The organism is Branchiibius hedensis, assembly GCF_900108585.1.
Classification (GTDB): domain Bacteria; phylum Actinomycetota; class Actinomycetes; order Actinomycetales; family Dermatophilaceae; genus Branchiibius; species Branchiibius hedensis.
This window is the reverse complement of sequence record NZ_UESZ01000001.1, coordinates 1,488,035-1,545,705: the sequence shown is the minus strand read 5'-3', so window position 1 is coordinate 1,545,705 and position 57,671 is coordinate 1,488,035. Positions and strand designations below refer to the sequence as shown.

Here is a 57,671-nt window from a genome sequence, read left to right as displayed (position 1 = left end):
CTGAGCAGTTGCCCGACACCGTCGTCATCGACGCCGGCGCCGACTTCCGGCTGACCGACGCCGCTGCCTGGGAGCAGTTCTATGGCTCGCCGCACGCCGGGTCCTGGCCCTACGGTCTGCCTGAGTTGCCGACCGGACCGGACACCCAGCAGCGCGCCGCCCTGCAGGGAGCGCGTCGGATCGCCGTACCCGGGTGCTACCCGACGGGGACCTCGTTGGCGTTGGCGCCCGCGTTCGCGGCGGGTCTTGTTGCACCTCGCGATGTGGTGATCGTTGCGGCCAGCGGCACCTCTGGTGCCGGCAAGTCCCTCAAACCGCACCTGCTCGGCGCGGAGGTGATGGGCTCGATGAGCCCGTACGGCGTGGGCGGGGTCCATCGGCACACTCCCGAGATCGAGCAGAACCTCTCACTCGCCGCCGGGCAGCCGGTTTCTGTCTCCTTCACTCCGACGCTCGCGCCGATGCCGCGGGGGATCCTCGCGACGTGTTCGGCGCCGCTGGCGGACGGCGTCGGTCTGGCTCAGGTGCGTGAGGTCTACGAAAAGGCCTACGGCAGCGAAGCGTTCGTACACCTGCTGCCCGAGGGTCAGTGGCCGACCTCGGGTGCGGTGCTCGGCTCGAACAACGTCCAGCTCCAGGTTGCCGTGGATGACCGGGTCGGCCGGTTGGTCGTCATCAGCGCCATCGACAACCTGACCAAAGGTACGGCGGGTGGTGCCGTCCAGAGCATGAACCTCGCCCTTGGTCTCGAGGAGACCCTGGGCCTTCCAACGACGGGAGTCGCACCGTGAGTGTTACTGCAGCACAAGGGTTCCGGGCCAGCGGGGTGACGGCCGGTCTCAAGCCCAGCGGCAAGCCGGATGTCGCGCTCGTCGTCAACGACGGCCCTGATCATCACGCTGCCGCGGTCTTCACCAGCAACCGGGTGTGTGCGGCACCGGTGACCTGGAGCAAGCAGGTGGTCTCCGACGGCCGGGTCGATGCCGTGGTGCTGAATTCCGGTGGTGCGAATGCAATCACCGGCGGCCAGGGGTTCCTGGACACGCACCGCACGGCTGAGTTGGTGGCCGAGGTCACGGGTCTGTCGGCAGGTGACGTCGTGGTCTGCTCAACCGGGTTGATCGGGGAGCTGCTGCCGATGCCGAAGCTTTCAGCCGGCATCCAGGTGGCGGCCCAGAAGCTGACGGCAGACGGCGGCGCGGCCGCCGCTGAAGCGATCATCACGACTGATACACACGCGAAAACGTCTGTGGTGCAGGGCGATGGCTGGGTCGTCGGCGGCATGGCCAAAGGGGCCGGGATGTTGGCGCCGGCCTTGGCGACGATGCTCGTGGTGATCACCACGGATGCGGTGGTCGACGACGAGGTGCTGGACGGCGTACTGCGATCAGCCACGCACGTGACGTTCGACCGGATCGATTCCGACGGCTGCCAGTCGACCAACGACACGGTGCTGCTGATGGCGTCCGGGGCGAGCGGCGTGCGACCGACGACCGATGCTCTGGCGACGGCCGTGACCCAGTGCTGCGCCGACCTGGCCCGGCAACTCATCGGCGACGCAGAGGGGGCGGCGCACGACATCGCCATTGAAGTGCGCACCGCAGCCAGCGAGGCCGACGCACTCGAAGTAGCGCGGGCGATCGCTCGCAACAACCTGTTCAAGTGCGCGATCTTCGGGCGGGACCCGAACTGGGGCCGGGTCCTCGCGGCGGTCGGCACGACCAAGGCGGCCTTCGTGCCCGAGCAGTTGGCCGTGAGCATGAACGGGGTGCAGGTGTGCCGGGATGGGGGAGTGGGCGACGACCGCTCGCTGGTCGACCTGTCCGGGCGAGAGGTGCATCTGGCCGTCGATCTCAACGCCGGGGCCGAGACCGTGACCGTGTGGACCAACGACCTGACGCACGACTACGTGCACGAGAACTCGGCGTACAGCACATGAGCGCCCAGCGCCCACCCACCGATCTGAGCGTCGCAGCCGGCAAGGCGGCGACGCTGGTCGAAGCCTTGCCGTGGTTGCAGCGGTTCCAGGACGCCCTGGTCGTGGTGAAGTACGGCGGTAACGCCATGACCGATGACGCCCTCAAAGCCGCGTTCGCCCAGGACGTCGCCTTCATGCGGTACGCCGGTCTGCGCGTGGTCGTGGTGCATGGCGGTGGACCCCAGATCCAGGCGATGCTCGACCGGGTCGGCCTGGTCTCCGAGTTCAAGGGTGGTTTGCGAGTCACCACGCCGGAGACGATGGAGATCGTCCGGATGGTGCTGACCGGGCAGGTGTCGCGGGAACTCATCAACCTGATCAATGCGCACGGGGCCTTGGCGGTCGGCTTGTCCGGTGAGGACGGGTCACTGTTCGGGGCCCGCCGACGCGGTGCGCTGGTCGACGGCGAGACCGTCGACATCGGTCTGGTCGGTGACGTGGTCACGGTCAACCCCGCTGCCGTGCGAGACCTGTTGAAGGCCGGGCGGATCCCGGTGGTGTCCTCGATCGCACCGGACCTGGATCACGAAGGCGATGTGCTCAACGTGAACGCCGACACTGCGGCCAGTGCTCTGGCAGTGGCGCTTGGTGCGCACAAGTTGGTCGTGCTGACCGACGTCGAGGGGGTCTATGACAACTGGCCCGATCGTGACTCCTTGCTGTCCTCGTTGCCGGTTGACCGGGCGGAACAGCTTCTGCAACGGGTGGATTCGGGGATGGTGCCCAAGTTGGAGGCCTGCGTCCGCGCGATCCGCGGTGGTGTACCCCAGGCGCACGTCATCGACGGCCGCGCGCCCCACTCACTGCTGCTGGAAGTCTTCACCGATGCCGGTATCGGCACCATGGTGCTCCCCGAGGAGGGAATCGATGACTGATCACTTGACCAATAGCGACCTACTCGATCGCTACCAGGCCAGCGTGCTCGGCGTCTTCGGCCGCCCGCCGCTGGTGCTCAGCCACGGATCGGGCTGCTACGTGTGGGATGTCCAAGGGAACAAGTATCTGGACCTGGTCGGTGGGATCGCCGTCAGCGCCCTCGGACACGGCCACCCCGGGTTGGTCAGCGCCATCTCGAAACAGGCCGGTGAGGCGCTGCATGTGTCCAACCTGTTCACGTCACCGGGTCAGATCGCGCTGGCCGAACGGCTCCTTGACCTCACTGCGGCACCGGACGGCTCGAAGGTCTTCTTCGCCAACTCCGGTGCCGAGGCGATTGAAGCCGCTATCAAGCTCAGCCGGCGCACTGGTCGCACCGGCATCGTCGCGGCCGAAGGGGCCTTCCACGGTCGGACCACGGGGGCGTTGGCGTTGACCTACAAGGCGGCGTACCGGGAGCCGTTCGAACCACTCATCGCCGGCGTGTCCCACGTGCCCTACGGGCACATCGAGGCACTGCGCGCAGCGGTCACCGAGCAGACCGGGGCCGTCATTCTGGAGCCGATCCAAGGGGAGGCCGGTGTCATCGCACCCGATGCCGGCTATCTGCGGGCCGCCCGTGAAATCACCACCGCCACAGGCGCATTGCTGATCGTCGACGAGATCCAGAGCGGCGTCGGTCGTACCGGCCGGTGGTTCGGCTACCAGCACGAAGACATTCGTCCGGACGCGATCACCCTGGCCAAGGGCCTCGGGGGCGGCGTGCCGATCGGGGCAATGGTCACCTTCGGTTCAGCGGTGTCAGACCTGCTCACCGTCGGACAGCACGGCACGACGTTCGGCGGCAACCCGCTCGCCGCCGCGGCTGGGCTCGCGGTCCTGGAAACCATCGAGGAGCAGGACCTGCTCGGCAACGCGCAGCGGATGGGTGACTACCTGGCGCAGCAGGTGACTGCCCTTGGACACCCGCTGATCACCGGTGTGCGTGGCGCGGGTTTGTTGCGGGCGATCACCCTGGCCGATCCGGTCTCGGCACAGGTGGCCCAGCGCGCCCGCGACCACGGCATCATCATCAATCCGGTGGCCCCGGACGCCCTGCGACTCGTGCCGCCCCTGATCATCGCAACCAGCGAGATCGACGAATTCGTCGGTCTACTGCCGACTCTGTTGGAGGTGGCGTGATGGTGCGGCACTTCCTACGCGACGACGACATCACGGCGGCCGAACAAGCCCAGATCCTCACGCGCGCAGCGGAACTGAAGAAGAACCGCTTCGCCAGTCAGGTCCTGGACGGACCCCGTTCGGTGGCGTTGATCTTCGACAAGCCGACCCTGCGGACCCAGCTGTCGTTCAGCACCGGTGTCGTTGAGCTCGGCGGCTACCCCATGATCGTCGACGGCAACCTGGCCCAGATCGGCACCCGCGAATCCATCCCCGACGTGGCTCGCGTGATCGGCCGCCAAGTATCGGCCATCGTGTGGCGCACCTACGCCCAGGAGCGCCTGGAGCAGCTGGGGCAGTTCGTCGACGTCCCGGTCGTCAACGCGCTGACCGACGACTTCCACCCCTGTCAGATCCTCGCCGATCTGTTCACCATCACCGAGCACAAGGGGTCGTTGCCCGGCCTCACGATGACGTACGTCGGGGACTGCGCCAACAACATGGCCAACTCCTACCTGCTTGGTGGCGCCCTGGCCGGTGTGCACGTGCGGCTGGCCGGGCCCGCGAGCCACCAGCCGGACGCCGGGATCGTCTCTCGTGCAGAAGGACTGGCGCTGTCGACGGGCGGCAGTGTGCAGGTCGGGACTGATGCCGTCGCTGCGGTCACCGGCGCCGACGTGGTCATCACCGACACCTGGGTGTCGATGGGGATGGAGTCCGAGGCCAGTGAGCGGAAGGGGACCGACTCGCCGTTCACGCCGTACGCCCTGACCGCCGACCTGATGACGTACGCCGCGCCGGACGCCATCGCGATGCACTGCCTGCCGGCCTACCGCGGGTTCGAGATCGACGCAGCAGTGATCGATGGCCCCCAGTCGGTTGTCTGGGATGAGGCCGAGAACCGGTTGCACGCACAGAAGGCGCTGCTGGAGTTCTTGGTGGAGCAGGGATGATCGTCGCGACGCGCACCGGCCGCCAGCAACGGATCGCCCAGATCATCGCCAGCCAGATGATCCGGTCGCAGACCCAACTCGCCCAGCAACTGGCGCTGGATGGGGTCGAGGTCACCCAAGCGACCCTGTCCCGCGACCTGGTCGAGCTGGGTGCGGTCAAGGTACGCCGCGGCCGGGACCTCGTCTACGCCGTCCCCGGTGAGGGTGGTGACGCGGCCCCGCGCGCTGGAGGCGACGACATCGAGGCGCCCACGGATCGACTTCGCCGGGTCGCAGCCGAGTTGCTTGTCACCGCGGTCACCGCGACCAACCAGGTTGTTGTGCGCACCCCACCCGGCGCCGCGAGCTTCCTCGCCTCGGCGATCGACCACGCCGGGTTGCCGTCGGTGCTCGGCACGATCGCCGGCGATGACACCATCTTGATCATCACCGAGTCCAAGAGCGCTGCGACCCGACTGGTGCGCACGCTGCTCGAACTCGCGCAGCACTAGCAGTCCGTATAAGGGAGATCCGTGAACACCGAAGGCAATCTCGCCCTGTGGGGTGGCCGCTTCGCCGGAGGGCCGGCTGATGCACTGGCCGCGCTGTCCAAGTCGACCCATTTCGACTGGCGACTGGCCGAATTCGACATCGCGGGGTCACGAGCACACGCCCGTGTGCTGCACGGCGCCGGTCTCCTCGACGACGAGGGCCTCACCGCCATGCTGGCCGGACTCGATCAGTTGCTGGCCGACGTACGTTCCGGTGACTTCACACCCGCACCTGGCGACGAGGACGTGCACACCGCGCTGGAACGCGGCTTGATCGAGCGGGCCGGCGCCGACGTCGGCGGTCGCCTGCGGGCCGGCCGCTCTCGCAACGATCAGATCGCCACGCTGTTCCGGATGTACCTGCGGGCGCACGCGCGTTCGGTCGCGGCGTTGCTACTGGACGTCGTCGACGCACTGCTCGCCCAGGCGAAGAACCACCTTGGCGTGGCGATGCCCGGGCGCACCCACTTGCAGCACGCTCAACCCGTGCTGCTGTCCCATCACCTGCAGGCGCATGCGTGGGCCCTGCTGCGCGACGTCGACCGGCTGCGGGACTGGGACCGACGTGCGGACGAATCGCCCTACGGCTCAGGCGCCTTGGCGGGTTCGTCGCTGGGTCTGGACCCGCTGTCCGTGGCCCACGATCTTGGTTTCAGTCGCAGTAGCGCCAACTCCATCGACGGCACCGCGGGCCGCGACTTCGCTGCTGAGTTCGCCTTCGTCGCGGCCATGGCGGCGGTCGACGTGTCGCGGCTGGCTGAGGAGGTCGTCCTCTGGGCGACCAAGGAGTTCTCCTTCGTCACCCTCGACGATGCCTACTCGACCGGGTCGAGCATCATGCCGCAGAAGAAGAATCCGGACGTGGCTGAGTTGGCCCGGGGCAAGGCGGGCCGGCTGGTCGGCGACCTCGCTGGTCTGCTCACCACGCTCAAGGCGCTGCCGCTGGCGTACAACCGCGACCTGCAGGAGGACAAGGAGCCGGTCTTCGACGCCGTGGACACCTTGGAAGTCCTGCTGCCGGCGGTGAGCGGGATGGTCGCGACGCTGGTGTTCAACACCGATCGCTTGGAATCCCTTGCGCCGCAGGGTTTTGCCCTGGCCACTGACATCGCCGAGTGGCTGGTGCGCGAGGGTGTCCCGTTCCGGGTCGCGCACGAAGTGGCCGGCTCCTGCGTGCGGGTGTGCGAGGAGCGCGGGATCGAGTTGTGGGACTTGACCGACGCAGACTTGGTGGCGATCAACCCGAACCTGACCCCCGACGTACGCCGAGTGCTCACCGTCGAGGGCTCTCTCGCCTCCCGCGATGCAACCGGAGGCACCGCGCCGGCACGAGTCGCCGAACAACTGACTGCCGCGACGAAGACCTCGCAGGAGTATCGGACCTGGGCCGACGAATTGCCGCAGATCCGCTGACGTGCCGATCGACGTACCACTGCTGCTGGACCAGACGCGGGCGCTGCTCGGGGCCCGCCTCAGCCATGCAGGAGTCACCGTCCGCATCACCGAAGTCGAGGCGTACGCAGGCGAGACCGACCCGGGTTCGCACGCCTTCCGCGGTCGGACCAACCGCAACGCGGTCATGTTCGGGCCACCGCGCCACCTGTACGTCTACTTCACCTACGGCATGCACCACTGCGCCAACATCGTTCTCTCCCAGGACGGTTCGGCTGCTGCGGCGCTGATCAGGTCCGGCGAGGTGGTCGACGGGGTCCACCTGGCCCGGCAGCGACGGGGCTCGGCGGTTGATCGGGACCTGGCGCGGGGCCCGGCACGGTTGACGCAGGCTCTGGGGCTGACCCTCGCCGACAACGGAGTGCCAGTCCTGTCAGCCCTGCCGAAGCCGGTCGATGAGGACGCGGTGGTCTTGCACGAAGTCGCTCCCGCAGGCGCTCTTGAGTCCGGCCCGAGGGTCGGTGTCCGTGGACCCGGCGGCGATGGCGCCCTGTTTCCCTGGCGGTTCTGGCTCGCCGGGGATCCGTTCGTCTCCGTCTACCGACCGGCGGCACCGCGACCCCGATCGGGGACCTGAGCGGTCCGGCAGGTGAGAATGGAGCGCACCCGGGCACTCGGCGTACGCCATGCTGACCGGGCGTCATCCCGATTTCATGAGAGATAAGGACAACACGATCGTGAGCGACTTTTTCGACGAGCTGCAGTGGCGGGGACTGGTGGCGCAAACCACCGACGAGTCCGCGCTGCGCCAGGCACTCGCCGACGGGCCGATCACGGTCTATTGCGGATTCGACCCCAGCGCCCCGTCCCTGCACTTCGGCAACTTCGTGCAGCTGTCGGTGCTGCGGCGGATGCAGGCGGCCGGCCACCACGTCATTTGTCTGGTGGGTGGTTCGACCGGGCTGATCGGCGACCCCAAACCGGACGCCGAGCGGGTCCTGCAGAGCAAGGACACCATCGCGGAGTCCGTTGACCGGATCAAGACCCTCGTCGGGCCGCTGCTGGACTTCGACGGCGACAATCCGGCCACTCTCGTCAACAACCTGGACTGGACGGCGCCGCTGAGCGCGCTGGACTTCCTGCGCGACATCGGCCAGCACTTCCGGGTCAACACGATGATCCGCAAGGAAGCGGTCGCGCGGCGGTTGGAGAGCGAGCAGGGCATCTCCTACACCGAGTTCAGCTACCAGATCCTGCAGGCGATGGACTATCTGCAACTCTTCCGCGACCGTGGCTGCACGCTGGAGATCGGCGGTAGTGATCAGTGGGGCAACATCACTGCGGGCGTCGATCTGGTGCACCGGGTCGAGGGCAAGACCGTGCACGCGCTGGCCACGCCGCTGCTCACGGACTCCACCGGCCGCAAGTTCGGCAAATCCGAGGGCAACGCGGTGTGGCTGTCCGCGGACATGACTACGCCCTACGCGTTCTACCAGTACTTCCTCAACACCGAGGATGCCTCCGTCATCAGCCTGTTGAAGGCATTGACGGATCTGCCGCGGGCCGAGATCGAAGAGCTCGAGCGTCAGGTCGAGGAGGAACCCTTCCGCCGGGCCGCCCAGCGCACCTTGGCAGAGCAGGTGACGACCCTGGTGCACGGACAGGCGGCGACGGATGCGGTCAAAGCGGCGTCGGAAGCGCTGTTCGGCAAGGGGGACGTGAGTGCGTTGGATGCGAACACCTTGCGCGACGCGACCAGTGAGTTACCCGGCGCGCAGGTGCAGCCCGGCGCAGAGCTGGTGGACGCGTTGGTCGCGGTCGGAATCGCCGACAGTCGCAACGCGGCGCGACGGTTGGTCACCGAGGGTGGCGTCTCGTTGAACAACGTGAAGGTCGATTCGGTGACCGTGGTGCTGGAGGAGAAGGACTACCTGCACGGTCAGGTCGCGCTACTCAAACGGGGCCGCAAGCACCTCGCCGCGGCGCGGATGCCGTCCTGACCTGCGGTTTCTCAGGTATCGGCGGGTAGCTGCCCACATCGTGGGCGGCTACCCGCACCGATTTGGCAGTGTCGCCGTGGTCGCGTAATGTTCACCGGGTTGCCAGGGAGGCACGGACAGCCGGAAGGCTGGCCGGTCCCAGCACATCGCACCGCAGTCGCGGGCACCTTCCAATGATCGAGTACGACGATACGTCGCGCTCGCGTAGACCGAAAGATCCGCTTGGATCGGCTCGGAAAGCGGATTTGGAAAGTCGCAAGTAGCGGTGGTAAGTTTTAGAAGTTGCCTCGGTGAGAAACCCGCAAGGGAAGATCACGGTGGACAGCGTGTTTCTTGAGAACTCAATAGTGTGTCGAGTGATTGATGCCAATTGTTTTTTGATTGGTTGTCAGTGAATGAGATTGTTACCTGATGCCCTTTGTGGGTGTTGGGTGCTCTTGTTGTTTTTGATTGCCAGTTTTGGATTGTTTGCATTTTTTTGCGGAGAGTTTGATCCTGGCTCAGGACGAACGCTGGCGGCGTGCTTAACACATGCAAGTCGAACGCTGAAGCACCAGCTTGCTGGTGTGGATGAGTGGCGAACGGGTGAGTAACACGTGAGTAACCTGCCCTTCACTTTGGGATAAGCCTTGGAAACGGGGTCTAATACCGGGTATGACTGCGCATCGCATGGTGTGTGGTGGAAAGCTTTTGTGGTGGAGGATGGGCTCGCGGACTATCAGCTTGTTGGTGGGGTAATGGCTTACCAAGGCTTTGACGGATAGCCGGCCTGAGAGGGCGACCGGCCACACTGGGACTGAGACACGGCCCAGACTCCTACGGGAGGCAGCAGTGGGGAATATTGCACAATGGGCGAAAGCCTGATGCAGCGACGCCGCGTGGGGGATGACGGCCTTCGGGTTGTAAACTCCTTTCGCCATTGACGAAGCCTTTATGGGTGACGGTAGGTGGAGAAGAAGCACCGGCTAACTACGTGCCAGCAGCCGCGGTAATACGTAGGGTGCGAGCGTTGTCCGGAATTATTGGGCGTAAAGAGCTTGTAGGCGGTTTGTCGCGTCTGCTGTGAAAGCCCGGGGCTTAACTCCGGGTCTGCAGTGGGTACGGGCAGGCTAGAGTGTGGTAGGGGAGACTGGAATTCCTGGTGTAGCGGTGAAATGCGCAGATATCAGGAGGAACACCGATGGCGAAGGCAGGTCTCTGGGCCACTACTGACGCTGAGAAGCGAAAGCATGGGGAGCAAACAGGATTAGATACCCTGGTAGTCCATGCCGTAAACGTTGGGCGCTAGGTGTGGGATCCATTCCACGGGTTCCGTGCCGTAGCTAACGCATTAAGCGCCCCGCCTGGGGAGTACGGCCGCAAGGCTAAAACTCAAAGGAATTGACGGGGGCCCGCACAAGCGGCGGAGCATGCGGATTAATTCGATGCAACGCGAAGAACCTTACCAAGGCTTGACATACACCGGAATCATGCAGAGATGTGTGAGCCTTTTTGGCTGGTGTACAGGTGGTGCATGGTTGTCGTCAGCTCGTGTCGTGAGATGTTGGGTTAAGTCCCGCAACGAGCGCAACCCTCGTTCCATGTTGCCAGCACGTGATGGTGGGGACTCATGGGAGACTGCCGGGGTCAACTCGGAGGAAGGTGGGGATGACGTCAAATCATCATGCCCCTTATGTCTTGGGCTTCACGCATGCTACAATGGCTCGTACAGAGGGTTGCGATACTGTGAGGTGGAGCGAATCCCTTAAAACGAGTCTCAGTTCGGATTGGGGTCTGCAACTCGACCCCATGAAGTCGGAGTCGCTAGTAATCGCAGATCAGCAGTGCTGCGGTGAATACGTTCCCGGGCCTTGTACACACCGCCCGTCAAGTCACGAAAGTTGGTAACACCCGAAGCCCACGGCCTAACCGGTTTTCCGGAGGGAGTGGTCGAAGGTGGGATTGGCGATTGGGACTAAGTCGTAACAAGGTAGCCGTACCGGAAGGTGCGGCTGGATCACCTCCTTTCTAAGGAGCACTCACCCGCCTGTCTTTGTGCAGGGGTCACGGGTGGAGAGAAGACGCTTGCATCACCAACACTGTCCCGGGTTGTCCGGTGGTGGGTTGTGTGGTGGGTGTTGCTCAAGGGTGGAACATCAATCATGGTGCCTCGTGACCGCGAGTGCCGGCTCGACCGACTAGTACTGAAGACCGCTGATGTGTCCTGGGGTGACCTGGGGTGTGGGTGGTGTTCGTGGAGGGTTTGGTTGTGTTGGTGGGTGTGGTGTGGGGGTGTCGGCACACTGTTGGGTCCTGAAGGAACACGTCAGGGCGCTCCTTGTTCTCCCGGTTGCGGGGGGTGGGGGTGTTCGGTGTTTTTTCTGGTGTGGCATGCATGCCACTGGTTTCGCCTGGTTGGGTGGGGTTGGTGGTGTGGTGTGTGTGTTGTTTGAGAATTGCATAGTGGACGCGAGCATCTTGTTTTTTTGTGTCTTTGTGAATTTTGGTTGCTGCCTGCCTGTTGTGGTGGGTGGTGGTCAAGTTTTTAAGGGCGCACGGTGGATGCCTTGGCACCAGGAACCGATGAAGGCCGTAGTAATCTGCGATAAGCCTCGGGGAGTCGATAAACGGGCTGATCCGAGGGTTGCCGAATGGGGGAACCCGGCTGGAGTTATGTCCAGTCACCTGCACCTGAATGTATAGGGTGTGTGGAGGGAACGCGGGGAAGTGAAACATCTCAGTACCCGCAGGAAGAGAAAACAATAGTGATTCCGTGAGTAGTGGCGAGCGAAAGCGGATCAGGCTAAACCTGCGTTGTGTGATACCTGTCAGGGGTTGCGGCGTGGGGGTTGTGGGATGCGTTGTATTGCAGCTGACACTGTGGTGGGTAGTGATAAATCGCGCGTGTAGTCGAAGCATCTTGAATGGTGCACCGTAGAGGGTGGTGGTCCCGTAGACGAAACATGTGTGACTGCCTGGACGTTTTTTCCCAAGTAGCACGGGGCTCGAGGAATCTCGTGTGAATCTGGCAGGACCACCTGCTAAGCCTAAATATTCCCTGGTGACCGATAGCGGACTAGTACCGTGAGGGAAAGGTGAAAAGTACCCCGGGAGGGGAGTGAAATAGTACCTGAAACCGTGTGCTTACAATCCGTCAGGGCCTGCCCCGTTGGGGGTTGGGTGATGGCGTGCCTTTTGAAGAATGAGCCTGCGAGTTAGTGCTCAGTGGCGAGGTTAACCCGTGTGGGGAAGCCGTAGCGAAAGCGAGTCCGAAGAGGGCGTTCATAGTCGCTGGGTCTAGACCCGAAGCGGAGTGATCTACCCATGGCCAGGTTGAAGCGCCGGTAAGACGGTGTGGAGGACCGAACCCACTTCAGTTGAAAATGGAGGGGATGAGCTGTGGGTAGGGGTGAAAGGCCAATCAAACTCCGTGATAGCTGGTTCTCCCCGAAATGCATTTAGGTGCAGCGTCACGTGTTTCTTGCCGGAGGTAGAGCTACTGGATGGCTGATGGGCCTCACCAGGTTACTGACGTCAGCCAAACTCCGAATGCCGGTAAGTGAGAGCGTGGCAGTGAGACGGCGGGGGATAAGCTTCGTCGTCGAGAGGGAAACAGCCCAGATCACCAGCTAAGGTCCCTAAGCGTGTGCTAAGTGGGAAAGGATGTGGAGTTGCTGTGACAACCAGGAGGTTGGCTTAGAAGCAGCCACCCTTTAAAGAGTGCGTAATAGCTCACTGGTCAAGTGATTCCGCGCCGACAATGTAGCGGGGCTCAAGCACACCACCGAAGCTGTGGCAATCACACATTTCCCCAGCCGTCACTCGATGATGGTTCAGGGGTGTGGTTGGGTAGGGGAGCGTCGTGTCACCAGTGAAGTCCCGGTGTGAACCAGGGGTGGAGGTGACACGAGTGAGAATGCAGGCATGAGTAGCGAATGACGGGTGAGAAACCCGTCCGCCGAATAACCAAGGGTTCCAGGGTCAAGCTCATCTGCCCTGGGTAAGTCGGGACCTAAGGCGAGGCCGACAGGCGTAGTCGATGGACATCCGGTTGATATTCCGGAACCGGCGAAGGACCGCCCATATCGAGGCGAGGGATGCTAACCACCCAAACCAGTCACGTTCTGTCACCTTCGGGTGGTGGTGTGGTTGGGGAGCGTGGGACCCGATCTCGTAGTAGGTAAGCAAGGGAGTGACGCAGGAAGGTAGCCTCCGCGTGGCGATGGTTGTCCACGTCTAAGAGCGCAGCCCGATCGGTAGGCAAATCCGCCGATCATGAGGGTGAGGCTTGATAGTGACCACGAATGTGGGAAGTAGGGTGATCCTATGCTGCCTAGAAAAACTTCTAGCGAGGTCCGAGCCGCCCGTACCCTAAACCGACTCAGGTGGTTAGGTAGAGAATACTAAGGCGATCGAGTGAATCGTGGTTAAGGAATTCGGCAAAATGCCCCCGTAACTTCGGGAGAAGGGGGGCCCCAACCCTGAAGCTATTTACTAGCTAGGGGGGAGGGCCGCAGAGACCAGGGAGAAGCGACTGTTTACTAAAAACACAGGTCCGTGCGAAGAAGTAATTCGATGTATACGGACTGACGCCTGCCCGGTGCTGGAACGTTAAGGGGACCGGTTAACACGTAAGTGTGAAGCTGAGAACTTAAGCGCCAGTAAACGGCGGTGGTAACTATAACCATCCTAAGGTAGCGAAATTCCTTGTCGGGTAAGTTCCGACCTGCACGAATGGCGTAACGACTTCTCCACTGTCTCAACCGCGAACTCGGCGAAATTGCACTACGAGTAAAGATGCTCGTTACGCGCAGCAGGACGGAAAGACCCCGGGACCTTTACTATAGCTTGGTATTGGTGTTCGGTACGGCTTGTGTAGGATAGGTGGGAGACTATGAAGCCGCCACGCTAGTGGTGGTGGAGTCAACGTTGAAATACCACTCTGGTCGTTCTGGGCTCCTCACCTCGGACCATGATCTGGTTCAGGGACAGTGCCTGGTGGGTAGTTTAACTGGGGCGGTTGCCTCCCAAAGAGTAACGGAGGCGCCCAAAGGTTCCCTCAGCCTGGTTGGCAATCAGGTGTTGAGTGTAAGTGCACAAGGGAGCTTGACTGTGAGACAGACATGTCGAGCAGACACGAAAGTGGGGACTAGTGACCCGACGGTGGCTTGTGGAAGCGCCGTCGCTCAACGGATAAAAGGTACCCCGGGGATAACAGGCTGATCTTGCCCAAGAGCTCATATCGACGGCATGGTTTGGCACCTCGATGTCGGCTCGTCGCATCCTGGGGCTGGAGTAGGTCCCAAGGGTTGGGCTGTTCGCCCATTAAAGCGGTACGCGAGCTGGGTTTAGAACGTCGTGAGACAGTTCGGTCCCTATCCGCTGCGCGCGTAGGAAACTTGAGGAGACCTGTCCCTAGTACGAGAGGACCGGGATGGACGAACCTCTGGTGTGTCAGTTGTCCCGCCAGGGGCACCGCTGATTAGCTACGTTCGGAAGTGATAACCGCTGAAAGCATCTAAGCGGGAAGCACGCTCCAAGATCAGGTTTCCATCACCAACACGGTGTGAAGGCTCCCAGCTAGACGACTGGGTTGATAGGCCGGACGTGGAAGCACAGCAATGTGTGGAGCTGACCGGTACTAATAAGCCAACAACTTGACCACACAACACCCCTTCAACGGTTGTGCGGCATCAAACACCAAAACCACCGAGACACACTGAACAACTGACTGCTTGCGTCCACTATGCGAATCTGAAACAACACCCCACACACAACAAATGAAAACATTGTTGTGTACGGCGTAACAGTTTCACCCAGTTACGGCGGTCATAGCGAAGCGGGAAACGCCCGGACACATCCCGAACCCGGAAGCTAAGCCCTTCAGCGCCGATGGTACTGCACCCGTGAGAGTGTGGGAGAGTAGGACACCGCCGAACAACCATTCAACCCTTTCAGGGCCACCCCACCGGTGGCCCTGAAAGCATTTACGGACCCGTGAGCTAGGGTCACAGATGGCGATCGATCACGACTGGAGCACCCATGAGCGACACGGATCCGGACGGCGTACCGGCTGAGAAAGACTCCGGTGCATCGCGCGGCAACGCGCGATCCGGGCGCTGGTCACGGGCCAGCGGTGATCGCCCCGCCGATGACCGTGGAGATGCGCGGCGGGAGTCGGGCCCCGGGTATGGCGATGGTGACCGCGATCGCCGTCGCAGCGACGGCGGTCGCGCGAGCGGACGCCCGGACCGCGACCGCCGGCAGGGGTCGGGTTCGCGCGCGTCAGATCGCTCGCCGCGATCCACAGATCGCGGTGGTGGTCGCTCGCGCGGCGACTCCGCGTACAGCCGTGAGCGCAAGAGCGGGTCCGAAGGTCGTGGCCCACGTCGCGATGATCGCGCCGGCGCCGGATATCGCGGGGGCGATCGGGACCGCATGGGCACGGGTCGACGTGACGACGCACGCGGTGGCACCAGAGGTCGCGATCTCAACTCCCGTGGGCGGGGCTCTCGGCAAGAGCCGGGTCGACAGGATCGAGATCGACAGGACCGGCCAAGGTCGGGTCCGACGAATCCGCAACGCGCACCGCGGAGTTGGGACCGTACTTCCCCGCGCAACGAAGGTCGCGACCGAGGTCCGCGCGCCATCGAGCCGGAGGTCCCCGAGGACATCACCGGCCACGAGCTGGACCGTGACGTCTGGACTCAGCTGCGGACACTGAGCAAGGACAACGCCGACGGCGTCGCGAAGCACCTGGTTGCCTCCGCTTCGGTCTTGGACGAAGATCCCGACCTGGCGCTCTCACATGCGTTGCACGCCGCCGGTCGTGCCGGCCGAGTCCCCGCTGTCCGAGAGGCACTGGGGCTGGTCTACTACCGTCGCGGTGAGTTTGCTGATGCGTTACGTGAGTTCCGAACCGCCCGTCGGCTTTCGGGCAGCGATCACCTGCTGCCCTACATGGTCGACGCCGAGCGCGGATTGGGCCGCCACGAGCGGGCTCTGGATCTCGCGGCGAGTCCTGCGGCGCGGAAACTGGCCGAGGCCGACAACATCGAGTTGTTGATCGTCGTCTCCGGCATTCGCCGCGACCTTGATCAGCCGGGAGCGGCTGTGGCGGTACTGAACGTGCCTGCGCTGCAGCGAGCAAGCACCCAGCCGTGGGCTGCGCGCCTCTTCTACGCCTACGCGGATGCCCTGCTGGCCGCCGGTCGGCAGGCGGAGGCGAAGAAGTGGTTCGAGAAGGCCGCCGCCGCGGACCATGAGGGGGAGACCGACGCTGACGAGCGGCTGGACGAACTCGAGGGTTTCGTCCTGGTTGACCTGGAAGCCGAATCCGAGGACGGTTCCGACGCGAGCAATGAGGTCGAGGACCTCGATGTCACTGCTTCGCCTGAGGATTCGGATGAGGCTGGGGTCGGCGACCGGGCGGAGAGCGCTGCCTACGATGCCCTGACGAACCCGTTCAGCAACGACTGACGCCACCACGGCCCGACTGTCCACAGGGTGTCCGCGGATATCCACACCCCGGCGCCTCCAGCTAGCGAGCAAGCGACGTCCGGCCGCAGGCTGTTCCCAGCGATGCCGACCGCGCATCGCAGAAGGGGGAGCAGTCAAGTCATGAAGGGCATGCAGGAAGTTCCGACCGTTGAGCAGCCACCTGCGCCGGTCAACACCGTGACCCTATGCGGTCGGGTCAGCGCAGACCCGACGGTTCGCGAGTTGCCGAGCGGTGATGAGATCGTCACCTTCCGGCTCGTGGTCGCGCGACCGGAAGATCGCCGGGCACGGGTGACGGGGCAGCGGGTGGACACCTTTGATCTGGTCTGTTGGGCCACCCGGCTGCGTCGGCAGGGGGCTCGACTGGCGGACGGGGATGAGATCGCCGTGTCGGGTTCGCTTCGACGGCGATTCTGGCGAGCCGGCGCCGCGGTTCAGAGTCGGGTCGAGGTCGAGGTGACCGCATTGACCGTGCTGGCCAAAGCTACCAAGGACACTGCGACCAAGCGCGCCCCCTCAACGCGGGTGAAGTCCAGACCAAAGGTCCCTGCCGGTTAGCGGGCGGCAGCCGGTGCTGGCCCGAGCGCCGAACCGACACAATGGTGGCCATGAGCACACTTGCCGATGGCTACCGCGCCCTTGTTGTCGATCTCGACGGCGTCGTCTATCGAGGCCCCGAGCCGATACAGCCGGCAGTGGACGCATTGTCAGCGTTGTCGTCGTCCGGGATGAGCATCGCCTACGCCACGAACAACGCATCTCGCAGTCCGCACGAGGTTGCGGAGCATCTACGGTCCTTCGGTCTGGATGTGCAACCAGCGGATGTCTTCACCAGTTCGCTGGCGGGTGCCCATCACCTGTCCACGCTGTTGCCCGAAGGCGCGCGAGTCCTGCCGGTGGGTGGGGAGGGTGTTGGTATTGCGTTGCGGGAGAAGGGTTTTGAGATCGCGGAGTCCGCCGATGATGCTCCGGCGGCTGTTCTGCAGGGGTACGGCCCGAACGTCACAGCCGCACGATTGGGCGAAGCTGCCTACGCCATTGAGCGGGGTGCGAAGTGGGTGGCCACCAACACCGACCGGACCCTGCCGACCGATCGTGGGGTCGCACCGGGGAACGGCACGTTGGTGGAAGCAGTCGCCGTGGCGACCGGCGTGCAGCCCGAGGTCGTGGGCAAGCCCGGGCCGATGCTGTACACCATGGCCGCGTCCACTTTGCAGGTGCCGACCGTGCAGACCCTTGGGGTCGGTGACCGTTTGGACACCGACATCGAAGGGGCCTCAGCGGCCGGCATGGACTCCCTCTTCGTGCTGTCCGGTGTGCACGGTCCGAAGGATCTGGCTGCGGCACCACGCGAGCAGCGGCCGCGATTCATTTGCGTCGACGGCAGCGGACTGCGGGAGCCGTACGAAGAACCTCGTGCGGTGGGGGACGGCTGGGGCATCGCAACGACCGCGGCGGCGCTGTCCGACGAAGAGATCCAGTGGTCCAGCCAAGCTCCTGACGACGATGTGGTCGCGCTACGGATCGTCCTGCGAGTGCTGTGGGATGCGTTGGACGACAACCGGATAGACGAAGGGACCGCCGCACGACTGGCGGCACAGTACGGTAGGACGCAGAAGTAGAGCGCCGATGACACAGGAGTCTGGAGTGAGTGACGACATGTTGCAGTCTGTGTTGAGAGCTTTGTTGCAGGTGGCGGACCGCACGCTGGAAGCTGCGCACTCGGTCTCGAATGGCGTGATGACTTCACCGGGGGTCGCTCCGGCTAGTCGACGGGCGCATGACTTCGCCGACCAGGTGGGCGATCTGGCCGGTGTGCTGGGCGGTCAGTTCAACGACGTAGCAGACCAATTGGGCGATCGGGTCAGCGATTTCGGTGGCTTCACGACGGCCATCCACACAGCCGTTCCCGCCGGGGTGGGCGAGCGGGCGGCGGCCATGTCGGGTGCCGCGGCCGAGCTGGTGTCTGCGCTATCGGCGAACCGGTCCATGGTCGAAGACGTCATCCGCGCGGAGATCGAAGGGCAGTTGCATCGCGTCGGTCTGGCATCGGAAAACGAGTTGGCCGTGGCGCTGGACGAGATCGATCGGTTGCGTGCGGAGAACCAGCGTCTGCAGCGGGCCCTCGCTCAGGACGCCCAGTCCCAGCCGCGACCCACCCCGACCACCGGTCCGGGAACGCCGAGTCGACCGGTCGTGTCGCGCGCCGCGCTGCGCGAAGCCGCGCAGCGCCAGTCCGCCGCCGCGGACGTAGCCGCGGCTCCGGCAAAGAAGGCGACCGCGAAGAAGACGACAGCAAAGAAGACTGCTCCGGCGGCAAAGAAGGCGACCGCGAAGAAGACTGCTCCGGCGGCGAAGAAGGTGACCGCGAAGACGGCTGCTCCGACCGCCAAGAAAGCAACGGCGAAGAAGACGACAGCGAACAAGACGACCGCGCCGGCGGCAAAGAAGGCAACGGCGAAGCAGGCGACCGCAACGAAGTCGACTGCGAAGAAGGCTGCTCCGACCGCCAAGAAAGCAACGGCGAAGAAGACGACAGCGAACAAGACGACCGCGCCGGCGGCAAAGAAGGCAACGGCGAGGCAGGCGACCGCCACGACGGCCGCTGCCCCCGAAGGATCGGCGCCTTCCGCGTGACCACCGACGACCCGAACGACCTGCCGCTGGACGGCCCTGACGAGGATGCCCCAGCCAGCGAGCAGCCGGGAGCTACGTCGTACACGACAGGGGATCCCGGCGTCGACGCAGTCCTGGCTGACCTCGGCCCCATGGCCCAGCAACTTGCCGCCGACGCCGAAGCCCGAGAACCGTTGGACGTGGACGCTGCATTGGAACTCCTCACCGCTGCACATCAACGCTTGGCCGACCGATTGTCCGGGCTGGACTGAATGACCCGCGCGCAGCGGGGGCAACGGCTGGATCAAGCTCTGGTCGATCGGGGGTTGGCCCGGTCACGCACCCTCGCCCGGGAGTACATCGAGTCCTCGCGGGTCCGCCATAACGGGACTGTCGCCGCGAAGGTCAGCGCTCCGGTCCGAGACGATGACCAGCTGGAACTGATCGGCGAGCCGGAACGGTACGTCGGCCGCGCGGCGTACAAACTGCTCGGCGCCCTCGATGCGTTCCCGGAGGTGACGGTTGACGGCCGCCGCTGCCTCGACGTCGGCGCGTCGACCGGCGGGTTCACCCAGGTCCTGCTCGAACGCGGCGCCGCGCAGGTGGTCGCCCTCGACGTCGGCCACGGCCAGTTGGCCGAGCCGGTCCGCGGCGACCCGCGGGTCGTCGAACGTTCGGGTACCTCGATCCGGGACGTCACGGTGCAGGACCTGGGTGGGGCATTCGGCGTCGTCGTCGCTGATCTGAGCTTCATTTCGCTGACCATCGTGATGAGCGTCCTGGCGAGCATGGTGGCTGCGGACGGGGATGCGGTGGTGCTGGTGAAGCCGCAGTTCGAAGTCGGCCGGGAGCGGCTGGGTTCGGACGGGATCGTGCGGTCGGCGCAGCAGCGGGCCGAGGCGGTGGGGGCGGTCATCGACGCAGCCGAACAGTCAGGTTTGTCCGTGCACGGTGTGACAATCAGTGCCGTCGCCGGCGCGCACGGCAACCAGGAGTACCTGCTGTGGTTGCGACAGGCGACGGAAGGCAGGATGGACCCAGCACGGGTCGCGAGTGCCCTCGCGACCATCAGGACCAGCGACGAACGAGGACCGCGATGACCCGCCAGATCCTGCTGATCGGTCACCCCGGCCGCCCAGAGGCGTTGGAGATCGCTGCCCAGTTGGTCAAAGACCTGGGCGACAACGACATCCGCGTGGTCGGCACGGCTGAGGAATTGCGGGCGTTCGGCATCATCGACCAACCGCTCGTCGAGGTCGCTGACGCGCAGGACCCCGCGGCCGGCTGCGAGCTGGCCATCGTCCTGGGCGGTGACGGGACCATCCTGCGAGGCGCGGAACTCGTCCGCGATCATCGTGTTCCGCTGCTCGGCATCAACCTGGGCCACGTCGGATTCCTCGCCGAGGCGGAGCGTGACGACATCCACACCACCGTCCGCAAGGTCGTCGACCGCTCCTGGACGGTCGAGGAGCGCGCCACGCTGGCGGTGACCGCGTCGTTGGACGGACAGGTGCTGTGGCAGGACTGGGCCCTGAACGAGGCGAGTGTCGAGAAGCGGGCTCGCGAACGCATGCTCGAGGTCGTCGTCGAGATCGACGGGCGACCGTTGTCCAGTTGGGGCTGCGACGGGGTCGTGATGTCCACACCGACCGGCTCCACGGCGTACGCCTTCTCCGCGGGCGGCCCGATCGTGTGGCCGGGTGTCGCCGCGATCTTGTTGGTCCCGATCTCCGCGCACGCGCTCTTCGCGCGCCCGCTGGTGCTGTCCACAGACGTGCAGATAGCCGTGGAGCTGAAGCAGGGCGCCGAGGCGGAGGCCGTGGTGTGGTGTGACGGTCGCCGATCCTACGATCTGCCGGCGGGCGCACGGATCGAGGTGTGCCGCGCGGATACTCCGGTGCTGCTGGCGCGACTGACCGATGCACCCTTCACCGACCGGCTGGTCGCCAAGTTCGACCTGTCGGTGTCCGGGTGGCGGGGCACCCGGCGCGGCAGCTGACGATGCTTCGCGAACTGCGGATCCGCAACCTCGGCGTCATCGAGGACGCCGCCCTGGAACTCAGTCCCGGACTGAATGTGCTCACCGGTGAGACGGGTGCCGGCAAGACCATGGTGGTGCAGTCGCTGGGCATGCTGCTCGGGCAACGCGCCGATCCGGCCCTGGTGCGCGCCGGCGCCGAGCGGGCGAGTGTCGAGGGCATCACCGAGCTCGCGGTGGACCACCCCGCAGCAACCCGCGCCCTCGAGGCAGGAGCGCAGATCGACGACGGCGAGCTGATCCTGCAACGCAGTGTGACGACGGGCGGAAGGTCCCGGGCGATCATCGGGGGCGCCACCAGCCCCATCGGCGTCCTGCGCGAGGTCGGCGAACACATCGTGGCCGTGCACGGCCAGGCCGATCAGTGGCGGCTGGCACGGGCCGACCAGCACCGGGCCGTGCTCGACGACTTCGGACGCCGACACGGTCGCACCCTCGCGCGAGCTCTGGAGAGCTACCGATCGGCGTACGCCGAGTGGCAGGCTACACGCACGGAACTAGCTGCGCTGCAAACAGATTCACAGACCCGCACGTTGCGATTGGACCAGTTGACCTCGGCGCTGCAGGACATCGAACGGGTCGACCCCCAGCCCGGCGAAGACGAGGCATTGGTCGCCGAGGCCAGTCGTCTTGATCACGTGGAGCTCTTGCGCGAGACCACCAGCCAAGCGCATCGCGAGCTTGCGGGGGACGACGACGGCGGCGAGCCCGTCCCGCACGTCCTGGGCAGCCTGAGTACTGCGGGCCACGCGCTGGGCACGGCTGCGGAGTACGACGCTGGACTGGCCGATCTCGTGGGCCGGGTGCGCGAACTCTCCGTGCTCGCGGCGGACGTCGCCGCCGACCTGGGCGGCTACCTGGCGGACCTGCCCAGTGACCCGCAGCGATTGGCCTGGGTGCAACAACGGCGGTCGGAACTGAACCACCTGACCCGCCGATACGGGTCCACGGTCGACGAAGTGCTCGCGTTCGCGGAATCCGCCGCGGCGGAGGTCGCCACGCTGGATGGCGGCGACGAGCGGCTGACCCAGTTACGCGAGCAACTGCCGGTGCTGCAGAAGGCGGCCGTCCAGCGGGCGGGCGAACTCACCGCGGCGCGCCGCGCGGCGGCCAAGGCGCTGGGCAAAGCAGTCAATGCCGAACTGGGCCGCCTGGCGATGGGCTCGGCGCAACTGCACGTCGACGTCACACCACGTGAGCCCGTGCAGGAGCAGTTGACCGCTGACGGTGCCGACGAGGTGAGCATCGAACTGAGTTCCGCACCGGGCCAACCCAGCCGGTCCGTGGCCAAGGCCGCCTCCGGTGGCGAGTTGTCCCGGATCATGCTGGCCCTGGAAGTCGTGCTCGGCGCGGACGACGTGCCAACGTTCGTCTTCGACGAGGTGGACGCGGGTGTCGGGGGCGCCGCCGCCCACGAGATCGGCGCGCGGCTGGCGGACCTGGCCCACAGCGCCCAGGTGATCGTGGTCACCCACCTGCCCCAGGTCGCGGCGTACGCCGATCATCACCTCGTCGTGCACAAACAGTCCGATGGGGCGGTCACCCAGTCCGATGTGACGGTGGTCGACGGCGAGCAGCGGGTCGCGGAGTTGGCCCGGATGCTCGGCGGGGTCGCCGACAGTCGGCCCGCTCGCGAGCACGCCCGGGAGTTGCTGAGCGTTGCGCGGGAGCGTTGACCTGCGCCGACGTGGGACGATGGCTGGCGTGAGACTGCCCGTACGTCGCGAGAACGGCCCCGATACCGTCGCTGCCGTCGGAACGGCTCGTGTCGACCCTCGCACCAAAGCTCTCACCAAGCGCTTGAAACCCGGTGACGTCGCCATCATCGACCACGAGGATCTGGATCGGGTCAGCGCCGAGGCGTTGGTGGCCTGTCGTCCGGTCGCCATCGTCAACGCCGCCCGGTCCAGCACCGGTCGTTACCCCAACCTGGGTCCGGGGATCGTCGTGGACAGCGGCATCCCGTTGATCGACGCGGCCGGGGAAGCCGTCATGGCCATCACCGAGGGTGCGCAGGTCGGCATCAGCGCCGACGGTGCGGTCCTGGTCGGCGGTGCTGTGGTCGCCACTGGATCAGCGATGACCCCTGCCGCCGTGGAGCACGCCATGGACGAGGCCCGCGCCGGACTCGCGGTGCAGATCGAGGCGTTCGCCGGCAACACCATGAGCTACCTGCGCGAAGAACGTGATCTGCTGCTGAACGGGGTCGGCCTTCCCGAGTTGACCACCTCGATGGACGGTCGGCCGGTGCTGATCGTCGTGCGCGGCTACCACTACCGGGAGGACCTGCAGACGCTGCGCAGCTTCATCCGCGATCAGCGCCCGGTGCTGATCGGGGTCGACGGTGGCGCCGACGCACTGCGCGAAGCCGGGTACAAACCCGATCTGATCGTGGGTGACATGGACTCGGTGTCCGATGCGACGTTGCAGTGCGGCGCCGAGATCGTCGTGCACGCGTACCGCGACGGGCGAGCGCCCGGGCTGGCCCGCGTGCAGGAGCTGGGTATCACCGACCCGGTGGTGTTCCCGGCCACCGGCACCAGTGAGGACATCGCGATGCTGCTGGCCGACGAGTCCGGCGCCAATCTCATCGTCGCGGTCGGAACCCACGTGACGTTGATCGAATTCCTCGACAAGGGTCGCGCCGGGATGGCCAGCACCTTCCTGACCAGGTTGCGGGTCGGCAGCAAGTTGGTGGACGCCAAAGGGGTCAGCCAGCTCTACCGCTCCACCATCAGCGCCCGAGCACTGGTGCTCCTGGTGCTGGCCGGTCTGATCGCGCTGGTCGTCGCGATGATCGCCACCCCGGGCGGGAGCGCAGCATTGCAGCTGCTCGGAGCCCGCTGGGATGACCTGTGGGCATGGTTGCGAGGATTGTTCCAATGATCGACTTCCGCTACCACATCGTCTCGCTGGTCGCTGTGTTCCTGGCGCTCGCCGTCGGCATCGTCATCGGCGCCTTCACCCTGTCCGGTGGTGTCGGTGACTCCTTGAACCACCAGGCCAGCAGTCTGCGCTCGGAGCAGGCCCAACTGCGGGCGCAGGTCCAGGCCACCGGCAACGCACTCAACCGCGCCGACAACTTCGCGACCCTCGCCGACCCGGCGCTGATCGACGGCGTCCTCAGTGGCGACTCCATCGCACTGGTCCTGCTGCCGGGCACCCCGGACAGCCTGCTGTCGGCGACCAAGTCCTCGATCGCCTCCGCAGGGGGATCGGTTGCGACCACCGTGACCCTGAGTGATTCGTGGCTGAAGGCGCAGTCTGCTGAACGGCTTCGGGCCGTGGCAACAACCGTGGGCGTCGAGCCCGCACAGACGGATGCGTCACGGCTGCCGGGGATCGTCCTCGGCAAGGCTGTGATGGGCAGGGACACCGCAGCCGGGAAGGCAGCCCTGGAGAAACTGCAATCGGAGTCGCTGATCGACATCGACGGTACGGCCGCGGGCAAACCCACCAGCATCGTGGTCCTCTGGCCGGGCCTACCCGCAACGACCGACCAGCAGACGGTCACCGGCTGGACCGGTTCCATCGCCGGTATCGGTGCGTCCACGACGGCGGTCGTCGGTGTCTCCAGCGGCCCGGCCGACAACGATCTGACCAATCCCGATCCGCTGGTGACCTCGCTGCGGGGATCGGCCGATGCGACGGCGACGATGAGCGTTGTCGACGACGGCGGCCGGGCGATGGGCCAGACGGCTGTCGTGCTGGCCACCCAGAAAGAACTGGCCGGCGTTTCTGGTCAGTACGGCCTTGGAGCGGACGCGACGGGACCGATCCCGGCGATCACCGGGGCCCGGTGACCGGCTACGCGGCTGCCGCAGTTCGCGCGGGCGCCGCAGGTCTCATCACGACTGCCGCCTACCAGGCGTTGATCCAGTCGCCGTGCCGAAACCTGCTCTCCCGCAAGAACTTTGCCGATCGGCAGGTCACTCTGGCCGAGGGCCCTGCGGTCGTTGCCGGTCTTCTCGTGGCCGGCCGGCTACCAGGAGCCCTGGCACTGGGCACCGGAGCGGTCGGTCTCCTGGATGATCTCGCCGCCGGTGAGGCCGCAGCCAAGAAGGGCCTACGTGGCCATCTGGTCGCGCTGCGTCGCGGGCAACTCACCACGGGCGTGGTCAAGATCGTCGCGATCGGCGCCGCCGCCCTGGCCAGCACCGCGGTTGCCGATCGCGGCCGACGGGGCGCCGCGGACACTGTGCTGGGCGCAGTGCTGGTCGCGGGCACGGCCAACCTGCTGAACCTGTTCGACCTGCGCCCAGGCCGGGCGCTCAAAGTAGCCGTCGCGGGCGCCGCCCCGCTGCTGCTCGTCGCCGACGACGGCGCCGCAGCGATCCTGGGCGTCGCCACCGCCGGCGCACCGGCGGACCTGGCCGGACGCAGCATGCTGGGTGACACCGGCGCCAACGCGCTGGGTGCCGTCCTCGGGCTCGCCTGGGCGCGGCGGCTGCCATTGGCCGGCCGGGCGTTCGGTGCAATCGCGGTGGCTGCACTCATCCTGGCCTCGGAACGCATCAGCTTCACCCAGGTGATCGCCAGCAATCCGGTGCTGGATGCCGTTGACCGCTGGGGTCGACGGGGATGAGCCGCCGCGGTTCCCTGGCCGCCGCCGCCGGCATCATCGCCGGGATCACCCTGCTGGCCCGGATCGTCGGCTTCGGTCGGTGGCTGGCGTTCTCCCACTCCGTTGGTGCGACCTGTGTCGGGCAGGTCTACAACACCGCCAACCTGCTGCCGAACGTCCTGTACGAAGTCGCCGCCGGCGGTGCCCTGGCTGCGGTAGCGGTGCCCCTGGTCGCTCGTGCGTTGATCACCGACCGCGCGGCCGCCGACAGGATCGCCTCGGCCCTGCTCACCTGGGCCATCGCCGTACTGCTGCCCCTCGCCGTACTCCTCGCACTCTTCGCCGGCCCGATCGCCTCCTGGATGCTGGGCACGAACGGGTGCGGTGACTCAGCCGTCAGCCTCGCCGCCACGTTCGTGCGGATCTTCGCGCCGCAAGTCGTCCTCTACGGCATCGGAGTCGTTGCCGGCGGCGTCCTGCAGGCGCATCAGCGGTTCGTCGCCGCCGCGCTCGCGCCGCTGTTGTCCAGTCTGGTCGTCATCGCCTCCTACCTGCTCTTCGGGCGGATCGGCACCGGCGATCCGGCTGCCATCACGCCCGCCGCCGTCGCTGTCCTCGCGGGCGGCACCACCCTGGGCGTCTGCGCCCTCAGCCTGCCGCTGCTGGGTGTGGCCGCTCGGGCCGGGATCCGGCTACGCCCGAACTGGCACTTCCCACCCGGGGTCGCCGCGCAGGCGCGTCGGTTGGCCGGCGCCGGGATCGCCGCGTTGATCGCGCAACAACTCGCCGTACTCATCACTGCCTGGGTCACCAACCACCGCGGTGGCCCGGGCGCGCTGACCGTCTACAACTACGTGCAAGCCCTCTATCTGCTCCCGTACGCCGTGTTGGCCGTTCCCGTCGCGACTGCGGCTTTTCCGCGGCTGGCCACCGGTACTGCGGGCACACTGGGCCGTTCCGCCGCAGTGGTCGCTGTCGCGGGAGCCGCCTCAGCAGCGTTGTTGATCGCAGTGGCCCCGGCGGCGGGGCGGTTCTTCGGGGCTCTCGACGCTGGCCGCGGTGGCACCGGTGCGAACGCGCTGGACGGCCTGGCCCCCTCGCTGACGGCGTTCGCCCCCGGAGTGCTCGGTTTCGGACTCACCGCGCTGCTCCTGCGAGCGGCGTACGCACGGCACATCACCGGTGGGGCGGCGGCCGCGATGTGCCTCGGCTGGGCGATCGCGGGTCTCGGACCGTTGCTCACCTTGTCCGAACCCGCCGACTCCAGCACGGTCCTGGTCCGACTCGGCGTGTTCAGCACGATCGGGATGAGCATCGCCGCACTGGCGCTCGCGGCCCTGTTGTTGCGCAGCGGACCGGGGTGGTCGCGGTTGCCGTGGCGCACGCTCGTCGCCGGGCTCCTGGCGGCGGCGCTCGGTGCACTGGGTGGCCGGTGGTGTGCGGACCGACTCGCCGGCGGGTCGTTGGCTGCGGCGACTCTCAGCGCCGTCGTCGCGGCGTTGGTGGCGTTGGTCGTCTTCGCTGCGGTGCTGGCGGTACTCGACCGGCCCACGTTCGAGCGGCTGGTCGTCCGCCGGGGGCGGGGATGAGGGTTGCGATCGTGCTCGGCGAAGTGGCCGGGGGAGTGCTGGCCCACGTGCGATCCGTGGCCGCCGGGCTGATTGATGCCGGCCACACCGTGGACGTGGCCGGCCCACCCGGCGTCCTGGATGTCCTGGGCGTCGAAGGCGTGGATCGTGTCCCGGTGCGGATCGGCGACCGGCCCGATCCGCGCACGGACGCAGCCACGGTGCGCACCCTGCGCACCCTGCGGGTCGCGGATGTCGTACACGCGCACGGGGTGCGGGCCGGCGCCCTGGCCGTACTCGCGCACACCGGGCGTCCCGTCGTGACGACGTTGCACAACGCGGCCCCGACCACCTCGCGGGTCAACGCCGCGCTCTTCAGCTTGTTGCTACGGGTCGCCGCTCGTGGCAGCGCCGTGGTCCTGACGGTCAGCCCTGACCTGGATGCTCCCGCTCGTCGCGCAGGCGCTCGCGACGTGCGGCGTGCCGTGATCGCCGCTCCCGAGAGCGCGGTGCCGCCGATCGCCCATGACGGCTTCCGGGCCATCTGCGTGGGCCGCCTGACCGCCCAGAAGCGAATCGATCTGCTGGTCGACGCCGCCGGCCTGGTCGAGGACGTCACCTGGTCGGTGGTGGGTGACGGGCCGGATCGGAACGTCTTGCAGGCCCGGATCGATGCCACCGACGCGCCGGTCGAGTTGCTCGGCCGCCGCGGTGACGTGCCGCAGTTGTTGGCCACTGCCGACGTCGCGGTGTCCACCGCCGCGTGGGAGGGGCAGCCGGTGTGGTTGCAGGAGGCGGTGCGAGCCGGGTTGCCCGTCGTCTCCTTCGACGTCGGTGGAATCCGTGAAACCATCGGGGCGGCAGGCGTTTTCGTCGACTTCCCTCAGGTGGAGGGGATCGCCCGTGAGGTACGTCGATTGGCCGGCGACCCGGCGTACCTCACCTCTCGCCGAGGCCAGGTCCACGCTGTCGCGGCCACGCTCCCGACCCGGCGTGACGAGATCGACGCATTGATCGGGCTGTATGCGTCGCTGACGACCCCCTCGATGTCATAGACTGGTAACCCGTGGTGGACGTGACGAAACAGATCTTCGTAACCGGAGGCGTCGCCTCCTCACTCGGCAAGGGCTTGACCGCCTCGAGCCTGGGGCATCTGCTCCGGGCCCGCGGTCTACGGGTCACGATGCAGAAGCTCGACCCCTACATCAACGTCGATCCCGGCACGATGAACCCGTTCCAGCACGGCGAGGTCTTCGTCACCGAGGACGGCGCCGAGACCGACCTGGACATCGGGCACTACGAGCGGTTCCTGGACACCAACCTCGAGGGCAGCGCCAACGCGACCACGGGCAAGGTCTACAGCCAGGTGATCGCCAAGGAGCGGCGCGGGAGTACCTCGGCGACACGGTCCAGGTGATCCCGCACATCACCAACGAGATCAAGCGGTTGATGCGGGCGCAGGCCGCCAAGGACGTCGACCTGATCATCACCGAGATCGGCGGCACCGTCGGCGACATCGAATCGCTGCCCTTCCTGGAAGCCGCCCGACAGGTGCGCCAGGATCTCGGCCGCGACAACGTCTTCTTCCTGCACGTCTCCCTGGTGCCCTACCTGGCGCCGAGCGGCGAACTCAAGACCAAGCCCACGCAGCACTCCGTGGCCGCTCTGCGCCAGTTGGGCCTTCAGCCCGACGGTCTCGTCCTGCGCGCCGACCGCGAGCTGCCGGAGTCGATCAAGCGCAAGATCTCGCTGATGTGCGACGTCGACGGCGAGGCCGTCGCAGCCTGTGTCGACGCGCCGTCGATCTACGACATTCCCAAGGTGTTGCACCGCGAGGGGCTGGACGCGTACGTCGTGCGCCGGCTCGGTCTGCCGTTCCGCGACGTGGTGTGGGACGACTGGGACGAGTTGCTGCGTCGCGTGCACGACCCGGCGCACAACATCGAGATTGCCTTGGTGGGCAAGTACATCGATCTGCCGGACGCCTACCTGTCGGTCACCGAGGCAATGCGGGCCGGTGGCTTCCACCACGACGCGAAGGTCACCATCCGCTGGGTCGCTTCCGATGACTGCCAGACGCCGGCCGGCGCGCAGAAAGCGCTCGGCGGAGTGGATGCGATCCTGGTGCCGGGCGGCTTCGGGGTGCGCGGCATCGAGGGCAAGCTCGGAGCGTTGCGCTGGGCCCGCGAGAACAAGATCCCGACGCTGGGCATCTGCCTGGGCCTGCAGTGCATGGTGATCGAGTACGCACGCAACGTGGTCGGTATCGAGGACGCCAGCTCCAGTGAGTTCGACCCGCAGACCGCCGACCCGGTGATCGCGACGATGGAAGAGCAGAAGGCGTTCGTCGACGGAGCTGGTGACCTCGGCGGCACGATGCGTCTGGGCTCGTATCCTGCTGTGTTGCAGGACGATTCGATCGCTGCTTCGGTCTACGGCGCGACGGAGGTCACCGAGCGCCACCGGCACCGGTACGAAGTAAACAACGCCTACCGCGACCGGCTCACCGAGGCCGGGTTGGTGATCAGCGGGACCTCCCCGGACCGCAACCTGGTGGAGTTCGTGGAGTTGCCGCGCGACGTACATCCCTATTACGTCTCGACCCAGGCACACCCGGAGTTCAAGTCCCGTCCCGACCGGGCGCACCCTCTCTTCGCGGGTCTGGTCGGCGCGGCGATCGACGCGCAGAAGGCCAGCCGGTTGGTTGAGGTTGAGAAGCCGCGGGCAACCGAAACCGTTGCCGCGCAGTGAGTCTCGAGGTTTCAGGTACGTCGGCCCCTGGCCTGGCCGCGGACCTCGCCGACCGCATCGAGCCGGCTGAGGTCCTGTCGTCCACGACCTCGTTCACCGGTCACGTGTGGGATATCCGAACCGACGTCGTTGACCTGGGCGGCGACGGCGGGACGGTGACCCGTGACTACATGCAGCACCCGGGAGCGGTGGGCATCGTGGCGTTGCGCGGTGAGCCGGGCCGGGAGCAGGTGTTGCTGATCCGGCAGTACCGTCATCCGGTCCGCGCCCTCGAATGGGAACTGCCCGCCGGTCTTCTCGACGTGGCGGGGGAGCCGCCGCACGAGGCTGCTGCCCGTGAGTTGGCCGAGGAGGCGCATCTCGGCGCCAAGCAGTGGCATGTGCTGGTGGACATGTTCTCCTCGCCGGGTGGCTCGTCGGAGGCGATCCGGGTGTTTCTGGCGCGAGACGTATTCGATGCTGTTGCAGAAGGTTTCGTTCGCGAGGGCGAAGAAGCGGGTCTGACCAGCGGGTGGTTGGACCTCGACGCGGCGGTGACCGCAGCGCTCGAGGGGCGGTTGCACAACTCGTTGTTGATCGCCGGGGTGCTGGCTGCGGCCTCGTCACGGGAGCGCGGCTGGAGCACACTGCGGGCGGCGGACGCCCCGTGGCCCGAGCACCCGTCGTACCGCGACTGATGATCCCCGTCTCCGTCCGCTCGGACGTGCCGCCGTTCCAGGTCATGGAGATGTTCAAGGCGGCGACGAAACGTCAGGCGACGCACGGTGACCTGTTGCTGTTGTGCGTGGGTCAGCCCTCGACTCCGGCGCCGCGCGTCGTGCGCGACGCCGTTGCGGCGGCGGTGGAGACGCAGAGCCTCGGATACACGGACCCAGGTGGGAACCTCGATCTGCTCACGGCGATCGCTGGGCACTATCGCGACGAGTACGGCGTCGAGGTCGATCCCGACGAGGTGCTGATCAGCAACGGGTCGTCCGGTGGTTTCAGCACGGTCCTGCTCACCGCGTTCGAAGCCGGTGATGCGATCGCGATGACCCGGCCGGGGTACCCAGCCAATCGCAGTTCCGCCCTTGCCCTCGGACTGCGGGTGCTCGAGGTGCCGGTCGATGCGAGCACCCGCTTCCAGCCGACGATCGAGGCACTGGAGGCATTGCCGCAGCGGCCGCGTGGGCTGGTCCTGGCCAGTCCGGGCAACCCGACCGGCACCATCATCGAGCCCGAACGATTGGCCGAACTGGCCGCCTGGTGTAGCGCCAACGACGTGGTGCTGCTGTCCGATGAGATCTACCACGGCATCAGCTTCGGTGCGCCGTGTGTGACGGCTCGTCAGTTCAGTGACGACGCGATCGTGATGGGTTCCTTCAGCAAGTACCACTCGATGACCGGCTGGCGGGTCGGCTGGAGCGTGCTGCCGGCCAACGTGCGCTCGAGAGCCGAAGTGCTGCAAGCGAATCTGTCGATCTGCGCGCCGGCGGTGTCGCAGGTCGCGGCGCTGGCTGCCCTCAGCCCGCAGGCCCGCGGCGAGTTGGACGGGCACGTGGCACGCTACGCCCGTAACCGTGATCTGTTGCTGCGCCGGCTGCCGGAGTTGGGCATCACCCGGTTCGCGCCACCGGACGGTGCGTTCTACGCGTACGTGGACGTGTCCCATCTGACCGATGACTCGCGGGCATGGTGCTTCGAGATCCTCGATCGAACCGGAGTCGCGATGGCCCCGGGCATCGACTTCGACCTGATCGAAGGGCACCGGTTCGCGCGGTTGTCGTTCTGCGGCAGCACCGCAGACTTGGACGAGGCCATCGACCGATTGTGCGCCGTCACGCGTTAGCGTGGCTGCATGCTTGCTGCCTACGCCGTCGCCGCCGATGCCGAGAACCCGCTGAACGCTCTGGAGGTCGGGGAGATCGATCCGCCGAGCACCCCGGACGGTTGGGTGCCGGTGCGGATGAAGGCCGGCAGCATCAACCACCACGACGTGTTCTCCCTCAAGGGGGTCGGTCTGCCCGCCGACCGGCTGCCGATGATCCTGGGTTGCGATGGCGTCGGAATCGCTCCCGACGGCACCGAGTGCGTGTTGCACACGGTGATCGCTTCCCCAGGATTCACCGGGGACGACGAAACGCTGGATCCCAAGCGGTCGCTGCTGTCGGAGATCTACCCGGGCACGCTGGCAGAAGTAGTGCACGTGCCGCAGGAGAACCTGATCCCGAAGCCCGCTGGCTTGACCACGACGCACGCCGCGGTCTTGTCGACGAGTTGGCTCACGGCGTACCGGATGCTCTTCACCAACGCGCGCGTCAGCAAGGGTGACACGGTCCTGGTGCAGGGCGCCGGCGGTGGAGTGGCTACGGCGGCAGTGCAACTCGGCTCGGCGGCCGGTCTGAAGATGTGGGTGACCAGCCGGGACGAGGCCAAGGCCCGGCGGGCGCTCGAACTGGGCGCGGATCAGGTGTTTGCGTCGGGTGAGCGACTGCCCGGCCGGGTCGACGCGGTGATCGAAACCGTCGGTGCTGCCACGTGGTCGCACTCGATCAAGTCGTTGCGTCCGGGTGGCACCGTGGTCATCGCCGGAGCCACGTCCGGGGATGCTCCTGACAAGGCGGAGCTGACCCGGATCTTCTTCCTACAGATGCGGATCCAGGGTTCGACGATGGGCACCCGGCAAGAGCTGAAGGAGATGCTGGACTTCCTGGTCGAGCACAACGTCGAACCGGCCATCGACTCGGTGCGACCGCTGGCCGAAGCCAAGGACGCATTCGCCAAGATGATCGACGGGGACGTGTTCGGCAAACTCGTCGTGACGATGGACTAAGTCGGTGTATCACCGGTGATACGCTCAATGGTATGGGTGATGCGGTAAGCATTCGCGACCTGCGCAACAACGGTGCCGAGGTACTGCGTAGGGTCGAGCGCGGCGAACGAGTCGTGCTGACTCGCGATGGACACCCCGTGGCCGAGCTGAGCCCGTTGCCTCGGCGGTCTCCATCGACGGCGGAGCTGATCAGGCGCCGTAGGAATCTTCCGTACGTCGATCCGGTCGCCCTTCGCGCGGACATTGACGCCGTCCTGGATCCTTCGCTGTGAGTTCTGTCGAGTCAGAACAATCACGGGGGATGCTCGACACGTCCACGGTCATTCTGCTGGGCTCGCTCGCGGCGGAGGACCTGCCTGAGGACGCGGTCATCAGCGCGATCACGCTTGCCGAGTTATCCGTCGGACCCCTGGTTGCCGCGTCCGCATCGGAGCGAAGCGACCGCCAGCAACATGTGCAACAGGCCGAAGCTGATTTCCAGGCCCTGCCGTTCGACGCGGACTGCGCCAGAACATTTGGCGCAGTCGCCGCGGCATTACGTGCAGGCGGTCGAAAGCCTGCTGCCCGCGCGTATGACGCTCTGATCGCTGCCAGCGCGATCGCCTATGGGGTCCCGTTGTTTACCTGCAACCCAGGCGATTTCGCCGGGATACCGGCCCTCGATCTGCGTGCGGTGCCGTTGCCTGAGTAGCGCGTAACTCAGTCGGCGCCGAAGTCGAACGACGCCGACTCCAACGCCTCCTCGTCCGGTTTGGTGGCGTTGTTCTCAGAGATCTGCGCTGCGCCACCGGCCTCCAACTCGCCCACCAGGTCGCGTTCACGAGCAGGTAGGGAGCCCTGGCCGGCGTACTGCTCCAACTTGGCCCGGGTGTCGGCGATGTCCAGGTTGCGCATCGTCAACTGGCCGATCCGGTCGGTCGGCCCGAAGGCGGCGTCCTCGGTGCGCTCCATCGACAGCTTGTCCGGGTGGTAGCTGAACGCCGGGCCGGAGGTCGCGATGATCGAGTAGTCCTCGCCGCGACGCAGCCGCAAGGTGACTTCACCGGTGACCACGGAGGCGACCCAACGCAGCAGGCCCTCGCGAATCATCAGTGACTGCGGGTCGAACCAACGCCCTTCGTACAGAAGGCGACCCAGGCGCCGGCCGTCGGTGTGATAACCGGCGACGGTGTCCTCGTTGTGGATCGCGTTGAGCAGTCGCTCGTAGGCCGTGAAGAGCAACGCCATCCCGGGGGCCTCGTAGATGCCGCGCGACTTGGCCTCGATGATCCGGTTCTCGATCTGGTCGGACATCCCCAGACCGTGCCGGCCGCCGATCTCGTTGGCAGCCATGAACAGCGCGACGATGTCGCCGCCGTACGTGTCGTCGTTGATCGCGACCGGGCGCCCGCCTTCGAAGCGGATAGTGATGTCCTCAGCGGCGATGTGCTGCGACTCGTCCCAGAACGGCACACCCATGATCGGCTCCACGATCTCCAGCGAGGAGTCAAGCAGCTCAAGGGTTTTCGCCTCGTGGGTGGCGCCGAGGATGTTGGCGTCGGTGGAGTATGCCTTCTCCGCGGACGCCCGGTAGGGCAGGTCGCGCGCGGTCAGCCACTCTGACATCTCCTGCCGGCCGCCGAGTTCCTCGACGAAGTCCGCGTCCAGCCATGGCTTGTAGATCCGCAGCCCCGGGTTGGCCAGCAGCCCGTACCGGTAGAACCGCTCGATGTCGTTGCCCTTGTACGTCGATCCGTCACCCCAGATCGACACGTCGTCGTCCTGCATGGCGCGCACGAGCAAGGTGCCGGTGACCGCGCGGCCCAGGGGAGTGGTGTTGAAGTAGGTGCGACCGCCGCTGCGAATGTGGAACGCCCCGCAGGCGATCGCGGCCAGGCCCTCCTCGACCAGTTGCCGACGGCAGTCGACCAACCGGGCCAACTCCGCGCCGTACTGTCCCGCTCGTCCTGGGATCGAGGCGATGTCCGGCTCGTCGTACTGGCCGAGGTCGGCGGTGTAGGCGCACGGCACCGCGCCGTGTTCGCGCATCCAGGCGACCGCGACGGAGGTGTCCAAACCACCGGAGAAGGCAATGCCGACGCGTTCGCCGACGGGGATCGAGTTCAACACCTTTGACACAAGGGTCAAGCCTACTGGGCTGCGCGGAAGGTCCTGGACCAGGCGCTGCGCCCCCGACCAGGACCTTCACGTATCGCCGTGCAGGGGGACGTCACCGCCGCTCGCCCGCGGGAATATCGGTTTCCTTCAGAGCCGGGCCGCGCCGTACGATGGGTCTGTCCTTGGTGGTGGCGTGACGACCCACCGGAAGCCGGGACCGCGCGTGCGGCGTACCGACGAGAGGCCGGGGTCTCCTCGGCGAAGGTGTGGTGGCACCGCGACTTAGCCCCCGCCCACACCTCCTGGGCTGCCTTCTCGACAAGGTGGCGCCGTACTCATAAGTGCGTAGTGATCTTGCCGGGAACCGACCCGAAAGGACGCACATCATGCTTCGAACCCATGACGCCGGCACGCTACGAGCAGCTGACGCCGGGAACACCGTGACGCTCACCGGTTGGGTGGCCCGACGCCGCGACCACGGTGGCGTGGCCTTCCTCGACCTGCGCGACGCCAGCGGCATCGTGCAGGTGGTGGCCCGCGACGAGGTGCTCACCGGCGCCGCGCACGGCCTGCGCAACGAGTACTGCATCAAGGTCGTCGGCACGGTGACCCCGCGCGACGAGAAGGACATCAACCCCGACCTGCCCACCGGGCAGGTGGATGTGGTCGCCGACGAGATCGAGGTGCTCAGCGCCGCGGCGCCACTGCCGTTCCAGATCGACGAGCGGGTCACCGTCGGCGAGGAAGCCCGCCTGAAGTACCGCTACCTCGACCTGCGCCGGCCCGAGCAGGGTGACGCAATCCGGTTGCGCTCCAAGGTGAACGCCGCCGCGCGCACCGTCCTGGCCGAGCGTGACTTCGTGGAGATCGAGACCCCCACGCTGACCCGTTCCACTCCGGAGGGGGCCCGCGACTTCCTGGTCCCGGCCCGTCTGGCGCCGGGCAGCTGGTACGCCCTGCCGCAGAGCCCGCAGCTGTTCAAGCAGTTGCTGATGGTGGCCGGGATGGAGCGGTACTACCAGATCGCCCGCTGCTACCGCGACGAGGACTTCCGCGCCGACCGGCAGCCGGAGTTCACCCAGCTCGACATCGAGATGAGCTTCGTGGAGCAGTCCGACATCATCGAGCTCGGCGAGGCCATCGCCAAGTCTCTGTGGGCCGTGATCGGCGTGGACATCCCGACGCCGTTCCCGCAGATGACGTACGCCGACGCGATGGCCAAATACGGCTCGGACAAGCCGGACCTGCGCTTCGGCAACGAGCTGACCGAGTGCACCGACCTGTTCAAGGACACCACCTTCCGGGTCTTCCAGGCGCCGTACGTCGGTGCGGTCGTCATGCCCGGCGGCGCAAGTCAGCCGCGGCGCACGTTGGACGGCTGGCAGGACTGGGCCAAGCAGCGTGGGGCCAAGGGTCTGGCGTATGTGCTCATCCAGGAGGACGGCGAGCTGACCGGTCCGGTGGCCAAGAACCTGTCCGACGCGGAGAAGGCGGCGTTGCCGGCGCACGTCGGGGCGAAGCCCGGCGACTGCATCTTCTTCGCAGCCGGTGACGTGAAGTCCTCCCGGGCGTTGCTCGGCGCAGCGCGACTGGAGATCGGTAAGCGCTGCGAGCTGATCGACGAGGGCGCGTGGAGCTTCCTGTGGGTGCTCGACGCTCCGCTCTTCGAGCCCGCGGCGGACGCAGTCGCCTCCGGTGACGTGGCGGTCGGGGCCGGCGCGTGGACCGCAGTGCACCACGCGTTCACGATGCCGAAGCAGGAATACCTGGACACCTTCGACACCGACCCCGGCTCGGCGCTCGCGTACGCCTACGACATGGTGTGCAACGGCAACGAGATCGGCGGCGGCTCAATCCGTATCCACCGCAAGGACATTCAGGAGCGGGTGTTCAAGGTGATGGGCCTGTCGGAGGAGGAGGCGAACGAGAAGTTCGGCTTCCTGCTCGAGGCGTTCCAGTTCGGTGCGCCGCCGCACGGTGGCATCGCGTTCGGCTGGGACCGGATCTGCGCGTTGCTGGCCGGCACCGACTCGATCCGCGAGGTCATCGCCTTCCCGAAGTCCGGTGGTGGCTACGACCCGCTGACCGCTGCGCCGGCGCCGATCACGCCGCAGCAGCGTAAGGAAGCCGGCGTGGACGCGAAACCCGAGCCGAAGCAAGCGTGAGCACCAGCGCTGGATCGATCGCGGCGGTGCTGTGGGACGCCGACGGTGTCCTGCAGCACCACCGCGGCGACTGGGTTGCCAAGATGCGCGCGCTGGGTGGTGACCATCTGCCCGAGGCGCTCTGGCAGGCCGAAGGTCCGGCGCTGCGCGGTGACGAACCGTTCACCGACGGGATCCGGCGGGCACTGGCGACACTGCAGTTGAGCGACCATTTCACCGCCATCGTCGACTCATGGACCCACGTCGACGCCGACCCTGCCGCGTTTGCCCTGGTGGACCGCGTGCGCGCCGCCGGCACGCTGTGCGCATTGGCTAGTAACCAGCACGACGAGCGTCGCCGGCACATGGTGGAGCAGATGGGGTACGCCGATCACTTCGACCGCCTCTACTTCTCCAGTGACCTGCGGGTCGCCAAACCGGAGCCGGAGTTCTTCGAGGCGATCGCCGCGGATCTGGAGCTACCGGCTTCAGATCTGTTGTTCATCGATGACCTGGAGATGAACGTGCAGGCCGCGCGCGAGGTGGGGCTGCACGCCGTACGTCATGATCCGGACGACGGGGCCGAGGGTCTCCAGCGGATCCTGACCAGGTACGGCGTGCGGCTAGAACCGCGCTGAGGCCAGTTGACGGGACTGGGCCACCAGTCGTCCGGTGGAATCCCAGATTTGCGCGTCTTCCTCGTGCAAACCGCCGGCGACGGTCGTCGTGCGGGTCCGCACCTGTAGCCAGCCCGGCGCAGGGCGGGCGTGCAGATAGCCGCTGAACTGCACCGTCGGCACCCAACCCTTCGCGCCGAGATCGAAGGTGACCGGCGGAAATGCGTCCAGGAAGAGCAGCAGGGAGTGCAGGTCCGGCTCCCGGCCGTCGGCGAACCGGATCCAGCCACGCAACTCCCCGTTGCCGCTGGGTTGGCCGACCGCCCAACCCACGCACGCGGGGTCGAGGCGGATGTCGACCCGCGACAGCAGGCCGCTCTGGGACAGCGCGTCCGGCGGCGCATCGGAGGACCTCACACACGCATCCGGCTCCGGCATCGCCGGAGGTTGCGGGTTGAGGGTGATCGGCTCGGCGTACCGGTCGATGTCTCCGAGAGTCACGAAGGCGCGAACCCGTTCGTCCTCCTGGGACAGGAGGGTCTGCGCAGTCGTCATCGAACGACCGTTCCGCAGGACGTCAGTGCTCACCTCCGCAGCGCCATCCGCACCCGGCGACAGAAACACCGCACTCAACCCCAGGACGTCGCCATGACCACCCGCGCTCCGGCTGACCGATGAGGTGACCTGCGCCAGGAGCGACATGATGATGCCGCCGTTGACCGCGTTGCCGATGCCCCAGTCCGAGGACAGGCGGGCGGTCGCGCGGTTTCCGGTGAGCTCGAATGTGGTTGCCTCGTCGTACTCGCTGGTCACCGGGCCAGCCTAGATTCACGCGTCTTTGAGGATCTCCACGGCTGCCGGTTCGGCCATCGTCGCGACAGGCGCCCCAGGCAGCAGGCGAAACGACTGCCAGTGATGCGCCACCCGGTAGCCGAGGCCGCGGTAGAGGCTCACCGCTCGGTGGTTGGCGGTCATCACGCCAAGGGTCGCCACGCCGTACCGGTGGATCGCCCAGTTGGTCAGCGCAGCGGTGACGGCCAGACCGAGTCCGTGCCCCCGGTCCGCGGGGTCGACCGCGATCCCCGTCAGATGCGGCGCACCGGCGGGCGTCAGATGGACGGCTCCGACCCCCACCAGCCGACCGTGATCGCGCATCCCCAGCCAGTACCGGGAGGCGCCTTCACCCGGCTCGGACTCGGCGGCGGGATTGGCCCGCCGATAGAACTCGATGAGTTCCGCTGCGTCGCGTAGATCGTCGAGTTCCGCTGGATACCAGGGCGTTTCGATCGCAACTAGGTGATGCGTCGACAACCAACTCCACGCCCCCATCAACTGCATCGGGTACGCCGATCCAAGCCTTGAGCGCGTCGCCTCCACCAGGTGCGCGTCGAGCGTGAGGCCCGCGAGCCCGGGATGCGCGGCCACGGCTCGCGCCAGCAGATCCGGCAGCGCCTCGATCAGCGGGCCGGCATCCACCGCCGGTCCCTGGAGATTCATCGACAAGGCGCGACGGTGCGGCGGTTGACGCAGGTAGGCGCTCGCCATTCCGCACGACCACGCGGGCAGGGCGGTGGTCGAGTCCGGCCCGATGTCGTAACGCAGGAACGGATCGTCGGCGAGGTCCAGCAACTCCTGCACCGACGCGACGGATCGAATGTCACCCACGATCGTTAGCGTGTCAGGTGTGGTGAGCGGATCCGGCGACGACCTCTTTGCTGCCGCGACGTCCGACGACGGCCTCGACCTCGCGGCGCCGTTGGCGGTGCGGATGCGGCCGCGCAGCATCGAGCAGGTCCGGGGCCAGGAAGCCAGCCTGCGTCCGGGCAGTCCGTTGCGCCGACTGATCGAGGGCGCCAGCGGAGCCGCCGGTCCGATGTCGGCGATCCTGTGGGGGCCACCTGGCACCGGGAAGACGACACTGGCCCACCTGGTGGCGCTCGCCGCGGACCGCAAGTTCGTGGAGTTGTCCGCGATCAACGCCGGCGTCAAGGACGTCCGGGCCGTGATCGACGCCGCCAAACAGGATCGTGCGCTCTACGGCCGGGCCACGGTGCTCTTCCTCGATGAGATCCACCGCTTCAGCAAGGCCCAGCAGGACGCCTTGCTCCCCGCGGTGGAGAACCGGCTGATCATCCTGGTCGCGGCGACCACCGAGAATCCTTCGTTCAGTGTGATCGCTCCGCTGCTGTCGCGGTCGATCCTGGTGACGGTGCAGCCGTTGTCGGATGAGGACATCGCCTCGGTTCTGCAGGACGCCCTCACCGACGAACGCGGGCTCGCCGGCGAGTTCACCCTGGCCGACGACGCCCAAGCGCACCTGGTGCGGATGGCCGGCGGCGACGCCCGTCGTGCGCTGACCGCGTTGGAGGCGGCTGCGGGCGCCGCGGCGGGAGAGCCGCAGATCACGGCCGCTCATGTCGAACAGGCGATGCAGCAGGCGATGGTCCGCTATGACCGGGCCGGTGACCAGCACTACGACGTGGCCAGCGCGCTGATCAAGTCGATGCGCGGCAGCGATGTCGATGCCGCGCTGCACTACCTGGCGCGGATGCTCGAAGCAGGGGAGGATCCGCGATTCATCGCCCGCCGGATCGTGATCGCCGCCAGTGAGGACGTCGGGATGGCCGACCCGACGGCATTGCAGACCGCGGTGGCCGCGATGCACGCCGTCGCCCAGATCGGGATGCCCGAGGCGCGGATCATCCTGGCCCAGGCCGTCGTGCACAACGCGCTGGCACCCAAGTCGAACGCGGCGTACGCCGGGATCAACGCGGCCATCGCGGACGTCCGCGCCGGTCGCGGGGGTGCGGTGCCCCCACACCTACGGGGTAGTGGGTACGCCGGAGCCGAGCGGTTGGGGCACGGTGACGGTTACCGCTACAGCCACGACGAACCCGGCGGCGTCGGCGCCCAGCAATACCTGCCGGACGATCTCGTGGCGGACGCGGACTACTACCAGCCGACCGATCGAGGCTGGGAAAACACCCTCGGACCACGGTGGAGAAACAACCGCCGCCGCATCCACGGCGAAACCCCACCCGACGACGAATCTTCGGTATAACTGGACGTTTACCGGAAAGTCGCCGCATCCACCCCCTCTGTAACGGTTCGGTTAACACCGATAACAGTTGGGTCAAGGGGCATGGACAGGCGCGCCTCAGCAATAGATGGTGGTGGACAGCGTGCCGCGGACAACCCGCGCGCCCGTGCCGGAAGTTCCCGGTTCTTACCTATGAGGAGCAACTCAATGCGTTGGACGAAGATCGTGGCGCTCGCCGCCGCTGGTTCGTTGTCGCTCGCCGCATGTGGCGGCGGAAGCAACAAGGGTGGTGGAAGCAGTGACGGTGACACCAGCGGTGGGGGATCGCAGACGGTGGCGCTGGACGCTTCCGCCAAGGGTCCGGCCCCGGCCGTCGATGGTGCCAAGACCGGTGGCACCCTGACCGTGCCCTACAACTCGGTGCCGGAGACCTTCGACCCGACCCGTGACTACTACCAGGACACCGACGCCATCATGAGCCAGTTGGTGACCCGGTCGCTGACTGCCTACCGGGTGAGCAAGGACGGCAAGCCGGTGCTGGTGCCGGACCTGGCCGAGGACCTGGGCACCCAGTCCGACGACGGCCTGACCTGGACCTTCAAGCTCAAGCCGAACCTGAAGTACTCCGACGGCAGCACCATCAAGGCAGCCGACTTCGTGTACTCGATCAAGCGGTCGTTCGACACCGCGGACTACGCCGACGGTCCGGCCGCCAACTACGGCTTCCAGTACTTCAAGAACTTCCCGGACCCCTCGGCCGAGAAGCAGGCGGCGGGCGTTTACACCGGTCCCTACACCGGTAACGACAAGGACTTCACCACCGCCGAGGCGCCGAACGACACCACGCTGGTCGTCCACCTGAAGAAGAAGTGGCCGACCTTCCCGTACTACGCCGCGTTCCCGGTGATGTCGCCGATCCCGCAGGCCAAGGACACCAAGGCCAACTACGGCAACAACCCGGTGGCTTCCGGCCCGTACATGTTCGACAGCTACACCGTCGGCAGCGAACTGAAGCTGAAGAAGAACCCGAACTGGGACCCCAACTCCGACCCGTCGCGTCACCAGTTCGTCGACGCGTACGACTTCAAGTTCGGCGTCGACATCGTTCCGAACCAGACCGCGATCATCGCCTCCAACGGCACCGCGGCGACCTCGTTGAACTGGGACGGCGTGGACTCCTCGCTGATCAGCAAGGTCAGCGGCTCGGGCGCGAGCAACGCCGACCAGCTGGTCGTCGGTCCGGACCCGTGTGTCACCTACGCGACGATGGACACCCGTTCGGTTCCGCTCGAGGTTCGCAAGGCCTACGCGGTTGCCTACCCGATCGACCCGCTGCGCAAGGCCACCGGTGAGACGACCCTGTCGTTCAGCCCGGCCACCACCTACGGATCGGCCAACATCCCCGGCTTCGAGGCGTACACCCCGGTGAACGGGCTGACCGGTAAGGGCAACGGCGACCCGGCCAAGGCCAAGGAGATGCTGGCAGCGGCAGGCAAGACCGGCTTCAAGATCTCCTACTACTACGCCAACAACGACCCGACAGCCGTTGCGGCCAACGCGGTCAAGAAGCAGGCGCTGACCGCTGCCGGCTTCACGGTGCAGGACGTGGGCGTTTCCAAGACCGACCTGCGTAAGAAGCGCAACCTGACGGACGGCTCGGTCAACACCGGCCAGGGTCCGCGCGGTTGGTGCTACGACTGGCCGGCCAACGACTCGGTCTACCCGCAGATCTTCACCTCTGCGGCCATCGGCGCCTCGATCAGCGTCGGCATGCTGAAGAGCCCGGAGCTGGACTCGGAGATCAACGCGATCGCCGTCCTGCCGATCGACCAGCAGCAGGCCAAGTGGAACACCTTGGACAAGGAGATCGCGGAGAAGTACCTGCCGGCGGTTCCGCTCGACTACGGTCGTGCGAACCTGCTGTTCGGCAAGCAGGTGCACAACGTGATCAACGACCCGAACCGCGGCCTGCCGGACCTGGCCCAGATCTGGGTCGGCTGACCTTCTATTAGTTACGCCAGGTGAGCCCGCCTTCGCGACCGCGGAGGCGGGCTCACCAGTGCGGTAGTACACCTCACCGGACGCACCGGTTCCGGTTAGGCTCGAGCAGCGGGCATCATCCGCTCGTGGGCAGGTATTGGAGGATCGATGAGTCTCAGTCCGCAACTGAATCCGGATCAGGCCGCGGAGAGTGTCGAAACACTCACCCAGGCCGAGGACGCGCCCGGGACCACCGGGGGCAGGTTCCGGCGTAAAGGTACGGACAACGCCAGCAAGTCGCCGTCGCGGATCGCTTGGGAGCGACTGCGTCACGACAAAGTGGCGATCTTCTGCTCGATCATCGTGCTGTTCTTCCTGCTGATGGCGATTTTTGCGCCACTGCTCGCATCATGGGAGGGCCAGGACCCGAACGTCTCTGACACCAACTTGGTTGACCTCGACGGCAACCCGATCGACGGGCCGAATTCCCAGCACTGGCTCGGAGTTACGCCCAAGGTCGGTCGCGACATCTTCGCCCGCTACGTCTACGGTGTCCGGCCCAGCCTCGCCATCGCCGTTTTCGCCGCCATCGGCACCACCTTGATCGGTCTGGTGCTCGGTCTGCTGGCCGGTTACTTCGGCGGTTGGGTCGACAAGGTGGTCTCGTGGTGGGTGGACTTCCTGCTCTCCCTGCCGTTCCTGCTCTTCGCGATCGGTCTGGTGCCGATCGTCCAGTCGTGGTTCGGTAACCCGTTCACCATCACTGCGGAGACCACGGCGCGGGTCAGATTCGGCGCACTGATCTTCATCCTGCTGATCTTCGGCTGGGCCACGATGGCCCGACTGACCCGAAGTACCGTGATCTCGCTGCGCGAGTCCGAATTCATCCAGGCGGCCCGCGTGCTCGGTGTCCCGACCCGGCGGATCCTGTTCAAGGAAATGGTCCCCAACCTCGTGGGTGTGACCCTGGTCTTCCTCACGATGGCGGTCCCCACCTACATTTCCTCCGAGGCAGGTCTGTCGTATCTGGGTGTCGGCCTACAGGACCCCATCGCGTCCTGGGGCAACATGATCGCCGACGCGCAGAAGTACTACGCCACCCAGCCGCTCTACCTGTGGGTGCCGGTGCTGTCGGTCGCGCTGCTCGTGTTGGCGCTCAGCCTGCTCGGTGACGCAGTGGCCGACGCCTTCAACCCCAGCACCCGGCGATGACGCGGTTATCCCCGCGGACCGTCGCCCACCGTCCAGCGATCGACCGATCCGACGTGATTCTCCAGACCAAGGAGCGTTGAGTGCTTGTCTACATCCTGCGCCGACTAGCGCTGACTCTCAGTGTGATCGTGGGGGCGATCACCCTCACCTTCGTGATCTTCTATCTGGGTCCCAGCGACCCGGTCGCGGCGCTCTGCCCGCGCAACTGCACGGCGAACCAGCAGGCGCAGATCGAACGCAAGATGGGTCTGGACCAGCCGCGCATCCAGCAGTACGGCCAGTACATGAAGGGCCTGGTCGCCGGCCGCGAGATCGGTTCCGGTCCGACGGCCCAGAGTTGCGATGCGCCCTGCTTGGGCTGGTCCTTCATCCAGAACCGCCCCGTCAAGGACATCGTCTTCCAGGTGCTACCGGTGACGCTGAGCATCCTCATCGGTGGTGCCGTCGTGTACGTCATCTTCGGCCTGGCGTTCGGGGTGATCGCCGCGCGCAACCGGGGAAATTACCTGGATAGGTTCATCGTCGGGGTCACCCAGACAGTCCCGGCGGTGCCGTATTACGTGCTGGCTTTGTTGTTCTACCTCTACCTGATGGTGTTGCACCCGATCCTGCCGCAGGCGGGGTACACCTCACCGTTCGAGAATCCGTTCGCCTGGATCACCGGGTTCATCGGGGTGTGGCTGCTCTACGGGCTGTACGCCGCCACCGGGTACGTGCGTTATGTGCGCGCCAACATGATCGATGCGCTCGCCGGTGACTACGTGCGCACCGCGCGGTCCAAGGGTCTGTCGGAGTGGAAGGTGACGATCTCACACGCGCTGCGGGCGACCATGGCGCCGTTCCTGACGTTGGTCGGCCTGAACCTGGTGCTCGACATCGGTGGCGCCATCTTCACCGAGAACATCTTCGGGTTGCAGGGGATGGGGTACTTGTCGATCCAGTCCTTCAACAACTCCGACCTGCAGGTGATCAGCGGGATCGTCGTGGTGACCGCCATCGTGACCAGCGTGGGCAACCTGATCGTCGACCTGTTGTACGGCGTCGTCGACCCGCGCGTGAAACTGAGCTGAGGAGCCATACGTGTCAGCGATTATCGAGACGGGAACCACGCGTCGGCCGCCGGTCGACAAGGACGCGAAAACGATTCTCACCGTCAAGGACCTGCAGGTGCAGTTCCCCACCGGAGACGGCATCGTCAACGCGGTCAGCGGAGTGTCCTACGAGGTCAAACTCGGTCAGACCCTGGCCATCGTCGGTGAGTCCGGTTCGGGCAAGTCGGTGTCCAGCATGGCGGTCATGGGGTTGCACGACCCCAAACGCAGTCTGATCAGTGGCTCCATCGAGCTGGACGGCACCGAGTTGGTGGGCGCCGAGCCGAGTGTCTTCCGCAACGTCCGCAGCAAGAAGGTCGCGATGATCTTCCAGGACCCGCAGTCGGCGATGCATCCGTTCAAGCGGGTCGGTGATCAGATCGCCGAGGCCTACCGGATCCACAACAAGGTGTCCAAGAAGGTCGCCGGCGCGCGGGCCGTGGAGATGTTGGACCGGGTCGGGATCCCCAACCCGCAGCGCCGGGCCAAGCAGTATCCGCACGAGTTCTCCGGCGGTATGCGGCAGCGGGCGATGATCGCCCTCGGTCTGGTCAATGACCCGCAGTTGCTCATCGCCGACGAGCCGACGACCGCGTTGGACGTCACCGTGCAGGCCCAGATCCTGGACCTGCTCAACGACCTGCAGCGCGAGTTCGGCTCGGCGATCATCATGATCACCCACGACCTGGCCGTGGTGGCCGAGGTCTCCGACTACGTCATGGTGATGTACGCCGGTCGCAGCGTCGAGTACGGCACGGCGCAGGAGATCCTGGCCACCCCGCGGCACCCCTACACCTGGGGTCTGCTGTCGAGCGTGCCGTCGCTGAGCACCGACGTGGGCAGCGAGTTGAAGCCGGTTCGCGGCAACCCGCCGAGTCTGCTCAACCTGCCGACCGGGTGCTCCTTCCACCCACGCTGCGACTACATGTCGCGCGTGCCAGGGGATCGCTGCGTCAATGAACTGCCCGAATTCCTGCCGGTCGCCGGCGAGCCGGGGCGGCTATCCCGCTGCCACCTGGCTGACCCGGCCGGCATCTTCGCGGCCGAGATCGAACCGAACCTGTGAGTGAGCCGACGCCATGACTGAACCGCTGCCCGACAAGTACATCAGCGAGGACCTGCGTCAGCGGGTCGAGCAGACCAACGAAGGCACCACGGAGGGCCTGTCCACGGACGCGGTCGCTGCCAACGAGGCGACCGGGAGCCCGGTCGACCTGAGTCAGACGATCGTCCACCCGAGCTCCGACCCCGATCGCAAGACGATCCTGTCGTTGGAGAACGTGCAGAAGCTGTTCCCGGTCAAGGAGTACAGCGGCCTGTTCCCGACGACCCTGCAGACCCGGGCGGTCGACGGCGTCACCTTCGACCTCGCCGCCGGCGAGACCCTGGGTGTGGTGGGGGAGTCCGGCTGCGGTAAGTCGACCGTCGGCCGGTTGATCACCCGCCTGTTGGAACCCACCGACGGCAAGATCACCTTCGAGGGGCAGGACATCACGCACGCCAAGGAGCGCGAACTGCGCCCCATGCGGCGCAACCTGCAGCTGATCTTCCAGGACCCCTACGGATCGCTGAACCCGCGATTCACCGTCCAGACGATCATCGGCACGCCGCTGGAGATCCACAAGATCGTGCCGAAGAACAAGATCAAGGAGCGGGTCCAGGAGTTGCTCGAGGTCGTCGGTCTGAACCCCGAGCACATCAACCGGTACCCCAACGAGTTCTCCGGTGGCCAGCGCCAGCGCATCGGGATCGCCCGCGCGCTGGCGGTCGAACCCAAGGTGATCGTCGCTGACGAGCCGGTGTCCGCGCTGGATGTGTCGATCCAGGCGCAGGTGATGAACCTGATGAGCAAGCTGCGCAAGGAGATGGGCATCGCGTTCGTCTTCATCGCGCACGACCTGGGCGTCGTACGCCACTTCTCCGACCGGATCGCCGTGATGTACCTCGGCAAGGTGATGGAGCTCGGCAGCCGGGACGACATCTACGGCGCGCCGCAGCACCCCTACACCCAGGCGTTGCTGTCGGCCGCTCCTGACCTGAACGTGGTCCGCGGCGCGGTCCCGGCCGAGCGGATCCGGCTGGTCGGCGACGTGCCGAGCCCGATCGACCCGCCGAGCGGATGCCGCTTCCGGACCCGCTGCTGGAAGGCGCAGGACATCTGTGCCCAGACCGAGCCGCCGCTGGAGAACAAGAAGGGCGCCGGCTCCGGTCACACGATCGCCTGCCACTTCCCGGAAATCAACACCGAGATGATCGCCGACGCGGAGGCCACCTCGGCCTGACTACACTGGGCCGGGTGATCGACCGGTTGGTGCAGGAGCGAGCTATCTAGGGCTGTAGAGCCCTGCCTCGCTGCTGCCTGCCCAACCACCACAAAGGACTGAATTCACATGGAAACCGCCGAGATCCGGCGCCGCTGGCTGACCTATTTCGAGAATCGCGATCACACGGTGGTGCCCAGCGCCCCGTTGATCTACGACGACCCGAACCTGCTCTTCGTCAACGCCGGCATGGTGCCGTTCAAGCCCTACCTCCTGGGTCAGCAGACCCCGCCATGGCCGCGAGCGACCAGTGTGCAGAAGTGTGTGCGCACCGGCGACATCGAGGAGGTCGGTAAGACCTCCCGGCACGGCACGTTCTTCCAGATGAACGGCAACTTCAGCTTCGGGGACTACTTCAAGCAGGGCGCCATCGAGCTGGCCTGGGGGCTGATCACCGCGCCCCAGCCCGAAGGCGGTTACGGGCTGGACCCGGAGCGGATCTGGCCGACCGTCTTCCGCGACGACGACGAGGCGTTCGCGCTGTGGCGTGACGTGATCGGGGTGCCCGCCGAGCGCATCACCCGGCGCGACGAAGCCGACAACTACTGGAACATGGGCGTCCCCGGCCCGGGCGGTCCGTGCTCGGAGCTGTTCTACGACCGAGGGCCCGAGTACGGCGCCGAGGGCGGACCTGCGGTCGACGAGGACCGCTACATGGAGTTCTGGAATCTGGTCTTCATGCAGGACGACCTGTCCGCGGTTCGCTCCAAGGCCGATTTCGATGTCGCCGGTCCGTTGCCGGCCAAGAACATCGACACCGGCATGGGCCTGGAGCGGATGGCGAGCCTGCTCCAGGGGGTCGACAACCTCTACGAGATCGACGAGGTCTTCCCGGTCCTGGACAAGGCCGCGGAGATGACCGGCAAGAAGTACGGCGCGCACTCCGGACACGCCGCCAGCTCCAGTCATCCCGACGACGTGCACCTGCGCGTCGTGGCCGACCACGTGCGCTCGTCGCTGATGTTGATCGGTGACGGGGTCACACCCGGGAACGAGGGCCGCGGCTACGTGCTGCGCCGGATGCTGCGCCGCGCCGTACGCGCCATGCGGCTGCTCGGCTACGAGGACGTCGCCCTGCCGCATCTGCTGCCGGTCAGCATGGAGCGGATGAAGGCCTCTTATCCGGAGCTGGAGACCGACTTCGGGCGCATCAGCCAGATCGCGTACGGCGAGGAGGACGCCTTCCGTCGCACGCTCGCCCAGGGCATCACCATCCTGGACACCGCTGTGGCCGACGTGAAGAAGAAGGCCAACGGCGGCTCGGCCACCCTGGCCGGCGACCAGGCCTTCGCACTGCACGACACCTACGGCTTCCCGATCGACCTGACCCTGGAAATGGCCGCCGAGCAAGGGGTTGCGGTCGACCAAGAGGGCTTCCGGGCGTTGATGCAGGAGCAGCGGGCGCGGGCCAAGGCGGATGCGAAGGCCAAGAAGCACGGCCACGCCGACACGGAGGTCTGGAAGGAACTGCGCGAGCTCGGGGCGACCGATTGGGTTGCCTACCAGTCGCTTTCGGCGGAGGGCACAGTCCGCGGACTGGTCGTCGACGGGGAGCAGGTCAGCGAGTTGCAGCCTGGTCAGACCGGTCAGGTCGTGCTGGACCGCACCAGCTTCTACGCCGAGTCCGGTGGTCAGATCGCGGACTCCGGCGTCATCAAGGTCGATGGTGCGACGCTGAAGGTCATCGACGTCCAGCGCCCGGTCAAGGGTCTGGTCGTGCACACCGTGACCGTCGATGGCGGTCCCGTGACGGTCGGCAACGCGGCGTACGCACAGGTGGACCCGGACTGGCGGCTGTCCGCCTGCCAGGCGCACTCCGGCACCCACGTGGTGCACGCGGCGCTGCGCCAGGTGCTCGGCCCCTCGGCGTTGCAGTCCGGTTCGTACAACAAGCCGGGTTACTTGCGGTTGGACTTCGCGTGGAACTCTGCGCTGTCCGAGGCCACGCGCTCGGAGATCGAAGAAGTGTCGAATCTCGCTGTGCGGCAGGACCTTCCGGTCAGCGCGCAGTACATGACCTTGCCGGAGGCCAAGGAGTGGGGCGCGCTGGCGCTGTTCGGTGAGACCTACGACGAGCAGGTCCGGGTCGTCGAGATCGGCGGGCCCTGGTCGCGTGAGCTGTGTGGTGGCACGCACGTGGCGCACTCCAGCCAAGTGGGCGCGATCAGCCTGACCGGTGAGTCCAGCGTCGGGTCCGGCGTACGCCGAGTGGAGGCCATGGTCGGTATCGACGCCCTGCGCTACCTGGGCAAGGAACGCACGCTGCTGTCGCAGATCACGGGCTTGCTCAAGGCGCAGTCGTCGGAGGAACTGCCGGAGCGGATCAACGAATTGCTGATCCGCGTCAAGGAGTCCGAGCGCGAGATCGCCCGATTGCACCAGCAGCAGCTGCTGGCCGACGCGGGTCGGTTGGTCAGCGAGGCCAGCGACGTCTACGGCGTGCAGTTCGCCAGCGTCGACCTCGGTGACGGTGCGGCCGACGATGCCCGCACGCTGGCCACGGATCTGCGGCAGCGGTTCGGCAACGACCGTCCCGCAGTGGTCGCCGTCACGGTGACCGCCAAGGGTCGGCCCTCGATCGTCGTCGCGACCAACGACGCTGCCCGGCAGTGGGGTGTGCAGGCCGGCGCCCTGGTCAAGGTCGCGGCCGGTGTCCTGGGCGGCGGTGGCGGCGGTAAGCCGGATCTCGCGCAAGGCGGCGGCACCGACCCAGCCAAGACGGGTGCGGCGTTGGAGGCGGTCGAGCACGCCATCGGATCCACCGTCACGGCTCGCTGAGCAGCTGACGTGTCCGCAGCGCGCATCGGGATCGATGTCGGGGCGGCCCGGGTGGGCGTGGCCGTCACCGACCCCGGTGGTGTCGTGGTGCTGCCACTGACCACGCTGGAGCGTGATGCGACGGGTGATCGCGACATCACCGAAGTCGCCGAACTCGTGGCTGAGCGGCAGGTTGCGGGGGTGGTCGTGGGCCTACCCCTGAATCTGGACGGGTCCGACAGCGCCTCGACCGCGGCCGCCCGGGACTGGGCAGCGCGGCTGAGCAGCAGGATCGGCGCCACGCCGGTGCACCTGGTTGACGAGCGTCTCACCACGGTTTCGGCGTACCGTGACCTGCGAGACGGAGGAAAGAACGCCCGACAGGCTCGGGAGTTCATCGATCAACAGTCCGCTGCGCTTATCCTGCAGGTCGCATTGGACACAGAACGAGCTACCGGCCGCCCGGCCGGGGTGCGCGTCGGGGGGCGCAAACCTAGACATCGTCGCGCGCGCGGCGATGTCGCGAAAGGGTGAACATGGACGAGGCCAACTTGTCGGAGTCGATCTTCGGCTCGGGCGGTTCGCCTGCCCCACAGGGGCCTGCTGATCCGACACAAGCGCGCCGCCCGGAGGAGGTATCCGCCGACGCACCGGTCCGTGAACCGCTACCGGCCCCGGCCAGCCCGGTGACCAGGCGCGTGCTGCGCGAGCGGGAAGCGGCCCTCGCCCAGCAGGACGACCTAGGCCCCGACGACGCGCACCTGCAGCACCCGGCCTACGCAGAGCACGACCCGCATCTCGAGCGCTCCAAGGTGCGGGCCCGCCGGGGTTGTCTGGCGATCCTGTTGAGTGTGGTCCTGTTGCTGGTCGGTGCCTTCTTCGTGGTGAAGAACCTCGGCGGCTCGTGGTTCAGCGGTGACTCCTCCAGTCAGGCATCGACGGATTACACCGGCAACGGCACCGGATCGGTGCAGGTCGTGGTCCGCAAGGGCGACACCGGCGCAGCGATCGGGCAGACCCTGGAGAAAGCGGGCGTGGTCAAGTCGGCCAGCACCTTCGCCACCGTCGCCGGTGCCACTCCAGGGTTCACCTCGATCCAGCCGGGCACCTACACGATGCGCAAGCAGATGAGCGCCGCCGCGGCCGCAAGTCTGATGCTCGAACCGGGCACCCGTGCCGCGGGTGCGATCGTGCGGGAGGGCCTGTGGAACAGCGAGATCTTCGCCCTGCTGTCCAAGGAGACCGGGGTCCCGGTCGCTGACTATCAGAAGGTCACGGCCGCGCAGGTCGGCCTACCCGCGGCCGCCAAGGGCAACCTGACCGGCTGGCTGTTCCCCTCGACGTACACCTTCGAACCGGACACGACAGCGGTCCAGCAGCTCAAGACCATGGTGGACCTGACCAAGACCAACCTGAAGTCGGTCGGGATCGACCCGGAGAACGCCGAACGCACGTTGATCGTGGCCTCCCTGGTTCAGGCGGAGGCGGACCCTGCCAAGTACGGCCCGAAGGTGGCCCGCGTGATCGACAACCGCCTCGACCCCGCGGTCGACAAGGGTCAGACCCACGGGGTCCTCGGCCTGGACAGCGCGGTCAGCTTCGGCGTACAGCACCGCGCCGCGTTCCCGACCCAAGCGGAACTGAACAACGACAACCCCTACAACCTGCGCCTGCACGCCGGTTTGCCGCCCGGTCCGATCGGTAACCCGGGTCTGGCCGCCATCAAGGCGGCGCAGGACCCGGCGCCGGGCAGCTGGCTGTACTTCATCACCGTCAACCTGGACACCGGCGAGACGCTCTTCTCCGACACCTACGCGCAGTTCCAGCAGGACAACGCCAAGCTGACCGCGTGGTGCTCGGCCAACAAGGGCCGGTGCTGAGCGACCGTGGTGAACCGGGCTGCGGTCCTGGGCAAACCCGTCGCTCATTCGTTGTCCCCGGTGCTGCACCAGGCGGCGTACGCCGAACTCGGGCTGACCGACTGGACCTACGAGCGGTTCGAGGTGGGGCAGGGGGAGTTGGCGAGCTTCGTCGGCGAGCGGGACGAGACGTGGCGGGGTTTCTCGGTGACCATGCCGGCGAAGGAAGACGCGTACGCACTGGCCACTACCCGCGCCCCGGTCGCGGAGCGGACCGGTGCGGTCAACACCCTGGTGCGTACGCCGGGTGGCTGGGCCGGTGACAACACCGACGTGTACGGCGTGCAGCAAGCCCTCCTGGACGCCGGCTTCGACCCGGCCACGCTGCAGGACGGCGTACCCGTCATCCTCGGCAGCGGCGCCACGGCCCGCTCCGCGCTGGCCGCGCTGACCGACCTGGGGGCAACCAGGGCGGCGTTCGTCGTACGGGATCAGGTGCGACCGGCCACGCAGGCCCAGGCCGCCGCCGACGGGGTCACCCTCTGCGGCGTCGACGTCGCCGCCGCACCGGTCGTGATCAACACGGTGCCTGGCGACGCGGCCGACAGCTACGCGACGTCCTGGGACAGTCCGGTCCGGTCCGGCCAGGTCGTCCTCGACGTTCGCTACGCGGCCGACCGCACCCCCTTGGGCAGCGCCGTCACCGCGGCCGGTGCGCACCTGGTCGGGGGGATCGAGATGTTGGTCCACCAGGCGGCTGCCCAGGTGGTGTTGATGACCGGCCACGACGCACCCGTGGCCGTGATGCAGGCGGCCGGCCGGGCCGCGATGGCCGCACGCTGACACACGACGGCAGTCGCCGTGCCGTGCGTGGGAAGATTCAGACATGCTGCGTTGGTTGACCGCGGGGGAGTCACACGGCCCCGCTCTGACGGCTGTGATCGAAGGGATCCCCGCCGACGTCCAGGTGACCGTTCCCATGCTGCAGGACGCGCTCGCGCGCCGTCGCCTGGGCTACGGGCGCGGTGCGCGAATGAGCTTTGAGAAGGACCAGGTCACCCTGACCGGCGGCATCCGCCACGGACTGAGCATGGGATCACCGATCGCCATCACGATCGCCAACACGGAGTGGCACAAGTGGGAGACGGTGATGAGCCCGGCGCCGGTGGCGACCGAGGAGCTTGCGCGCGCCAACGATGTCGGAGCCCCGCAGGAGTTGGCCCGCAACAAACCCCTGACCCGGCCGCGGCCCGGTCACGCCGACATGGCCGGAATGCAGAAGTACGGTTTCGATGACGCTCGTCCCGTCCTGGAGCGCGCCTCGGCCAGGGAGACCGCGGCCCGGGTCGCCTTGGGAACGGTGGCCGCGGCGTTCCTGCGTCAGGCCTACGGGATCGAACTCGTCGCCCACACCGTTGCGATCGGGGCCGCGTCAGTGGCCTCCGACAGTCCGTTGCCGACGCCGGATGACGTTGCGGCGCTGGATGATTCGCCAGTGCGAAGCCTCGACGCGACGGGGAGCGCGGCGATGGTGGCCGCCATCGACGAAGCGAAGAAGAACGGCGACACCCTCGGCGGTGTCGTCGAAGTCCTGGCCTACGGGGTTCCGCCGGGCCTGGGGTCTTACGTGCAGTCCGACCGACGTCTTGACGCCCGGCTGGCCGGGGCGCTGATGGGCATCCAGGCGATCAAGGGTGTCGAGGTCGGCGACGGCTTCGACGTGGCCCGGCAGCCGGGCTCAGAAGCACACGACGAGATGGTGCCCGAGGAGGAGCACGTCACTCGGCTGAGCAACCGCGCCGGCGGTATCGAGGGCGGGATGAGCAACGGCAGCATCGTGCGGGTCCGCGCGGCGATGAAGCCCATCTCCACGGTGCCGCGGGCTTTGCGCACCGTGGATGTGGCGACCGGTGAAGCGGCCACGGCGATCCACCAGCGCTCCGACGTGTGCGCCGTGCCCGCGGCGGGGGTCGTCGCCGAGGCCATGGTCGCGCTGGTCCTGGCGCAGGCCGCGCTGGAGAAATTCGGTGGCGACAGCGTGGCGGAGACGGCTCGCAATCACCAGTCCTACCTGGCTGCGATCCCGGCCAATATGCGCACGTGGTGAGCGCGCCGCACCCGGCCGCTGTCCTGATCGGACCACCCGGCGCCGGGAAGAGCACCGTTGCTGCCGCTATCGCCGAGCAGACCGGCTGGACGCACATCGACACCGACACGTTGATCGTCGCGCAGGAAGGGCTGCCGATCTCGGACATCTTCGTGGAGCAGGGCGAAGCGGCGTTCCGCCGCATCGAAGCCGGTGTCGTCCGGGACGCCCTCACCGCCCACGACGGCGTGCTGTCCCTCGGCGGGGGTGCCCCGATGCACCCGGACACCGCCGCTTTGCTGGACGGCCATGTGGTCATCTTCCTCGACGTCGACGTGTCCGAGGCAGCCCGGCGGGTCGGTCTGAACACGGCCCGACCGCTGCTGGCGATCAACCCGCGCGCCCAACTCAACGCGCTGCTCAAACAGCGTCGCCCGCGCTACGAGGAGTTGGCGACCTTCACCATCGACACCAGCGGACGCGAGCCGCAGGAGATCGCGGCCGAGATCCTGACCCGGTTGGAGGATCGCTCATGACGTCCATCATCTCCGTCGGCGGCGACTACGACGTCACCATCGGGGCGGGCGTGCTGGACCAGGTGCCCGAGTCACTGCCGGACGGTGTGCTGCGGGTCCTGATCGTGCACGCACCCGTGATGGCGGCCGCCGCCTGGGCCCTGGAGGACGACCTGGCCCAGCGGGGCATCGGCGCGATCCTGGCACCGCTGCCCGACGCCGAAGCCGCGAAAACGGCCGAGGTGACGGCCTGGCTGTGGGGATTGCTGGGCGAGGCCGGGTTCACCCGATCGGACGCCGTCGTGGCGATCGGGGGCGGCGCGACCACTGATCTCGGCGGTTTCGTGGCGGCGACGTGGCTGCGCGGGGTTCCCGTCGTGCAGGTACCGACGACGCTGCTGGGCATGGTCGATGCCGCGGTCGGTGGCAAGACCGGCATCAACACCGCAGAGGGCAAGAACCTCGTCGGCGCCTTCCACCCGCCGGCGGCGGTGATCGCGGACCTGTCACTGCTGCGCACCCTGCCGCGAGAGGACCTGGTCGCCGGGCTGGCCGAGGTCATCAAGTGTGGCTTCATCGCCGACCCGGCCATCCTGGATCTGGTCGAGGCCGATCCGCAGGCGGCGCTGGACGTCGACGGCGAGGTGCTGCCAGAACTCGTGCGTCGTGCCGTCCAGGTCAAGGCCGACGTGGTCGCCGCCGACCTGAAGGAGTCCTCGCTGCGCGAGATCCTGAACTACGGTCATACCTTTGCCCACGCCATCGAGCAGGTCGAGCACTACACGTGGCGGCACGGTGACGCGGTCGCCGTGGGCATGGTCTACATCGCGGAACTGTCCCGGTTGGCCGGGCTGATCGACGACGACCTGGTCCAGCGCCACCGGGCGGTGCTGTCCAGCGTCGGTCTGCCCACGGCGTACGCCGATGGTGATTGGGAAGCCCTGCTGACCGCGATGCGGCGGGACAAGAAGACCCGCGGGGATCTGCTGCGGTTCGTGGCCCTGACCGGGATCGCCCAGCCGACCCGGCTGGAAGGTCCGTCGGCTGAGGACCTGAGGGCGGCGTACGACGCGGTTTCGGTGTGAGCGCCGCTGGTCGGTAGGATGGTCGGTCGTGGCTACGACGAATGATTTGAAGAACGGCATTGTGCTCAACATCGACGGTCAGCTGTGGACCGTGGTGGAGTTCCAGCACGTCAAGCCCGGCAAGGGGCCGGCCTTTGTGCGCACGAAGCTGAAGAACGTGCTGTCCGGCAAGGTCGTCGACAAGACCTTCAACGCCGGCGTCAAGGTCGAGACGGCGAACGTCGACCGGTCGGACATGCAGTTCCTATACAAGGACGGCAACGACTTCGTCTTCATGGACACCAAGGACTACGACCAGATCTCGATCCCCGCCGAGACCGTCGGCGACGCCGCGAACTACATGCTGGAGAACCAGGAAGCGATCGTCGCGCGGCACGACGGCACTGTGCTGTACGTCGAGCTGCCCGTCTCCGTCGTTCTGGAGATCACGCACACCGAGCCGGGCCTGCAGGGCGACCGCTCCACCGGTGGCACCAAGCCGGCGACGCTGGAGACCGGCGCCGAGATCCAGGTCCCGCTCTTCCTGGAGACCGGCACCCGGGTCAAGGTCGACACTCGCGACGGTTCCTACCTCGGCCGGGTCAGCTGACCCGTGGGCGCTCGCACCAAGTCCCGCAAGCGGGCGCTCGACATCCTCTTCGAGTCCGAGCAACGCGGTATGAACGCCGTGACGCTGCTCGAGGAGCGGGTCGCCGTACCCGTCACCCAAGCCCCCGTGAACGACTACACCCAGACGCTGGTGCGCGGGGTGGTCGAGCACTGGACCGTCATCAACGAGGCCATCGAAACCTACAGCCGCGACTGGCCGATGGAGCGGATGCCTGCGGTGGACCGCGCTCTGCTGCGAGTTGCCGTGTGGGAGTTGGTCTTCGGGCCCGATGACGTGCCGGAGTCGGCAGCGATCGCTGAGGCGGTCGGGCTGGCCCGGGAACTGTCCACCGATGAGTCGCCGCGTTTCGTCAACGGACTGCTCGGGCGAATCGCAGAGGTGAAGACCACCCTGGTCTGAGCCGGCCCGCGGGTTACCGTGGCGCATGCGCATCCGGTCGGCACTGCTCGTGCTGCTAGCGGCTGTCGCGTTCCTGGCGCCCGTCCCGATCGCCCGGGCGGCCACGTCGATCGACCTGTCCGTACCCGTGCGCGCCGAGCCGTCGGGTGCGGCGGTGTCCCTGGACACGACCGTTGTGATGCCAGCCGGTTCGGGCCGGCACCCCGTGGTGTTGTTGGCGCACGGGTTCGGTGGGTCCAAGGACTCGGTCCGACCGCAGGCGTCGTCGCTGGTCGACGGCGGCTTCGTGGTGATCACCTACAGCGCCAGAGGTTTCGGCAAGTCCGGCGGCAATATCCACCTGGACGACCCGGACTATGAGGTGGCCGACGCCCGGGCGGTGATCAGCGCCGTGCTGGCCTCCTCCGCCGCGTCCCGCATCACGCTGGACAAGCCCGGTGATCCGAGGCTGGGAGTGGTGGGCGGGTCCTACGGCGGGGCACTGGCATTGATGCTGGCAGCGACCGATCCGCGGGTGGACACCGTGGTCGCCTCGATCACCTGGAACGACCTGGCGCAGGCGTTCTTCCCCGACCATGCGGGTACGTCGATCGCGGCCTCCCCGGGAGCCGCACCGTCCGGTGGGGTGACCGGTCCGCTGAAGCAGCAGTGGGCGTCGCTGTTCTTCCTCGGGCAGGTGGGCGGAACAACGGATTCGACCACCGGCACAACGGATCCGTGCGGCCGGTTCGATCCGACGATCTGCGCAGGCTTCCTGTCGGCATCCAGTTCGGGGCAACCCAGTGCGCAACTGCTGGCGATGTTGCGCGCGCACAGCCCGGCTGCCTTCTTGTCCCGGCTGAAGGTGCCGACCTTCCTGGTGCAAGGCATGAACGACACCCTGTTCGGCGTCGACCAGGCGGACGCCACCGCCCGCACGTTGGCTGCGCAGGGCACGCCGGTGGCGATGCGCTGGATGGACGGTGGCCACGACGGGACCTCCTCGACGCAGGCCGGCGATGAGCAGGCGCAGGTCACCTGGTTGCAGCACTACCTGCTCGGCGATGCGGCGACCGTGCCGGCGTTCGTGTTCGCCGATCCGCTCGGCCGCCGCCAGAGCACGGCGACGTTGCAGCGGGCGTCCGGGGCGTCGTACGTCGA

General features: G+C 66.7%; 48 protein-coding genes, 3 rRNA genes and 1 pseudogene (2 of these 52 running past the window's edge). 49 read left to right on the top strand and 3 right to left on the bottom strand.

The genetic code is table 11. The features are described from left to right. The 31 genes and pseudogenes from argC to DR843_RS07380 form a co-directional block, all read left to right on the top strand. On the top strand, positions 1–791 hold the 3' portion of the coding sequence (gene argC, locus DR843_RS07530) for an N-acetyl-gamma-glutamyl-phosphate reductase (protein ID WP_109684799.1). The gene continues 256 nt to the left of window position 1, outside the view; the window shows 791 of its 1,047 coding nt (coding positions 257–1,047); its start codon lies beyond the left edge, outside the window; the stop codon is at positions 789–791. Beyond that, positions 788–1,939: a bifunctional glutamate N-acetyltransferase/amino-acid acetyltransferase ArgJ gene (gene argJ / locus DR843_RS07525; protein ID WP_109684798.1), complete on the top strand. Its 1,152-nt coding sequence runs from the start codon at positions 788–790 to the stop codon at positions 1,937–1,939. Before argC ends, argJ begins: the two co-directional genes overlap by 4 nt. Next, a complete protein-coding gene (gene argB / locus DR843_RS07520; protein WP_109684797.1) occupies positions 1,936–2,853 on the top strand; it encodes an acetylglutamate kinase in 918 nt (305 codons plus the stop codon). The genes argJ and argB overlap by 4 nt, the downstream gene beginning before the upstream one ends. Next, positions 2,846–4,036: an acetylornithine transaminase gene (locus DR843_RS07515; protein WP_109684796.1), complete on the top strand. Its 1,191-nt coding sequence runs from the start codon at positions 2,846–2,848 to the stop codon at positions 4,034–4,036. The genes argB and DR843_RS07515 overlap by 8 nt, the downstream gene beginning before the upstream one ends. Further along, a complete protein-coding gene (gene argF, locus DR843_RS07510; RefSeq protein ID WP_109684795.1) occupies positions 4,036–4,968 on the top strand; it encodes an ornithine carbamoyltransferase in 933 nt (310 codons plus the stop codon). Before DR843_RS07515 ends, argF begins: the two co-directional genes overlap by 1 nt. Continuing rightward, positions 4,965–5,459 (top strand): arginine repressor, encoded by a 495-nt coding sequence (argR, locus tag DR843_RS07505; protein WP_109684794.1) that lies wholly within the window; start codon positions 4,965–4,967, stop codon positions 5,457–5,459. Before argF ends, argR begins: the two co-directional genes overlap by 4 nt. 21 nt (positions 5,460–5,480) lie before the next feature. Then, positions 5,481–6,911: an argininosuccinate lyase gene (gene argH, locus DR843_RS07500; protein ID WP_109684793.1), complete on the top strand. Its 1,431-nt coding sequence runs from the start codon at positions 5,481–5,483 to the stop codon at positions 6,909–6,911. A 1-nt stretch (position 6,912) separates the two neighbouring features. Further along, positions 6,913–7,527 (top strand): DNA-3-methyladenine glycosylase, encoded by a 615-nt coding sequence (locus DR843_RS07495; protein ID WP_109684792.1) that lies wholly within the window; start codon positions 6,913–6,915, stop codon positions 7,525–7,527. Positions 7,528–7,627: 100 nt separating this feature from the next. Beyond that, entirely contained in the window at positions 7,628–8,890 is a 1,263-nt protein-coding gene (tyrS, locus tag DR843_RS07490; RefSeq protein ID WP_109688711.1) for a tyrosine--tRNA ligase, read from the top strand. Between the two features lie 477 nt (positions 8,891–9,367). After that, a 16S ribosomal RNA gene (locus DR843_RS07485) occupies positions 9,368–10,897 on the top strand. A gap of 507 nt (positions 10,898–11,404) precedes the next feature. Then, positions 11,405–14,534, top strand: a 23S ribosomal RNA gene (locus DR843_RS07480). Between the two features lie 156 nt (positions 14,535–14,690). Next, positions 14,691–14,808 (top strand): 5S ribosomal RNA (gene rrf, locus DR843_RS07475). The 16S, 23S and 5S rRNA genes sit together here, the layout of an rRNA operon. An 838-nt stretch (positions 14,809–15,646) precedes the next feature. After that, positions 15,647–16,348 carry a tetratricopeptide repeat protein gene (locus tag DR843_RS19775; protein WP_146202510.1) on the top strand — a complete coding sequence of 234 codons (702 nt, stop codon included), beginning with the start codon at positions 15,647–15,649 and terminating at the stop codon, positions 16,346–16,348. Between the two features lie 141 nt (positions 16,349–16,489). Further along, a complete protein-coding gene (locus DR843_RS07465; protein WP_245934052.1) occupies positions 16,490–16,927 on the top strand; it encodes a single-stranded DNA-binding protein in 438 nt (145 codons plus the stop codon). 50 nt (positions 16,928–16,977) lie between these two features. Continuing rightward, positions 16,978–17,991 (top strand): HAD-IIA family hydrolase, encoded by a 1,014-nt coding sequence (locus tag DR843_RS07460; RefSeq protein WP_109688707.1) that lies wholly within the window; start codon positions 16,978–16,980, stop codon positions 17,989–17,991. A gap of 25 nt (positions 17,992–18,016) precedes the next feature. Then, complete coding sequence (locus DR843_RS20330) at positions 18,017–19,006, top strand: hypothetical protein (RefSeq protein WP_177647418.1); 990 nt, start codon at positions 18,017–18,019, stop codon at positions 19,004–19,006. Then, the gene (locus DR843_RS07450) at positions 19,003–19,257 is read left to right on the top strand and encodes a hypothetical protein (protein ID WP_109684790.1); all 255 of its coding nucleotides are present in this window, start codon (positions 19,003–19,005) and stop codon (positions 19,255–19,257) included. The genes DR843_RS20330 and DR843_RS07450 overlap by 4 nt, the downstream gene beginning before the upstream one ends. Beyond that, positions 19,258–20,085, top strand: a complete 828-nt coding sequence (locus DR843_RS07445) for a TlyA family RNA methyltransferase (RefSeq protein ID WP_109684789.1) — start codon at positions 19,258–19,260, stop codon at positions 20,083–20,085. Continuing rightward, positions 20,082–20,984 carry an NAD kinase gene (locus DR843_RS07440; protein WP_109684788.1) on the top strand — a complete coding sequence of 301 codons (903 nt, stop codon included), beginning with the start codon at positions 20,082–20,084 and terminating at the stop codon, positions 20,982–20,984. The genes DR843_RS07445 and DR843_RS07440 overlap by 4 nt, the downstream gene beginning before the upstream one ends. Further along, positions 20,957–22,699, top strand: coding sequence for a DNA repair protein RecN (gene recN, locus DR843_RS07435; protein ID WP_342767173.1), 1,743 nt, complete (start codon positions 20,957–20,959; stop codon positions 22,697–22,699). The genes DR843_RS07440 and recN overlap by 28 nt, the downstream gene beginning before the upstream one ends. Before the next feature lie 19 nt (positions 22,700–22,718). Beyond that, a complete protein-coding gene (gene steA / locus DR843_RS07430; protein WP_109684787.1) occupies positions 22,719–23,909 on the top strand; it encodes a putative cytokinetic ring protein SteA in 1,191 nt (396 codons plus the stop codon). Next, on the top strand, positions 23,906–24,826 hold the full coding sequence (locus tag DR843_RS07425) for a copper transporter (RefSeq protein ID WP_170119775.1): 921 nt from the start codon (positions 23,906–23,908) through the stop codon (positions 24,824–24,826). Before steA ends, DR843_RS07425 begins: the two co-directional genes overlap by 4 nt. Beyond that, positions 24,823–25,608, top strand: coding sequence for a hypothetical protein (locus tag DR843_RS07420; RefSeq protein ID WP_109684785.1), 786 nt, complete (start codon positions 24,823–24,825; stop codon positions 25,606–25,608). The genes DR843_RS07425 and DR843_RS07420 overlap by 4 nt, the downstream gene beginning before the upstream one ends. Next, complete coding sequence (gene murJ / locus DR843_RS07415; protein WP_109684784.1) at positions 25,605–27,176, top strand: murein biosynthesis integral membrane protein MurJ; 1,572 nt, start codon at positions 25,605–25,607, stop codon at positions 27,174–27,176. Before DR843_RS07420 ends, murJ begins: the two co-directional genes overlap by 4 nt. Further along, positions 27,173–28,210, top strand: a complete 1,038-nt coding sequence (locus DR843_RS07410) for a glycosyltransferase (protein ID WP_109684783.1) — start codon at positions 27,173–27,175, stop codon at positions 28,208–28,210. The genes murJ and DR843_RS07410 overlap by 4 nt, the downstream gene beginning before the upstream one ends. 11 nt (positions 28,211–28,221) lie before the next feature. After that, positions 28,222–29,906, top strand: a pseudogene (locus tag DR843_RS07405) (CTP synthase). After that, positions 29,903–30,583: an NUDIX domain-containing protein gene (locus DR843_RS07400; protein WP_245934051.1), complete on the top strand. Its 681-nt coding sequence runs from the start codon at positions 29,903–29,905 to the stop codon at positions 30,581–30,583. The pseudogene DR843_RS07405 and the gene DR843_RS07400 overlap by 4 nt, the downstream one beginning before the upstream one ends. Then, positions 30,553–31,734: a pyridoxal phosphate-dependent aminotransferase gene (locus DR843_RS07395; RefSeq protein WP_245934050.1), complete on the top strand. Its 1,182-nt coding sequence runs from the start codon at positions 30,553–30,555 to the stop codon at positions 31,732–31,734. The genes DR843_RS07400 and DR843_RS07395 overlap by 31 nt, the downstream gene beginning before the upstream one ends. A gap of 9 nt (positions 31,735–31,743) precedes the next feature. Further along, the gene (locus DR843_RS07390; protein WP_109684782.1) at positions 31,744–32,718 is read left to right on the top strand and encodes a zinc-binding dehydrogenase; all 975 of its coding nucleotides are present in this window, start codon (positions 31,744–31,746) and stop codon (positions 32,716–32,718) included. Positions 32,719–32,750: 32 nt separating this feature from the next. Continuing rightward, positions 32,751–32,990, top strand: a complete 240-nt coding sequence (locus tag DR843_RS07385) for a type II toxin-antitoxin system Phd/YefM family antitoxin (protein ID WP_172461487.1) — start codon at positions 32,751–32,753, stop codon at positions 32,988–32,990. A gap of 29 nt (positions 32,991–33,019) precedes the next feature. Further along, positions 33,020–33,409 carry a type II toxin-antitoxin system VapC family toxin gene (locus DR843_RS07380; protein WP_109684781.1) on the top strand — a complete coding sequence of 130 codons (390 nt, stop codon included), beginning with the start codon at positions 33,020–33,022 and terminating at the stop codon, positions 33,407–33,409. 8 nt (positions 33,410–33,417) lie between these two features. On the opposite strand, the gene argG is transcribed toward DR843_RS07380, so the two are convergent. Continuing rightward, the gene (gene argG / locus DR843_RS07375; protein WP_109684780.1) at positions 33,418–34,836 is read right to left on the bottom strand and encodes an argininosuccinate synthase; all 1,419 of its coding nucleotides are present in this window, start codon (positions 34,834–34,836) and stop codon (positions 33,418–33,420) included. A gap of 365 nt (positions 34,837–35,201) precedes the next feature. On the opposite strand from argG, the gene aspS reads away from it, so the two are divergent. Both aspS and DR843_RS07365 read left to right on the top strand, forming a co-directional pair. After that, entirely contained in the window at positions 35,202–36,980 is a 1,779-nt protein-coding gene (gene aspS / locus DR843_RS07370) for an aspartate--tRNA ligase (protein ID WP_109684779.1), read from the top strand. Continuing rightward, positions 36,977–37,597 (top strand): HAD family hydrolase, encoded by a 621-nt coding sequence (locus tag DR843_RS07365; RefSeq protein WP_109684778.1) that lies wholly within the window; start codon positions 36,977–36,979, stop codon positions 37,595–37,597. Before aspS ends, DR843_RS07365 begins: the two co-directional genes overlap by 4 nt. On the opposite strand, the gene DR843_RS07360 is transcribed toward DR843_RS07365, so the two are convergent. Both DR843_RS07360 and DR843_RS07355 read right to left on the bottom strand, forming a co-directional pair. After that, positions 37,583–38,389 (bottom strand): thioesterase family protein, encoded by an 807-nt coding sequence (locus tag DR843_RS07360; RefSeq protein ID WP_245934049.1) that lies wholly within the window; start codon positions 38,387–38,389, stop codon positions 37,583–37,585. The two genes, DR843_RS07365 and DR843_RS07360, sit on opposite strands and share 15 nt — an antisense overlap. 15 nt (positions 38,390–38,404) lie before the next feature. Next, positions 38,405–39,241, bottom strand: a complete 837-nt coding sequence (locus tag DR843_RS07355; RefSeq protein ID WP_170119774.1) for a GNAT family N-acetyltransferase — start codon at positions 39,239–39,241, stop codon at positions 38,405–38,407. On the opposite strand from DR843_RS07355, the gene DR843_RS07350 reads away from it, so the two are divergent. From DR843_RS07350 to DR843_RS07275, 16 genes are all read left to right on the top strand, one after another. Continuing rightward, positions 39,231–40,637 (top strand): replication-associated recombination protein A, encoded by a 1,407-nt coding sequence (locus DR843_RS07350; RefSeq protein ID WP_109684777.1) that lies wholly within the window; start codon positions 39,231–39,233, stop codon positions 40,635–40,637. The genes DR843_RS07355 and DR843_RS07350 overlap by 11 nt on opposite strands. Before the next feature lie 186 nt (positions 40,638–40,823). Next, positions 40,824–42,617 carry an ABC transporter substrate-binding protein gene (locus DR843_RS07345; RefSeq protein WP_109684776.1) on the top strand — a complete coding sequence of 598 codons (1,794 nt, stop codon included), beginning with the start codon at positions 40,824–40,826 and terminating at the stop codon, positions 42,615–42,617. A 147-nt stretch (positions 42,618–42,764) separates the two neighbouring features. Next, complete coding sequence (locus DR843_RS07340; protein WP_245934048.1) at positions 42,765–43,808, top strand: ABC transporter permease; 1,044 nt, start codon at positions 42,765–42,767, stop codon at positions 43,806–43,808. Between the two features lie 80 nt (positions 43,809–43,888). Then, positions 43,889–44,878, top strand: coding sequence for an ABC transporter permease (locus DR843_RS07335; protein ID WP_109684775.1), 990 nt, complete (start codon positions 43,889–43,891; stop codon positions 44,876–44,878). A gap of 10 nt (positions 44,879–44,888) precedes the next feature. Then, complete coding sequence (locus DR843_RS07330; protein ID WP_109684774.1) at positions 44,889–45,965, top strand: ABC transporter ATP-binding protein; 1,077 nt, start codon at positions 44,889–44,891, stop codon at positions 45,963–45,965. Between the two features lie 13 nt (positions 45,966–45,978). Then, positions 45,979–47,181 (top strand): ABC transporter ATP-binding protein, encoded by a 1,203-nt coding sequence (locus DR843_RS07325; RefSeq protein ID WP_109684773.1) that lies wholly within the window; start codon positions 45,979–45,981, stop codon positions 47,179–47,181. 108 nt (positions 47,182–47,289) lie between these two features. Then, positions 47,290–49,998, top strand: a complete 2,709-nt coding sequence (gene alaS, locus DR843_RS07320) for an alanine--tRNA ligase (protein WP_109684772.1) — start codon at positions 47,290–47,292, stop codon at positions 49,996–49,998. A gap of 9 nt (positions 49,999–50,007) precedes the next feature. Next, positions 50,008–50,511, top strand: coding sequence for a Holliday junction resolvase RuvX (ruvX, locus tag DR843_RS07315; protein ID WP_245934047.1), 504 nt, complete (start codon positions 50,008–50,010; stop codon positions 50,509–50,511). Between the two features lie 2 nt (positions 50,512–50,513). Then, entirely contained in the window at positions 50,514–51,857 is a 1,344-nt protein-coding gene (gene mltG, locus DR843_RS07310; protein WP_109684771.1) for an endolytic transglycosylase MltG, read from the top strand. A gap of 6 nt (positions 51,858–51,863) precedes the next feature. Beyond that, complete coding sequence (locus tag DR843_RS07305; protein WP_109684770.1) at positions 51,864–52,679, top strand: shikimate dehydrogenase; 816 nt, start codon at positions 51,864–51,866, stop codon at positions 52,677–52,679. 43 nt (positions 52,680–52,722) lie between these two features. After that, positions 52,723–53,943, top strand: coding sequence for a chorismate synthase (aroC, locus tag DR843_RS07300; RefSeq protein WP_109684769.1), 1,221 nt, complete (start codon positions 52,723–52,725; stop codon positions 53,941–53,943). Beyond that, complete coding sequence (locus DR843_RS07295; RefSeq protein WP_109684768.1) at positions 53,940–54,458, top strand: shikimate kinase; 519 nt, start codon at positions 53,940–53,942, stop codon at positions 54,456–54,458. The genes aroC and DR843_RS07295 overlap by 4 nt, the downstream gene beginning before the upstream one ends. Next, positions 54,455–55,522: a 3-dehydroquinate synthase gene (gene aroB, locus DR843_RS07290; RefSeq protein ID WP_109684767.1), complete on the top strand. Its 1,068-nt coding sequence runs from the start codon at positions 54,455–54,457 to the stop codon at positions 55,520–55,522. Before DR843_RS07295 ends, aroB begins: the two co-directional genes overlap by 4 nt. A 28-nt stretch (positions 55,523–55,550) precedes the next feature. After that, on the top strand, positions 55,551–56,111 hold the full coding sequence (efp, locus tag DR843_RS07285; RefSeq protein ID WP_109684766.1) for an elongation factor P: 561 nt from the start codon (positions 55,551–55,553) through the stop codon (positions 56,109–56,111). Positions 56,112–56,114: 3 nt separating this feature from the next. After that, on the top strand, positions 56,115–56,531 hold the full coding sequence (gene nusB / locus DR843_RS07280; protein ID WP_109684765.1) for a transcription antitermination factor NusB: 417 nt from the start codon (positions 56,115–56,117) through the stop codon (positions 56,529–56,531). Positions 56,532–56,556: 25 nt separating this feature from the next. Further along, positions 56,557–57,671, top strand: partial view of an alpha/beta fold hydrolase gene (locus tag DR843_RS07275; protein WP_109684764.1) — the 5' end (the start) only. Its footprint extends 1,600 nt past the window's final position; only the first 1,115 of its 2,715 coding nucleotides appear in the window; it begins with the start codon at positions 56,557–56,559; the stop codon falls past the right edge of the window.

Excerpts from the sequence above, each read along its gene's own strand:
- DR843_RS07390 (WP_109684782.1), top strand. The coding sequence starts at position 31,744 with ATGCTTGCTGCCTACGCCGTCGCCGCCGATGCCGAGAACCCGCTGAAC.
- aspS (WP_109684779.1), top strand. The coding sequence starts at position 35,202 with ATGCTTCGAACCCATGACGCCGGCACGCTACGAGCAGCTGACGCCGGG.
- steA (WP_109684787.1), top strand. The coding sequence starts at position 22,719 with ATGGCTGGCGTGAGACTGCCCGTACGTCGCGAGAACGGCCCCGATACC.
- argR (WP_109684794.1), top strand. The coding sequence starts at position 4,965 with ATGATCGTCGCGACGCGCACCGGCCGCCAGCAACGGATCGCCCAGATC.
- DR843_RS07445 (WP_109684789.1), top strand. The coding sequence starts at position 19,258 with ATGACCCGCGCGCAGCGGGGGCAACGGCTGGATCAAGCTCTGGTCGAT.
- DR843_RS07345 (WP_109684776.1), top strand. The coding sequence starts at position 40,824 with ATGCGTTGGACGAAGATCGTGGCGCTCGCCGCCGCTGGTTCGTTGTCG.
- DR843_RS07410 (WP_109684783.1), top strand. The coding sequence starts at position 27,173 with ATGAGGGTTGCGATCGTGCTCGGCGAAGTGGCCGGGGGAGTGCTGGCC.
- DR843_RS07425 (WP_170119775.1), top strand. The coding sequence starts at position 23,906 with ATGATCGACTTCCGCTACCACATCGTCTCGCTGGTCGCTGTGTTCCTG.
- argB (WP_109684797.1), top strand. The coding sequence starts at position 1,936 with ATGAGCGCCCAGCGCCCACCCACCGATCTGAGCGTCGCAGCCGGCAAG.
- alaS (WP_109684772.1), top strand. The coding sequence starts at position 47,290 with ATGGAAACCGCCGAGATCCGGCGCCGCTGGCTGACCTATTTCGAGAAT.
- DR843_RS07385 (WP_172461487.1), top strand. The coding sequence starts at position 32,751 with ATGGGTGATGCGGTAAGCATTCGCGACCTGCGCAACAACGGTGCCGAG.
- mltG (WP_109684771.1), top strand. The coding sequence starts at position 50,514 with ATGGACGAGGCCAACTTGTCGGAGTCGATCTTCGGCTCGGGCGGTTCG.
- DR843_RS07380 (WP_109684781.1), top strand. The coding sequence starts at position 33,020 with ATGCTCGACACGTCCACGGTCATTCTGCTGGGCTCGCTCGCGGCGGAG.
- DR843_RS07350 (WP_109684777.1), top strand. The coding sequence starts at position 39,231 with ATGTCACCCACGATCGTTAGCGTGTCAGGTGTGGTGAGCGGATCCGGC.
- DR843_RS07340 (WP_245934048.1), top strand. The coding sequence starts at position 42,765 with ATGAGTCTCAGTCCGCAACTGAATCCGGATCAGGCCGCGGAGAGTGTC.
- DR843_RS07465 (WP_245934052.1), top strand. The coding sequence starts at position 16,490 with ATGAAGGGCATGCAGGAAGTTCCGACCGTTGAGCAGCCACCTGCGCCG.
- aroB (WP_109684767.1), top strand. The coding sequence starts at position 54,455 with ATGACGTCCATCATCTCCGTCGGCGGCGACTACGACGTCACCATCGGG.
- murJ (WP_109684784.1), top strand. The coding sequence starts at position 25,605 with ATGAGCCGCCGCGGTTCCCTGGCCGCCGCCGCCGGCATCATCGCCGGG.
- aroC (WP_109684769.1), top strand. The coding sequence starts at position 52,723 with ATGCTGCGTTGGTTGACCGCGGGGGAGTCACACGGCCCCGCTCTGACG.
- DR843_RS07440 (WP_109684788.1), top strand. The coding sequence starts at position 20,082 with ATGACCCGCCAGATCCTGCTGATCGGTCACCCCGGCCGCCCAGAGGCG.
- DR843_RS07515 (WP_109684796.1), top strand. The coding sequence starts at position 2,846 with ATGACTGATCACTTGACCAATAGCGACCTACTCGATCGCTACCAGGCC.
- DR843_RS07460 (WP_109688707.1), top strand. The coding sequence starts at position 16,978 with ATGAGCACACTTGCCGATGGCTACCGCGCCCTTGTTGTCGATCTCGAC.
- DR843_RS07325 (WP_109684773.1), top strand. The coding sequence starts at position 45,979 with ATGACTGAACCGCTGCCCGACAAGTACATCAGCGAGGACCTGCGTCAG.
- argF (WP_109684795.1), top strand. The coding sequence starts at position 4,036 with ATGGTGCGGCACTTCCTACGCGACGACGACATCACGGCGGCCGAACAA.